Annotated in this window: 51 protein-coding genes (1 of these 51 running past the window's edge); 33 read left to right on the top strand and 18 right to left on the bottom strand. The window is 56.2% G+C overall.

The window, feature by feature from the left end; translation table 11 throughout:
• Nucleotides 1–212: 212 nt before the first annotated feature.
• Genes zupT through WW58_RS09280 form a run of 4 tightly spaced genes read right to left on the bottom strand, consistent with a single transcriptional unit; the run spans nt 213 to nt 3595 of the window.
• Nucleotides 213–1025, bottom strand: coding sequence for a zinc transporter ZupT (gene zupT / locus WW58_RS09265; protein ID WP_046437080.1), 813 nt, complete (start codon nt 1023–1025; stop codon nt 213–215).
• Nucleotides 1026–1075: 50 nt separating this feature from the next.
• Entirely contained in the window at nt 1076–2095 is a 1020-nt protein-coding gene (locus WW58_RS09270) for a thioredoxin family protein (protein WP_046437082.1), read from the bottom strand.
• Between the two features lie 13 nt (nt 2096–2108).
• Nucleotides 2109–3113, bottom strand: a complete 1005-nt coding sequence (locus tag WW58_RS09275) for a hypothetical protein (protein WP_031931038.1) — start codon at nt 3111–3113, stop codon at nt 2109–2111.
• A gap of 20 nt (nt 3114–3133) precedes the next feature.
• Entirely contained in the window at nt 3134–3595 is a 462-nt protein-coding gene (locus WW58_RS09280; protein WP_012420523.1) for a hypothetical protein, read from the bottom strand.
• A 108-nt stretch (nt 3596–3703) separates the two neighbouring features.
• On the opposite strand from WW58_RS09280, the gene WW58_RS09285 reads away from it, so the two are divergent.
• From WW58_RS09285 to gmk, 3 genes are read left to right on the top strand one after another with little or no spacing between them, the layout of a single operon-like run.
• Entirely contained in the window at nt 3704–4978 is a 1275-nt protein-coding gene (locus WW58_RS09285) for a valine--pyruvate transaminase (RefSeq protein WP_102758524.1), read from the top strand.
• 20 nt (nt 4979–4998) lie between these two features.
• Complete coding sequence (locus WW58_RS09290; RefSeq protein ID WP_046437084.1) at nt 4999–5874, top strand: YicC/YloC family endoribonuclease; 876 nt, start codon at nt 4999–5001, stop codon at nt 5872–5874.
• 5 nt (nt 5875–5879) lie between these two features.
• Nucleotides 5880–6473 carry a guanylate kinase gene (gene gmk, locus WW58_RS09295; protein WP_046437236.1) on the top strand — a complete coding sequence of 198 codons (594 nt, stop codon included), beginning with the start codon at nt 5880–5882 and terminating at the stop codon, nt 6471–6473.
• Between the two features lie 526 nt (nt 6474–6999).
• On the opposite strand, the gene WW58_RS09300 is transcribed toward gmk, so the two are convergent.
• The gene (locus WW58_RS09300) at nt 7000–8874 is read right to left on the bottom strand and encodes an SLC13 family permease (RefSeq protein WP_102737778.1); all 1875 of its coding nucleotides are present in this window, start codon (nt 8872–8874) and stop codon (nt 7000–7002) included.
• Nucleotides 8875–9005: 131 nt separating this feature from the next.
• On the opposite strand from WW58_RS09300, the gene gluQRS reads away from it, so the two are divergent.
• Nucleotides 9006–9851: a tRNA glutamyl-Q(34) synthetase GluQRS gene (gene gluQRS / locus WW58_RS09305; RefSeq protein ID WP_046437240.1), complete on the top strand. Its 846-nt coding sequence runs from the start codon at nt 9006–9008 to the stop codon at nt 9849–9851.
• 56 nt (nt 9852–9907) lie between these two features.
• Here gluQRS and WW58_RS09310 read toward each other — a convergent pair whose 3' ends face one another.
• The 4 genes from WW58_RS09310 to WW58_RS09325 are packed head-to-tail and all read right to left on the bottom strand — an operon-like array spanning nt 9908 to nt 12518.
• The gene (locus WW58_RS09310; RefSeq protein ID WP_046437086.1) at nt 9908–10387 is read right to left on the bottom strand and encodes a hypothetical protein; all 480 of its coding nucleotides are present in this window, start codon (nt 10385–10387) and stop codon (nt 9908–9910) included.
• A 5-nt stretch (nt 10388–10392) separates the two neighbouring features.
• Nucleotides 10393–10824: a hypothetical protein gene (locus WW58_RS09315; protein WP_046437088.1), complete on the bottom strand. Its 432-nt coding sequence runs from the start codon at nt 10822–10824 to the stop codon at nt 10393–10395.
• A gap of 40 nt (nt 10825–10864) precedes the next feature.
• Nucleotides 10865–11791 carry a 1,4-dihydroxy-2-naphthoate octaprenyltransferase gene (menA, locus tag WW58_RS09320; RefSeq protein WP_046437090.1) on the bottom strand — a complete coding sequence of 309 codons (927 nt, stop codon included), beginning with the start codon at nt 11789–11791 and terminating at the stop codon, nt 10865–10867.
• 19 nt (nt 11792–11810) lie between these two features.
• On the bottom strand, nt 11811–12518 hold the full coding sequence (locus WW58_RS09325) for a type I 3-dehydroquinate dehydratase (protein WP_102732195.1): 708 nt from the start codon (nt 12516–12518) through the stop codon (nt 11811–11813).
• A 329-nt stretch (nt 12519–12847) separates the two neighbouring features.
• On the opposite strand from WW58_RS09325, the gene WW58_RS09330 reads away from it, so the two are divergent.
• Complete coding sequence (locus tag WW58_RS09330; RefSeq protein WP_146023910.1) at nt 12848–13672, top strand: hypothetical protein; 825 nt, start codon at nt 12848–12850, stop codon at nt 13670–13672.
• A 206-nt stretch (nt 13673–13878) separates the two neighbouring features.
• On the opposite strand, the gene WW58_RS09335 is transcribed toward WW58_RS09330, so the two are convergent.
• Both WW58_RS09335 and WW58_RS09340 read right to left on the bottom strand, forming a co-directional pair.
• Nucleotides 13879–14799, bottom strand: coding sequence for a phage capsid protein (locus WW58_RS09335; RefSeq protein WP_128153512.1), 921 nt, complete (start codon nt 14797–14799; stop codon nt 13879–13881).
• 225 nt (nt 14800–15024) lie between these two features.
• Nucleotides 15025–15714: a polyphenol oxidase family protein gene (locus tag WW58_RS09340; protein WP_046437096.1), complete on the bottom strand. Its 690-nt coding sequence runs from the start codon at nt 15712–15714 to the stop codon at nt 15025–15027.
• 188 nt (nt 15715–15902) lie between these two features.
• Between WW58_RS09340 and WW58_RS09345 the strand changes: the two genes are divergently transcribed.
• From WW58_RS09345 to secD, 3 genes are all read left to right on the top strand, one after another.
• Entirely contained in the window at nt 15903–16592 is a 690-nt protein-coding gene (locus WW58_RS09345) for an outer membrane lipoprotein-sorting protein (protein ID WP_215712055.1), read from the top strand.
• Between the two features lie 146 nt (nt 16593–16738).
• Nucleotides 16739–17701 (top strand): polysaccharide deacetylase family protein, encoded by a 963-nt coding sequence (locus tag WW58_RS09350; protein ID WP_102734511.1) that lies wholly within the window; start codon nt 16739–16741, stop codon nt 17699–17701.
• Nucleotides 17702–17898: 197 nt separating this feature from the next.
• Nucleotides 17899–20331, top strand: coding sequence for a protein translocase subunit SecD (secD, locus tag WW58_RS09355; protein WP_081429175.1), 2433 nt, complete (start codon nt 17899–17901; stop codon nt 20329–20331).
• A 286-nt stretch (nt 20332–20617) separates the two neighbouring features.
• Here secD and WW58_RS13425 read toward each other — a convergent pair whose 3' ends face one another.
• From WW58_RS13425 to WW58_RS09370, 3 genes are all read right to left on the bottom strand, one after another.
• On the bottom strand, nt 20618–21754 hold the full coding sequence (locus WW58_RS13425) for an EF-hand domain-containing protein (RefSeq protein WP_022197508.1): 1137 nt from the start codon (nt 21752–21754) through the stop codon (nt 20618–20620).
• A 279-nt stretch (nt 21755–22033) separates the two neighbouring features.
• Complete coding sequence (locus WW58_RS13430; RefSeq protein ID WP_022197507.1) at nt 22034–23149, bottom strand: prepilin peptidase; 1116 nt, start codon at nt 23147–23149, stop codon at nt 22034–22036.
• Nucleotides 23142–24266, bottom strand: coding sequence for a TIGR00730 family Rossman fold protein (locus WW58_RS09370; protein ID WP_161994089.1), 1125 nt, complete (start codon nt 24264–24266; stop codon nt 23142–23144). The genes WW58_RS13430 and WW58_RS09370 overlap by 8 nt, the downstream gene beginning before the upstream one ends.
• A gap of 209 nt (nt 24267–24475) precedes the next feature.
• On the opposite strand from WW58_RS09370, the gene WW58_RS09375 reads away from it, so the two are divergent.
• The 3 genes from WW58_RS09375 (at nt 24476) to fabD (ending at nt 27118) form a co-directional block, all read left to right on the top strand.
• Nucleotides 24476–25600, top strand: a complete 1125-nt coding sequence (locus tag WW58_RS09375; protein WP_012420541.1) for a DNA-directed RNA polymerase subunit alpha — start codon at nt 24476–24478, stop codon at nt 25598–25600.
• A gap of 36 nt (nt 25601–25636) precedes the next feature.
• Nucleotides 25637–26047, top strand: coding sequence for a 50S ribosomal protein L17 (gene rplQ, locus WW58_RS09380; protein ID WP_012420542.1), 411 nt, complete (start codon nt 25637–25639; stop codon nt 26045–26047).
• A gap of 144 nt (nt 26048–26191) precedes the next feature.
• Nucleotides 26192–27118: an ACP S-malonyltransferase gene (fabD, locus tag WW58_RS09385; protein WP_031931055.1), complete on the top strand. Its 927-nt coding sequence runs from the start codon at nt 26192–26194 to the stop codon at nt 27116–27118.
• A 463-nt stretch (nt 27119–27581) separates the two neighbouring features.
• Here fabD and WW58_RS09395 read toward each other — a convergent pair whose 3' ends face one another.
• Together WW58_RS09395 and WW58_RS09400 are read right to left on the bottom strand one after the other, a co-directional pair.
• Nucleotides 27582–28277 carry an HAD family hydrolase gene (locus WW58_RS09395; protein WP_087393177.1) on the bottom strand — a complete coding sequence of 232 codons (696 nt, stop codon included), beginning with the start codon at nt 28275–28277 and terminating at the stop codon, nt 27582–27584.
• On the bottom strand, nt 28264–29658 hold the full coding sequence (locus WW58_RS09400; RefSeq protein WP_022197502.1) for an LptF/LptG family permease: 1395 nt from the start codon (nt 29656–29658) through the stop codon (nt 28264–28266). Before WW58_RS09400 ends, WW58_RS09395 begins: the two co-directional genes overlap by 14 nt.
• A 251-nt stretch (nt 29659–29909) precedes the next feature.
• On the opposite strand from WW58_RS09400, the gene WW58_RS09405 reads away from it, so the two are divergent.
• From WW58_RS09405 to WW58_RS09425, 5 genes are all read left to right on the top strand, one after another.
• Nucleotides 29910–31022, top strand: coding sequence for a hypothetical protein (locus WW58_RS09405; RefSeq protein WP_046437103.1), 1113 nt, complete (start codon nt 29910–29912; stop codon nt 31020–31022).
• Between the two features lie 29 nt (nt 31023–31051).
• Nucleotides 31052–32455: an OmpA family protein gene (locus WW58_RS13435; RefSeq protein ID WP_182916027.1), complete on the top strand. Its 1404-nt coding sequence runs from the start codon at nt 31052–31054 to the stop codon at nt 32453–32455.
• Nucleotides 32446–33321 carry an HAD family hydrolase gene (locus WW58_RS09415; protein ID WP_046437105.1) on the top strand — a complete coding sequence of 292 codons (876 nt, stop codon included), beginning with the start codon at nt 32446–32448 and terminating at the stop codon, nt 33319–33321. Before WW58_RS13435 ends, WW58_RS09415 begins: the two co-directional genes overlap by 10 nt.
• Before the next feature lie 142 nt (nt 33322–33463).
• Nucleotides 33464–35407 (top strand): M60 family metallopeptidase, encoded by a 1944-nt coding sequence (locus WW58_RS09420; protein ID WP_182916029.1) that lies wholly within the window; start codon nt 33464–33466, stop codon nt 35405–35407.
• Nucleotides 35408–35491: 84 nt separating this feature from the next.
• A complete protein-coding gene (locus WW58_RS09425; protein ID WP_046437108.1) occupies nt 35492–36742 on the top strand; it encodes an MFS transporter in 1251 nt (416 codons plus the stop codon).
• Nucleotides 36743–36890: 148 nt separating this feature from the next.
• Here WW58_RS09425 and WW58_RS09430 read toward each other — a convergent pair whose 3' ends face one another.
• Nucleotides 36891–38528 carry a SpoIIE family protein phosphatase gene (locus tag WW58_RS09430; RefSeq protein ID WP_046437110.1) on the bottom strand — a complete coding sequence of 546 codons (1638 nt, stop codon included), beginning with the start codon at nt 38526–38528 and terminating at the stop codon, nt 36891–36893.
• Nucleotides 38529–38658: 130 nt separating this feature from the next.
• The gene (locus WW58_RS09435) at nt 38659–39345 is read right to left on the bottom strand and encodes an RNA polymerase sigma factor (RefSeq protein WP_022197496.1); all 687 of its coding nucleotides are present in this window, start codon (nt 39343–39345) and stop codon (nt 38659–38661) included.
• 123 nt (nt 39346–39468) lie between these two features.
• Between WW58_RS09435 and WW58_RS09440 the strand changes: the two genes are divergently transcribed.
• The 17 genes from WW58_RS09440 to WW58_RS09530 all read left to right on the top strand — a co-directional run.
• A complete protein-coding gene (locus tag WW58_RS09440; RefSeq protein ID WP_046437112.1) occupies nt 39469–40479 on the top strand; it encodes an endonuclease/exonuclease/phosphatase family protein in 1011 nt (336 codons plus the stop codon).
• Nucleotides 40480–40787: 308 nt separating this feature from the next.
• On the top strand, nt 40788–41498 hold the full coding sequence (locus WW58_RS09450) for a prepilin-type N-terminal cleavage/methylation domain-containing protein (protein WP_161994092.1): 711 nt from the start codon (nt 40788–40790) through the stop codon (nt 41496–41498).
• 47 nt (nt 41499–41545) lie between these two features.
• Complete coding sequence (locus WW58_RS09455) at nt 41546–42331, top strand: type IV pilus modification PilV family protein (protein ID WP_046437118.1); 786 nt, start codon at nt 41546–41548, stop codon at nt 42329–42331.
• A gap of 30 nt (nt 42332–42361) precedes the next feature.
• The gene (locus WW58_RS09460) at nt 42362–43432 is read left to right on the top strand and encodes a PulJ/GspJ family protein (RefSeq protein ID WP_046437120.1); all 1071 of its coding nucleotides are present in this window, start codon (nt 42362–42364) and stop codon (nt 43430–43432) included.
• Nucleotides 43433–43523: 91 nt separating this feature from the next.
• The gene (locus WW58_RS09465) at nt 43524–44264 is read left to right on the top strand and encodes a lipoyl protein ligase domain-containing protein (RefSeq protein ID WP_102733538.1); all 741 of its coding nucleotides are present in this window, start codon (nt 43524–43526) and stop codon (nt 44262–44264) included.
• 15 nt (nt 44265–44279) lie between these two features.
• Nucleotides 44280–45269, top strand: coding sequence for an aldo/keto reductase (locus WW58_RS09470; protein WP_046437122.1), 990 nt, complete (start codon nt 44280–44282; stop codon nt 45267–45269).
• A gap of 131 nt (nt 45270–45400) precedes the next feature.
• Complete coding sequence (locus WW58_RS09475; protein ID WP_288143438.1) at nt 45401–47629, top strand: sodium-translocating pyrophosphatase; 2229 nt, start codon at nt 45401–45403, stop codon at nt 47627–47629.
• Nucleotides 47630–47983: 354 nt separating this feature from the next.
• Entirely contained in the window at nt 47984–48904 is a 921-nt protein-coding gene (locus WW58_RS09480; RefSeq protein WP_288143439.1) for a hypothetical protein, read from the top strand.
• 3 nt (nt 48905–48907) lie between these two features.
• The gene (locus WW58_RS09485; RefSeq protein ID WP_128804820.1) at nt 48908–49828 is read left to right on the top strand and encodes a hypothetical protein; all 921 of its coding nucleotides are present in this window, start codon (nt 48908–48910) and stop codon (nt 49826–49828) included.
• Nucleotides 49829–49844: 16 nt separating this feature from the next.
• Nucleotides 49845–50132, top strand: coding sequence for a hypothetical protein (locus WW58_RS09490; protein WP_046437128.1), 288 nt, complete (start codon nt 49845–49847; stop codon nt 50130–50132).
• Nucleotides 50133–50379: 247 nt separating this feature from the next.
• Nucleotides 50380–51786: an anthranilate synthase component I family protein gene (locus WW58_RS09495; protein ID WP_046437131.1), complete on the top strand. Its 1407-nt coding sequence runs from the start codon at nt 50380–50382 to the stop codon at nt 51784–51786.
• A complete protein-coding gene (gene trpD / locus WW58_RS09500; RefSeq protein WP_022197484.1) occupies nt 51770–53362 on the top strand; it encodes an anthranilate phosphoribosyltransferase in 1593 nt (530 codons plus the stop codon). Before WW58_RS09495 ends, trpD begins: the two co-directional genes overlap by 17 nt.
• A complete protein-coding gene (locus WW58_RS09505) occupies nt 53352–54137 on the top strand; it encodes an indole-3-glycerol phosphate synthase TrpC (protein ID WP_022197483.1) in 786 nt (261 codons plus the stop codon). The genes trpD and WW58_RS09505 overlap by 11 nt, the downstream gene beginning before the upstream one ends.
• Complete coding sequence (locus WW58_RS09510) at nt 54134–54781, top strand: phosphoribosylanthranilate isomerase (RefSeq protein WP_022197482.1); 648 nt, start codon at nt 54134–54136, stop codon at nt 54779–54781. Before WW58_RS09505 ends, WW58_RS09510 begins: the two co-directional genes overlap by 4 nt.
• Nucleotides 54778–55950, top strand: coding sequence for a tryptophan synthase subunit beta (gene trpB, locus WW58_RS09515; protein WP_022197481.1), 1173 nt, complete (start codon nt 54778–54780; stop codon nt 55948–55950). Before WW58_RS09510 ends, trpB begins: the two co-directional genes overlap by 4 nt.
• A 22-nt stretch (nt 55951–55972) precedes the next feature.
• A complete protein-coding gene (gene trpA, locus WW58_RS09520; protein WP_046437252.1) occupies nt 55973–56752 on the top strand; it encodes a tryptophan synthase subunit alpha in 780 nt (259 codons plus the stop codon).
• Between the two features lie 380 nt (nt 56753–57132).
• The coding region annotated (locus WW58_RS09530; RefSeq protein WP_288143440.1) for a beta strand repeat-containing protein crosses the window boundary (this coding region is incomplete at its 3' end): on the top strand, nt 57133–57671 show 539 of its 3235 nt. The annotated region continues 2696 nt past the right edge of the window.

The raw sequence follows: 57671 nt of genomic DNA on the forward strand, positions 1-57671 counted from the left end.
AGCAGGAGAAGCAGGAGAAGCAGGAGAAGCAGGAGAAGCAGGAGAAGCAGGAGAAGCAGGAGAAGCAGGAGAAGCAGGAGAAGCAGGAGAAGCAGGAGAAGCAGGAGATTCCGGCATGGATGAGAAGGGGGTTTCCGTTTAGACTCCCTGATGCCGGGGAATGCTCAATGCGTCTGTGCCCAGGACATGGAAATTTTCCTCCTGCAGCCGGTTCAGATCAGGACAATCGCCATCAGCAGCATTCCGGCGATGATGCCCATGATGGAAATGTGATGGTGCCCCCAGCGTTCCGCCATGGGCAGCAGTTCGTCAAAGGAGATGAAAACCATAATGCCCGCGACGGAGGCAAAGAGAACCGCAAGTACGGTAGGTGTGAGGAAGTGGAACAGGAAGAACATGGCGATGGCTGCGCCCACCGGTTCAGCCAGACCGGAGAGAAAGGAATAAAAGAGGGCCTTTTTACGGCTGCCTGTGCCGTAGTAAAGAGGTACCGCCACGGCGATTCCTTCCGGAATGTTATGGACGGCTACGGCCAGGGCGATGGAGGTGCCCAAAGTCAGGGAGTCCAATCCGGCGGCAAAGGTGGCGATTCCTTCCGGGAAATTGTGGATGCCGATGGCCAGGGCGAACAGAATGCCGGACCTTTTAATTCGGGATGAGGAAAATTCACCGCTGGCCTGTCCATGGATGTCTTCCGGGCCGCGCGCTTCGTGCGGGTTTTCGTCTTCCGGAACCAGGTAATCAATCAGAGCCGCCACGGCAATTCCCCCGAAGAAGGAAGCAATGGCGATCCAGGAACCTGCCGTATGGCCTTCGAACTCTATCAACCTGTGCTGGGCTTCTCCCAGCAGTTCCACCAGGGAGATATACACCATGACTCCGCCGGATAATCCCAGGGCAAAAGTAAGTGTCTTTGTATCCGTCCTTTTCATGAAGAAGGCGATGAAGCCTCCTATGCCGGTAGCAAGACCAGCCAGCGTGGTGAGCAGGAAGACAACGAGGATGTGATCGGCGGAAAGGTCCATGCGTGCACCTGCCGGGCAGGGATGACCCCGGCAGTAAAGAAAGGGGTGTATTATTTTGCGGGAGCCGTGGGAACGATCATCTTCGTGGCCCGGATGGCGCCGGGGGGAAGGGGGGGCTCTTCCCCCGGCTTCAGGAGGCCCCGTTCCTTCTTGATTTCAGGCAGCTTGTCCAGAAGTTTGCTGAACGCTTTTCCTTCAAAACTTTTTGGGAGGAGCGCAACGCCTTCTTTGAGAGGCTGTTCCAATTCATTGACCCTGTTTTGCTGCATGAGCAGGTACACTTTTTGCATGAGAACAGCTTGTTTGACTTCCGGAAGAAGCCCGTTCTTTTTCAAGTAGCTGTCCATGATGGAAAGCGCTTCATCAGGATTTTGATCCGCCAGAATGTGGATGTTTTTCTTCCGGAACGTATCGGCCCATTCCAATTTCTGGGCATGGAGCAGATCGTCCCTGTGCAGTTTGGCGAGAATTCCGGAAGCGTCCTGCGGGTCCAGTTTTTCCAGTTCTGCCAGAGCCGGCTTATAGAAAGTGCGGATGCTGGATTGGGGAACCGTTTTCAGCAATTGAACCAGCGTGTCCCGCCGCTGCTGGTCAGTGAGCTTTTCCGCCAGATTGTTTGTCAGGGACTGCTGCGTGTTGAGTGCTTCCGCCGCTTTTTTTGTATCCTGCATGACCTGGGCAGGATTGGCGTAACCTACGACGGTGTGGACGGGCCGCCCCTGGGCATCCGCAAACACCAGCGTGGGGAATCCGGTGATGCCGTAGGATTTTTTATAGGTTTCCAGAGAAGTTTTTGTCTGCGCGTCCTGCTGCTTTTTACGTGGGTAGTCCAGTTCCACGGGAATAAAGGAACGGGAAATGGCTGTCTGGATTTCAGGAAGGGAAAGAGCCTGCTTTTTCTGCATGATGCAGGCTCCGCACCAGTCGGAACCGGTGAATTCCAGCATTACTCCCTTATTCTGTGCGGCGGCTTGCTGCATGGCTTCCGCAGGGCTGGTACTCCATGTTTCGGAGGCGCCGGCACTCCAGGCGAGGAGTATGGCTGCGAGGGGATGTATGATTGTTTTCATGGCAGGAATGTCATTATTGCATGGGGGGAAGCGGAGAATGGGCGGGGGGAACCCACATGTTTCCGGAAGAGGAGCTGCCGGAATCTCCGGTGTGGGTAGGTGTTTCAATTTTCGGTTTTCCGGCGGGCGGGTCCAGATCTTCCACCACCACTTTCTTTTTGGCGGGCTGGGGCACGGGGGCGGCAGCCGGGGCCGGTGAGGGCGCCCTGCGGATAACGGGGGATTTGAGGGAAGCATCCGTCTGGTTCATGGCCGTAATATTCAGCGGGTCGCCGTAGGCCAGCATTTCCCGGATGTCGTCAGGAAGATCTCCGGCAGGAATGGAGGTGCTTCCCTGTTCGTGCATGATACGCACGAATTCATTTTCCACGCGGGTGATTTCCACATTCAAATAAGTTTTGCCTGAATGGGATGTCTTCAGAATGTCGAACTTGCGGCCGCGTGCCTTGGCTCTGGCGTGTTGGCGGTAGCGTTCGAAGTAGGAGCGGATTTCTCCCCGGATGCCGGCTACGCGCATTTTCTCTTTCTCAATGGATTTTTGCGTCTCTTCCAGGTCGGAGGCCGTATGTTCAAAGATATCCAAAAGGCTGAGCAGCTGTTCCTTGGGAGCGGTCCTGTTCCGTATTTCCCTGAGCTGTTCCTGCTTCTTCAGCAGCTGGGCATGATTGTCCTCCAAAGCTTCCCGAGCATCTTTGACAGGGTCTGGAAGCTGGGAAAATTTTTCATAAACAATATAGCCGGCACTGATGACGATAAGGGCGAACAGCCCCAGGCAGAGGTTCCAGAAAAGAGCGTCTCCCCTGGCTTTCCGTTCGGAATCCTCCTGCCGGGCGGATTCTTCTTCCGCAGCGTGTTCCGAGACGACGTCCAGGGAGGTTTTCAGACGTTTTTTGGCTGCGGGGGCGGAGTTTTCATCCTTATGTTCTCCTCCGTTCTCCTTCGGAGCAAAGCGGGTTTCGTCTTCCGCAGGGGGGAGAGTTTCGCCGGACGGCTGTCTGGGAGCGGGGGCGTCGGTCATGGGATGCGCGGGAATGGAGGTTAGTCTACCGGGTGGGTTTGTTTGAATTCAGCCAGTTTGGCCGCATACGCGTTATATTGATATTGCAGGGCATGGAATTCCTGCTTGCGCTGCGCCAGCGTTTTGCGCATGTCTTCAATGTCAAAGCACAGGTGCTCGAAGTCGCGGCGTTTGGAAGGCAGGACATCTATATCCTTCACCGTGAAGGGCGTCGTGATTCTTCCCGGGTTGGAAAGCCTTTTCTGAAGATTGTAATTAACGCGGGCATCGTGGGATTCCGCCTGGCTTATTTCCTGTTCCGTCTGGGCCAGTGCGTTTTTCATTTGCTGGAGCTGGGCCTGGAGCTGCTGGTGTTCCTGGGATGAATTCCCCGTCAGGAAGGAGGTCAGGGCTTCATTCGTACTGCTGTCGCACGAAGTAAGGGCCAGCGTGAGGGCCAATGCCGGACAGGTACGCCTGGTGAATCTCACGATGTTGAACATGCCGGGGATTATGAACCTTAACGGAGGGGAAAGTCAAACTGTTCATGCGCCCTCCGGAACAATGATTTTTCTCGCATAAAACGCGTATGCGGCTACAATGCCCGCGGCATGATGCAATTATCGGAGATTGGAGGCCATCTGACGGCCAGAACGGGTATTGATGATTTGATGGAGGATTTATTCAAGGCCCTCCATTCGGGAGACGCAGGCTTGTGCCAGTTGAACGGCGGGAGCCCCGCCGTTATTCCTGAAGTGACGGAACTTTGGCGACGCAGCATGGAGGAACTGGTGCGAAATGGCAAATTTGACGTGCTGGTGGGCCATTATGCCCATCCGGGCGGGGATCCTGCCTTTATCCGTGCCCTGGTGTGTTTTCTCAATGAACGTTGCGGATGGAACCTGACGCCGGAAAATGTGGCGATTACCCAGGGCGGCCAGATGGCCTGCTTTACACTGTTCAACATGCTGGCGGGCCCGTGCCCGGACGGTGCTGTGCGTGAAATCCTTTTTCCCCTGTGCCCGGATTATGTGGGATACCAGTCCCAATCCCTGTGCGGCGGCGTCATGTTCCGGGGCATCCGGCCCGGCATCCGCATGCTGGACGGGCACACGTTCAAGTACGTGATTGATTTTGACCGTCTGGACATACGTCCGGAAACGGCCGCCGTCTGCATGTCCCGGCCTACGAATCCCACCGGGAACGTGGTGACGGATGAGGAATTGGGGCTTCTGCGGGAAATGACTTCCCGCGCCGGGGTTCCCCTGATGATTGACAATGCTTACGGGCCTCCGTTGCCCAATATTTGTTTTGTGCCCGTAACCCCGGCCTGGGATGAGAACATGATCCTGACCATGAGCCTGTCCAAGATCGGGTTGCCCGGAACGCGCACCGGCATTGTCATTGCGCGCCCGGAGATCATTCGTGCCGTCGTGAGCATGGTGACCACGTCATCCCTGTGTCCGAACAATCTGGGCCAGGCTCTGGTGACGCCCTATCTGGAAGACGGCACTCTGGAGAGAGTCTGCCGTGAAACCCTCACGCCGTTTTACCGTGGCCGGGCGGAATTCGCCCTGTCCCTGCTGCCGGAACTTTTCGGAGAATCCATCCCCTGGCGCGTTCATAAGAGTGAGGGCGCCATGTTTCTGTGGCTGTGGTTTGAGGGATTGCCCATCACGTGCCAGGAGCTTTACGAACGGTGCAAGTCACGGGGCTGTTTTGTAAATCCCGGCCATCACTTTTTCTTCGCCCTTCCGGAGGTGGGGGAACCCTGGCCGCACCGTCATGAATGCATCCGCATCAGCTTCACCCAGACGGAGGAACTCCTGCGCAAGGGGCTTTCCATCGTGGCGGATGAAGTGCGCAAGGCCTACTCCCGTTCTTAATCCAAACCTGACCCGTATCCATGAACAGCATGACCGGTTTCGGCAGAGACGCCGCCCAGACAGACCGTTATAATATCCTTGTTGAAATATCAGGCGTAAACCGCAAACAAACGGAAATTGCCGTCAATGTGCCGCGCGGCTATGCGGAATGGGACGCCTCCGTGCGTTCCATCGTGCAGGGGGCTGTTTCCCGCGGCCGTGTAGGCGTCTCCATTTCTGTGGAGCGTCTGGAGGAAGCGGATGGCTCCCTCCAGCTTGATGAGCAGAAACTGGCCTCCCTGGCGGAGCTGCTGAACCGTGCGTCTGACCTGACAGGTCAACCGTTGCCCCTCCAGGCGTCCGACCTGCTGAGGCTGGATATCGTTACTTCCGCAGCGGAAGCATCCCTTTCTCCGGAAGAAGCGTGGCCGATGGTGGAAAAGGCGCTCAAAGCCGCCCTGAAGGATTTTATTTCCATGCGTGCGGCGGAAGGCGCCAACCTGAAAGCGGACGTTCTTGGCAAGCTGGATGTCTTGGAGCAATTCCGCCTCCGTATTGCGGAACATGCCCCTTCCGTGCCTGTCAGGCTTCGGGAGGCCATGCTCAAGCGCTTGGCTGATGCCGACCTGTCCGTTTCCGCGGACGATGAACGCATCATCCGGGAAGTGGCCCTGTTTGCGGACAAGTGCGACATTTCCGAGGAAATTACCCGTCTCTCCTCCCATTTTGACCAGTTCCGCACCTTGTGCGGTTCCTCCGCTCCTGCGGGCAGGCCTCTGGATTTCCTTTGCCAGGAAATCTTCCGGGAATTCAACACCATCGGCTCCAAGGCGAACGATTCCACGCTGGCCCATCTGGTTGTGGCTGCCAAGACGGAGCTGGAGAAGATCAGGGAACAGGTTCAGAACATCGAATGACAGCCATGAAACAGCCATTGGGAACATTGCTGGTGGTATCCGGGCCTTCCGGTTCCGGGAAGACGACGTTGTGCCGCCGCGCGACGGAAAACGGTCTGTGCGTGTACAGCATTTCCTGCACGACGCGCCAGCCCAGACCCGGGGAAGTCAATGGGGTGGATTACCATTTCCTGACTCCCGCCGAATTTGACGCCAGGGTGGAGCGGGGGGACTTTCTGGAATATGCGGAGGTGCACGGCAACCGCTACGGTACGCTGAAAGCGGATATTTTGACTCTTCTGGAACAGGGGAAAAACGTGGTGATGGATATTGACGTGCAGGGGGCTGGGCAAGTCCGTTCCTGCCGGGAGGGCATTCTTCCCCTCTGCTATGCGGACGTTTACATTTATGTTCCGCAGGAGGAGCTTAAAAGCCGCCTTTGCGGACGGCAGACGGATGGCGCTGAAACCATCGCCCTGCGTCTTCGCAATGCGGAACAGGAAGACGCCTGCCTGCCGCAGTACCGGTACTGCCTGGTTTCCTCCGACCGCGAAACGGATTATGCTTCCTTTTGCGCCCTGCTCAAATGCCAGTCCATGCGGGTGGGACTGATGCGGTGATAAGGTCTTGCCTGTTTATCGAGAGGCTGCGTTCTCTCGTCTCGTCCCCCGTCGCATGGCATTCGGGATGGCGGCTCCAGTTCCGAGACATTTGGAATTGGTTCTCTTCCCGTGCCTATATGGTATGTGATTACCTTTCCTCTGATCCGGCCTACGTGAAAAAACGCGGGTTGAAATTCTTGACGTGCAGGGTACTCATAGGCTCTTTGAATAATTCAATGTTGAAATTATCTTCCAGGCAAAGAACCTCAAAAGAAGTGCCCTGGTAGGTCAGATACTGTCCCGTTTCCTTGTATCCGTTAATTGTCTTTTTTGGCTAAATTTTTGACTGTCAGTTGAATGTGGATGGATGAAACTACTGTTTTCCGTTGTTCTCTTCTTAAGGAGAAGGATAATGTAAAAGAAGAGCCCTGCTTTTAGACGAAACAGGGATATTGTTTTTTGTTCCCATGGGAATGATGGCGCCTTTGACCAGTCGCTTTGGTTTCCTTTCCGTTGACCGGGGCCTTCCAAAGCTATTATCGCTCTACTTGAGCGGATACAACCAGCCGATGGCGCAGGTAAAAATGACCCAGAGGAGCAGGTTGAGGGGGAGTCCCACTTTGACGAAGTCCTTAAATTTGTAACCGCCCGCATTGTACACGTAAGTGTTGGTCTGGTAGCCGATAGGGGTGGAGAAACTGGCGCTGGCGCCAAACATGACGGCCAGAATGAAGGGAACGGGGTTGGCGTCGAATTGCAGGGCCATTTCATAAGCCAGCGGCCCCATGACGGCGGCTACGGCATTGTTGGAGATCATCTCCGTCAGAATGGAGCAGAGCAGATACAGACCGGAGATGGCGACCAGGCACCCCAACGGGCCTATGTTATCCACTACGCCGAACGCGATGGCTTTGGCAAGCCCGGTTTTGCTCATGGCTTCCCCCACACACAGCATTCCCAGGATCAGGAAAATAATGCCCCAGTCCACCGACTGGTAGGCTTCCTTCGGCTTGATGCAGCCGGAGATGATGACGATGAGAGCTCCGATGAAAGCGAGATAGAAGGGATTGAAGCGCGCGAAGAATTTGAAGAATTCCCCGTATTGCTCAAAGGACCCCAGCAGGCCGATAAAAATGAACAGCCCCATGGCCAGGATGGCCCAGCCCTGTTTGCTGCGGTTGTGCGCTTCCGCGGGGCGCTGGCTCAGGGGGATGATGCGCTGCTTGGTCAGGATGCGGTTCATTCCTTCCTGCGGTCCTTCCAGAAGAAGCGTGTCCCCTGCCGCCAGCTTGGTATTCGGCCCCATGTCCGTAATGTTTTTGCCCTGCCTGTGGATGGCGAGCACGAAGATGTTGAATCGCTGGCGCAGCTTGAGTTCGGACAGGGACAGCCCGGCGAATTCGGAATTGTTGGCGATCATGCCTTCCACGATTTGCACATCGCGCTGTTCCAGCGTTTCCAGCCCGCGGCTGTCATCCCAGCCCAGGTCCACGCCTTTGGCTTCCCGCACCTGGTTGACTTTTCTGGCGTTGCACAGGAAAAGAATGCGGTCTCCTTCTTCCAGGTTGATGTGCTGCAACTCTTCCTGCATGGAGAACCCCCTGCGGCGCACTTCCACGATTTTGGTGCCCAGCAGTTCGGTTTGCATCAGGTTGATGGGAGTGGTGCCGATGTGGGGGGAATCCGCGGGAATTCTGACTTGGAGCAGGAAATCGCGCTGGATGCCGCCCGGAAGCATGGTGGACAAAGTGGGGCGGGATGGAAGCCATTTGCGGCCTAATGTCCAGAGGTAGAGCAGGCCTGCCGCCGCATAAATCAGGCCCATGGGTGTTACCGTGAACATCTGGATGCCGTCATAACCCAGTTTCTGCACCTGGCCGAGCACAACTACGTTGGTGGATGTTCCGACCACGGAGCAGGTGCCTCCCAGAATGGTGGCGTAGGAGAGGGGGATGAGCAGCTTGGAGGCCGCGATGTTATGGTCCCTGCAGAAGGCCAGCACGATAGGCATCAGGATGACGACCACCGGGGTGTTGTTGACGAAGGGGGAAACCATGAACGCTCCCAGAGTGATGACCAGCAGGGCGGTCAGTTCCCTTCCCTTGGCTACCTTGTTGAACAGTTTGGAAAGGTCTCCTATTAATCCTGTTCTTTCCAGGGAAGCGCTCAGAATGAACATGCACACTACTGTCAGCGGTCCGCTGTTGGCAAAGCTGGACAGCACATCACGCGTGCTCAGAATTCCCGTGAGCATGAGGACGGCGGTGCCTGTCAGGGCTGTGATTTCCACGGGCATCCATTCCTTGATGAAGCTGATGAATAACAGGACCAGCAAAATGCCTACAATCCATTGCTGGGCGGCCGCTGATTCCAGCCAGCCTATGACGGAGGCGGAGTTGATGTTGAGAAGAGGAAGCATGGCTTGAAAGTTGAAGGTGTGGGGAAAGGGTCCAACTCTCCTACTTTCCCGGCTTCTATCTGTCAAGCCGCAATAATTTTCCGGAAAGGGTTTGAAAAGGTTCCTGCGCTTTTTTATTGTTGGTGCGCCGCATGGATTCCCCCATAATAACAAGGTTCGCTCCCAGCCCTACAGGCAATCTCCATTTGGGGCACGCCCTGGCTGCGTGGGAAGCCCGTTCCCTGGCGAACCGTTTTTCCGGGAAGTGCGTGCTGAGGATAGAAGATATCGATCAGACGCGGTGCCGTCCGGAGTTTGTTCAGGGCATATTGAAAGATCTGGAGTGGCTGGGCATCCGCTTTGACGGTCCCATGATGGTTCAGTCTTCACGCTTCAGCGCTTATGAACACGCTCTTCAGACGCTGAAGGACCGGGGCGTGTTGTACCCCTGTTTCTGTACGCGCCGGGAGATTGCGGAGGAGGTGGCCGCCATGGGTGGGGCGCCGCAGGGGGGCTGCGTGGACGTATATCCGGGAACTTGCCGGCTGCTTGACAAGGGGCGCAGGAAAGAGCTTCTCAAATCCGGCAAACCTTTTTCCTGGCGGCTGGATTGCCGTGCTGCGGCGCGGATTACCGGTCCCCTGCTATGGAGGGACATGCGGTTCGGAGATCAGGTCTGCCGTCCGGAAGAACTGGGGGATGTGATTCTGGGCCGCAAGGACTGCGCCGCCAGCTACCATATTGCCGTGGTTGTGGACGACGCCGCCCAGGGAGTCACCCATGTAAGCCGTGGTGAGGATTTATTCCCTGTGACGGGCATCCACCGGACGCTCCAGGCCCTGTTGGGGCTTCCTGTTCCGCAGTGGTATCATCACCGGCTGGTGAAGGATGCTTCCGGCAAGCGGCTCGCCAAGAGGGACAGGAGCCTGAGCCTTCAGGAAATGCGTGCCGCCGGGATGCGGCCGGAAGATGTGTTCCGGCTGATGCGGGAGAGCTGAGGGATTTTCATTCCCTTATAGGCGGGGGTGCGTTGTTCCGCCGGGAAAGGCAGGGTTCAGGCTGTGGCTTGCGTTTTTCCAGCAGCCGGTCGGGTGGTTTTCTTTCCGATGCAGAGCAGGCATGCATAAGCCGCCGCCAGGGTCAGCAGGAGAAGGGAGCTCAGGATGGCCAGCAGATTCAGATGCCCCAGGGGGATGAGCCATGCATGCGGCATGGCTGCCGTTCCTGTCAGTATCTGGGGAAGCCAGATGAAGGCCGCCTGGGAAAACAGGCTGACGGCTGTGAAGGCCAGCCCCGCGGCCAGGGTGAGCCATACCGCCGGAAGTACCGGCAGGAATGTTTCATGGATGTTTTTTTTCATGGCCCGTGCCGTTCCTGCGAATATGGAAACGAGAAACAGGGGGGCCAGCAATGCGGAGGCAGGGAGGGTGTCCCAAAGGAGCCATGTGCAGAGGGGGGAGATGGCCGTCAGGAGGCCCGCGCTCTTAATCAGGAGGCCCCGGGGCGGCGGGGCTGGTGCCGCATCGTGGTTCATATCCGTTAATCGGGCCAGACATTGCCGGGAGTGCTTCCCTGGGTAATGACGACTTCCTGGCCTATTTTCAGGGTGAAGTTGGGCGTTACTTCCTGCTGTACTTCCACTAGTTCGTTCGTATCCTTGAGCTTGACGCGCACGCGGATCATTTTGACGGCTTCCACCCTGCCGTCCACGATGGAGCCTGTGGCGGAAGCCAGTTTTGAGGTCCCCATGCCGATGATACCGGGAGTCATGGCCTCCGCCGCCGTTCCGGCCATGTTGGCAAAGGTGCCGTCGTCCGTGGAGGTAAGGACGTTGATTTCCTTGATGCGGACCACGTTGCCCAGCTTGATGGTCGTCACTTTGCCGGTGGCGATTTCCAGATTGCTTTTTTGGGTGCAGGAGAAAAGGACAGGGAGAATAAGAAAAGCGGGAATTAATGGAAGCGGATTCATGATGAACGTAGTTAACTACGCTGGCAGGGTTAAGCGTTTTTCATCGTGTGGGAAGAATTGTGTAGGTAGCCAGATATAGGAGCAAATGGAGGGAGGAGAGTGCCAGTACCCTGTTCATGCGGCTGTCCGCAGGCGTTTTGCGGATTAGGAGCATCAGATACCCGCCGAAGAGGATGGAGGGTATCCACATCCACCACGTGTGGGACAGGTTCAGGTGAAGGGCCCGGCTGGATGTAGGCAGCGTGATGTAGGCAGCCAGGATGAAAGACTGGGCCATGGCGCGCGCCTTTCCTTCTCCCAGCCGCACGGCCAGCGTGCGCTTGCCCGTAGTGAGGTCTTCCTTTCTGTCGCGGATATTGTTGACGGATATCATGACGGCGCACAGGAGGCCGCATTGAATGCCTGTTACGATGCCGGCATTGTACACCGCAAGCGATTCCACCAACGTGCCGGGCACGACGGGTGCCGTGCCTATCTGTACCAGAATGGTTCCCAGTACGGCAACCAGTCCGAAGAAGAGGATGACGAATATTTCCCCCAGGCCCTTGTAGGCCAGCGGCCACGGCCCTCCCGTATATCCATAGGTGAAGTAGAGGGACGGGATGCCGATGGCGAGGATGGGCCAGCCGCGCAGTTCGATAAGGGGAAAGGCCAGCAGGCACGCTCCCAGCAGGAAGAAGAGGCCAATGAGCATGACTGTTCCGTGGGAGAGGGCTCCGCTGGCCGTCATGCGCACGGGTCCGGTCCGCTGTTCTGTATCGGCGTGCTTGGCATGGTCAATGGCGTCATTGAAAAAATTGCAGGCAATCTGGAGGCACAGGCAGGAAGCCAGCGTCAGGAGGGCCAGGGACGCATTCCAGCTGCCGGTCAGTTTCTGCACCACCATGCAGCCTGCCCATACTGGAATCAGGGAGGCGGTGAGCGTCTTGGGGCGTGCCGCCAGAAAGGCGGAAGTAATGATATTCATGTGAGGGAAGGCTCCGTAATCAGCGGAGAATGGGGCCGAGGCGGCGGAGGGTTTCCTTAATGAGTGAGACGTGCCATTGCCCGGGGGCCGTTTCCTCTTCTCCCAGGTAGCCGTATACCAGGCAGGAGCCCAGTTGAGAGTAAAGCAGGCGGGAGACGGGGCCCATGGGCCCCATTCCCATGACGGCGATCGGTCCCTTGGGCTTGGTGAAAAGCTGTACTCCTGTCTGGATGTCCGAGGCCAGGCAGGGCGTGAATGCAAATTTGACGATATCCGCCTTGTAGGAGCGCGCCTTTTTTTCCTGTTCGCGCAGGTAATCCACACCCGGCGTGATTTGGAAATCATGGGTGGAGCCGATGATGATGACGTCCCGATCCCGCGCTTCCATAATCAGTTCCCTGGCGTGGCGCATGGCCTTGATTTCAATGTCCATGGCGGCGGCATATGGCATATAGGCCCGGAGCAGGGCAAAGCGCTCTTCTTCCGGGATGCGGCGCAGTCCTCCTTCCTCATGGCAGCGCACGGTGACCAGCAGGGGCATCTCCGGCCGGAACTCCATAACCTGTTCAGTGGTGAGTTCCGGGGGAAGGGCATCCACGCGCAGTTCCACTAGATCGCACTGGTCTGTTAAATCTTTTCCTTTCAGCGTTTTCCATAGCTCCCACGAGGTAACGGACGCAACGATTTTCGGCGGATAGGCCTGATGTTCACGTACAATCTGCTGCATACATCCTACTATCCCAGCAAAGGAAGGAAGGTCAATCTTCTATTGATGAGTTCCACTTCATTTTGGGACCGAGTATGTCAGTTCGCCTGCCTTTTCCCTTTTGGAACTGTGTTTTTCTTCCTGTGCCAACCCTGTTGGCCGGTTTCCCGGCAGACGGATTGACGGATGTTGGCGCCGGCTGCCGTTCAGGATGTCGGCAGGGCTGTTTCGTATGGCCCGTTTCCTTGTTGTGGCGGAGGGCGTTATTTTCCTGCCTCTGCACGTTAAAAACATGTTGAGAATGGAGGTCCGGCTTGAAAAGGGAGTTCGGATGGAGCTAGGTGAAAGCCATGAATATGCTTTGGTCAAGGTTATTGCGGATGGGGCGGAATCCCTTTTGGGCGGCTTTGGATGCCGTGCTGGTGGTAAGGACGGAAAAAGATTCGTCCGGACATCCGGAATGGTCCTGGAAGGCGTATGTCCCTCATGGCGTTCCGGTTCATGAATTGCCTCCGGTGCCCGTTCCTCTTCCGGAAGGGGATTGGGATAAGGAGCGGTTTCGTAAGGAAAGACGGAAAGCTGCCCGGGTGCTGGGTCACCAGGCCGCTTTAACGCTGGCTTCTTCCCTCCATTTCTCCCGTTTCATGATTGTGGAGGAAGAGTGCCGTTTTAGGCTGCCGGTAATAGGTTCCACGGCGCGGATGCTTGGGCAGCTGCTGAAAGGCTGCCGGGAAAGAACTGCTCTGTTTTTAAGTGAGCCGCGTTTGTCTCCCCATACGGCCTGCTCCGTGGCGAAAGGGGAAAAATCCATCCTGTTGCGCGTAACGGATATGGCGGCATCATCTGCGTATGTGATGGACCTTTCCTTATGTGAACGCATTCTTTTATCTCTTCCGTCAGATCAGCGGGTCTGGCCATGGCTGAGGTATTATGGTTCTCTGGAGGAATGGTTTGCCCGGTATCTGGGACGTTATGGTGATTTATATGCTCTTTCCCCTGCGTTCGTTTCCTGCGGAGAGGGCGCTCCCATTCCCTCCCTCTGCAAATCCCTGGGCCATTTCAATAATGCACGCACCAAATATACGGATCTGTCTTATCTGGTGAATCCGGCGGTCAATTCATGGCGCTGGCTGAAAAACGTGAACATTTTTTCCGGCAGAAAAAGGCTTGGGTGAGAACCCCGGGGATGCGTTTTGCTCCGGCTTCGCCGGATTACCGTTTGCGGGGGATGAACGCCTGCATGGCTGGGGCTGCCGTCTTACGGCAGAGCTTGAAATAAGATGTTCCGTGCGCCCATCATCTCAAAAGCAAAACCCCGGACCGCAGGCGGTCCGGGGCGGCTCCCTTTTTCCGGAGGGAGGATGCCGTGATATTAGAGGGGTTAGCTGGCTCCTTCGTCGCACAGGATCTTGACAAAGCCTTCCTCCTGGAGGCGGGTGGCGCCGCAGGCGAACTTGGCCCGGATTTGCAGGGCTTCCTCCATATCGTCGCGCACGGAAAGCTTCACTTTGAAATCATTCCATATGCCAAACTGGGCCTTGCTCTTTACCCAGGCCAGGCAGGAACGGACTCCCTCTTCTGTTTTGGGAAGCCTCTGGGTGCGGATGAATTTGAATCCCATGAAGGTGTCTATTTTCCCTTCCACCAGGGCTTTTACATTGTTGAAGTCATAACTGCTGACCTCCGTTTCCCGCAGCAGGTTCATGATTTGGGAACTGGTTACCGCAATGACGAGCTGGTCTCCGAACTGCGGGGCATCCTGGTTCCAGGCTTCGTTTTCCTCAAAAAGCTGGAGGGCTGCGCGCAGCTTGGCCACGGTAAGGTTGCTGGCGGATTTGGTGCCGCTGTCCACGTGATCCACGGCTATTTGCTGGCTTTCCTTGAACGGAACGGCGGTCATGCCGTCTTCTCCCACGTAGTTCGTATCCAGAAAGCCGGAGATCATCACGTCGTCCATGCGGCGGCCTGCTGCGGCCTGGAGACCTTCAATCGTCTTGCTGACGGGAAGGTCCATGTCTCCCAGGCGGGTGGCGTCAAATTCATCGTAGCCAATGGCTTTGGTGAACGTGCGCGGCCGCATGGACCGGCGTGTGGTGGGAGCCTCGTTCAAAACGGTCTGCCCCACCCGCGTGGTTTTTTCCGTGAAGTCCAGAATGCCGAATTGATCCAGAAATACTACTTTGCCGCTCAAGTCGCGCATGACGCTGACATACTTGTCCAGCCGGGAGGCGTGCTGCTGGAGCAGGGTGCCCCATTTTCTGGTGTATTTTACCTGATAATTATCGCTGATAGTTACTGCCATGATTGCAAATATAATGATAGTTTGAATGCAGGAACGGCAATTTGGATTATCGGGTCCGGAATAACCGGAGCGGTCCTGCCGCAAGCGGGATGCGGCCATGTCCCCTGCGGGATTGCGGGCCGGTCCCATCCAGCGCTAACGTATATGGACTACAAGGCAGAAAAGCGCACCACGGCAGAATCGTGATGCGCTGTATAAGGAATGAAAGGCTTCGCCTTCCCGCTGTTAAAGAATAATCGCGTGCGTCCGCGTAGCGTGATCCGGGCCGAAAAGAGCCAGCATGCGGCCCGTTTGCCCTTTTTCCATGCGGTAGGAGTAAAAACGCTTGGTATCCGCCGCCGTGTCCAGCCCGGAATCATGAATCTGTTCTTCCGGTACCCCTGCTTCAATGAGCTGTGCCTTAATGGCTGTAGGAATGTCTTCCTCATAATGAGGCGGGCGGATACAGGGGGAAATGACGGCAATCAGGTTGGACGGTTCCACCCCAAGGCATTTTTTCATGGACTTGATGGTGTTGGAAACGATGTTGCCGGCGATTCCCGCCTTGCCTGAATGAATCAGGGAACGGTGGCAGTTTTCCTTGTCGTACAACCACACGGCGGCGCAGTCCGCCACGTAAATGGCAAGCACGCAGTCGGAAACTCCGGAACAAATCAGGCCGTCCGCGCCTTCCACAGGATAATTGGAGCCGATGTCCCCCACCAGGGCAACTTTCGTGCCGTGCACCTGTTCGGCGCGGCGCAGGTCTTTCCACCGCCAGCCCAGGGCTTCCACTTCCGCCTTATGGTACGGTTCCAGCCGTTCCAGCACGGTTTCGCGATCTCCGGCGACGTCTACTCCCGGAATTCTCTCAATGAATTGGACGATTTCTCCGGGATAGGACTGGATAGGCTTCAAGAATGCTGGCGTTTCCATAATTGATGGATCAATAAATGTCGTTGGGGACATCTTGTCGTTTTGTATTACCTAGTCGAGCAAAATTTGGCGTAAAATGTCACGGACGCCGCCCGGTGACTGAGAAAAGGTTTTTTTCCGCCTTTCCGGAGTGATATGAGCAATTCATGCTGCGCAGGTATTCTTTACTTTCCACTTTTTTTGCGGGAATGACCGCCGTGTTTTTTTCCTTTGCCGCCTCCTTGGCCCAGGAGGCTTCTCCGGATGCCGGGCAGCTGCTGAAAAGGGTGCGCCAGGGGGCAACTCTTCAGGAAAACAAGGACATTAAGGGGCAAATACGCAAACGCAGCGTCAAAATTCCCTTTTCCATGAGTCTGCGCGGCAATCTGATAGCCTTCCAGTACCAGCTCAATAATGTCTGGAACAGGTTCGATCTGAAATTCAAGGACCGCGGCCAGGAGATCCTTTCCTGGAAGGACGGGAAAGCCGGTGTTTTGCCGGTTGCCCAGTATACGGTGCCCATTGCGGGGACGGACGTAACGTACGAAGATCTTTCCATGCGCTACCTGTACTGGCCCCAGGCAAAAATTGTCCGGGATGATGCGGCGAGCACCGTCAAGGGGCGGGATTGCTGGATTGTCCAGATACCGAATCCTAATTCCGGGGTGGGGCAATATGCCTGGGTGCGCGTCTGGATTGATAAGGAGAACGGCGCCATGTGGCAGGTGGATGGCATTGACCGCCGCGGGGAGCTGGCTAAAAGGTTCATGATTGATTCCGTGATGAAATTGAAGGACGGATCCTGGTTTTTCAAACGGATGAAGGTGGAGGTCCGGGATCCTTCTAATCCGCGCAGAACGGTCTCCGTCAGCTACATAGATATGGACAGCCCGGAATAGCCTTCCGGTTCCCGTTCCATTCCCCGCGGAGCTTTCGGATTATTCTTTCCGGGGCATGGGGGCGGATTCCTTTTCATGCCGCACGGATGGATGATTTAGGACGTGACAAGAAGGCGGGATGGGCGTAAATCCTCCAAAAACCTGTTATGAAGAAACATTTATTCCTTGCATGTGCCCTGGCGTTCGGCATGTCCGCCTGTTCCCAGCACCAGGAGCAGCCGGCGGAGTCCGGTTCTCCGGTGAAAACGACCATTTCTCCCGTGACTGCTCCTGGGAAAAAGCCGGACCGGCCGGCCGTGAAATTGCCTCCCAAGTCCGTTCCGGTGCCTTCCGTAAGCCCGTCCTATAATAATACTCCTCTTTCCCCGCGCATTCCGGGGGTAACGGTCAACCGTGTGGCTGTGCCGGACAAGGTGGTGGCCCTCACCTTTGATGACGGTCCCCATGGAACGCTGACCCCCAGGGTGCTGGACATCCTGCGCGACAATAACGTCAAGGGTACTTTCTTCATGCAGGGCTGCAATGTGAAGGCTCATCCCCAGGTAGTGCGCCGCATGGTCAATGAGGGGCATGAAGTAGGCAACCATACATGGAATCACGTTTATCTGAGCAAAGTGCCCCGCGAAAAAGCGGAATCCCAGCTCCAGAGCACTAATGAAGCCATCCGCAACGCCTGCGGCGTTGTCCCCGTGGTCATGCGCCCCCCCGGCGGCTATACGAATGCAGGCGTGGCGTCCTGGGCCCGCCAGCGCTTCGGCTTCACCACGGTCATGTGGGATGTGGACACGAATGACTGGCGCAAGCCCGGCTCCTCCGTGGTGGCCGCCCGCGCCGTGAACGGCGCCAAACCCGGCTCCATCATTCTGGTGCATGACATTCACGCTTCCACGGTGGCGGCGGTGGACGCCATTGTGAAGGGATTGAAAAACCGCGGCTATGAACTGGTGACCGTTTCCGAACTTATCAGGAGAGGACGTGCCGCCGCCGGCCATGCTCCTTCCATGCCCGCGGCTCCTGCTGTCCCGGATTCTTCTCCTCTTGCCGTTCCCTCGATTGTGGCTCCCGCGGAGCCTGTTCCCGCTCCGGCGGAGACGGTGGCCGGCATGTAATCCCCGGTGTTTTTCCTTTTCCTTTCAACCCGGTTTCCCTGCGGAAACCGGGTTATTCATTGCCTTTCCGGAGCATTTTTCCCACCGCCCCGGAAAGGAGGCTTTCCCCTTAACGGGCACACGCACAGAAGGCTTGACCTGCTGGTGAATTTCTCCACAATCTTTTGCCGTATTATTCACACCCAATCCGGATTGAAATGTCTATGAATCTCCTGGCATCTGCCGATACTCTACCCGCACCTGGCGGAATGTCCGCTCCTCTCGCCTTCATCTACGATCTCTTCAATAACCCTCTTTTCATCTTCATTGGCGGTCTGGTGTTGCTGGGTGTGTTTTTCTGGTACCTGGGTTCCGACCAGGACAAGGTCAAGCGCAATGCCGGAACGATTTTCATTATCGGCATTGCGTCTTTTTCCCTGTTCTCCCTCTTCCAGCAGGGGTTGAAATACGGCATTGACATTGCCGGGGGCGTCTCCTTCACGTTGAGCGTGGAACCGAATATCGGAGACGACGGCAAGCCCATTCCCCTGACGGACCAGGCCATGGAACAGGCATGCGTGATCCTGACGGACCGCCTTAACAGTACCGGGGCCAATGACGTCATTATCCGCCCGAAGAAAAAAGACAACCTGAATCTTATAGAAGTTCAAATCCCCGCTGCGGATCCTGCCAAGCGCGAGGAAACCAAGGCCATCCTGACCAAAGTAGCCAAACTTCAGATTCTCCCTGTCCACCCGCGTAACAACGAACTGGTGGCGGAGGGGCGCATCCGCGTTCCCGGCTACAGGATGTATGAATATACCTTCAAAAACGGCAAGGGTGAGGACGTCACGGAAAAAATATTCCTGGAAAAGCGTGAATCGCTGACAGGCAGGGATATCGTGCGCGCCGGAGTGGATCTGGCCCGTCCCGGCCACGTCAACGTCACCCTGAGCAACGAAGGGGCGGACAAGATGTATAACCTGACTTCCCGCATGCAGCTGGGCCACGACCGCATGGCCATTGTGCTGGATGATGTGGTCAAGAGCGCTCCAACGGTCCAGGCCATTCTTTCGAAAAGTTTTGAAATCAGCGGGCTGGATGCTCCCGGAGAGGCTGAAGCCCTGACGAAGGTGCTTTCCAACCCCCTTACCAACAAGCTCAATTTTGAGTCCGCCAGTGAAATTTCCGCCTCTTTGGGGCATACGGCCCTCCTTCAGGGGGAATACGCTGGCATTACGGGATTGATCCTCTGCTTCATCATGATGATCATCTACTACCGCTTTGCCGGTTTGGTGGCTATCATGGGTCTGACGATCAATGCCCTGCTTCTTCTGGGAGCCATGTCTATCTTCGGGTTTGAGCTGACGCTGCCGGGTATTGCCGGTATTGTGCTGACTCTGGGCGTGGCGGTGGACTCGAACGTGTTGATTTATGAACGCCTGCGGGAAGAAAAGGAAATGGGGCGCCCCTTCCGCGTGGCTATCCGCAACTCCTTTGACAAGGCGTTCTCCGCCATCTTTGACTCCAATATCACCTCGCTCATTACCGCCGTCATCCTGTACTGGATGGCAACCGGCACCATCAAGGGGTTTGCCGTCACGTTGACAGTAGGCGTCATCACTTCCATGATTGGGGCGATTCTCGTTACCCGCGTCCTGTTCTACTGGGCGGATACCGTCGGCATGATGAAGGATCTTAAATTCCTCAACCTCTTCAAGAAAAAGACGAACATCGACTTCATGAGCCAGAAAATCTGGTCCTGCTCTCTTTCCGCCATTCTGCTGATGATATGCATTGTATTTGGCGCCGTAAAGGGCAAGGATTGCCTGGGCATGGACTTTACGGGCGGTTCTTCCATTTCCTATCTGGTGAACAAGGGTGACATCTCCTTCCGGGAAGTGGAAGGCGTGGTCAACAAGCTGTCCCTGACCCAGAAGGCTACGGTGCAGGAGGTGGCGGAGTCCACGGACAGCAGCAAAGTGAATATTCTGATTAATTTCTCCGACCATGCCCAGGACAAGGAGGCTATCACCACGGCATTGGACAAGGCGTTTCCGGTTCTGGACAACGCTCCGTTCAGTGAAGAAACCATCGGGCAGTCCATGGGGTACGATACGCTCATTACTTCCGCATGGGCCCTTTTCTTCGGCATTCTGGGAATCATGGTTTACCTGACGGTGCGGTTTGAATGGACCTTCGCCATTGGTGCGGTCATCGCCCTGACGCATGACGTCCTGCTGGTGCTTGGCCTGGTGATTGTCAGCGGAACGGAGCTGAATGTTATTCATATTGGCGCGTTGTTGACGGTGGCGGGGTACTCCATCAATGACAAAATTATCGTATTTGACCGCATCCGCGAATTCCTCCGCTTCTCCGACCCGAATGAAAGCGCTTCACAAATCATGAACGAAGCCATTAACCAGACGCTTTCCCGTACTATTTTGACCTCTCTTTCCACGCTGGCCGTGCTGGTGTGCCTGTACTTCTTTGGAGGTCCTTCCATGGAAGACTTCGCCTGGACGATTTCCGCAGGCATTTTGATTGGTACGTACTCCTCCATCTTCATCGCTTCTCCGGCGGCTCTTTTCTTCTCCCGGAAGCATGGGTTGCATGAAGAAGTCAGACAGGCCATGAAGGCCGGAGCCTGAGGTTTGGCGTTGAGCCGTTAAATCTCTGACCGGGGAAGGCTGAATGCCTTCCCCGGTCTGTTTCTTGGAAAGAGAGGGAAAGGCTCTGTATGGAATAACCTCCGTGTTCTTTTCCCGTCCGCCTCTTTCGCTTTTCCTGTTTCCACCATATGCGGCTACGGCTTCCGCATGGCTCTTCTGTCTCGCATTCCTCCCTCTTTTATTTCAGGCATAAGAAAACCCCGCCTGCCGTTAGGCAGACGGGGCCGTATCTCTGGTTTCCTGCTATGTATTTCTGCGGGTGAGATTATTCATCATCCCCTTCCTCCTGTGCCGGGGCGGGAGGGGGAGGCATGTCGTTGTTGCCGCGGGCTGCCTTTCTGGCTTCCCTGCGCGCTTCAAGAGCCTTGGAAGCGTCAGCGTTGAGCTGGGCCATTTCAGCCTCATTCAATTTTCCGTCCTTGTCGGCGTCATACTTTTCTTCAATCAGGATCCATCCGGCAGCCATGATCGGGGCGCGGTTGGGGTCAAGCTGGGGACGGGGACCGTTAGGGCGGTTGCCGTGGGGGCCCCGGTTACCGTCTTCCCGGCGTCCTTCACCGCCTCTGCGGCCTTCCGGTCCTCTGGGAGCGCGGGGGCCTTCAGCTCTGGGGCCTCCCGGACGCCTCGGACCGTCCATGTTGGGCATTCTCGGTCCTTTGGGGCCACCGGGAACGGCATGGTGCGGGCCGGGCTGGCCGTGATGAGGGGGAATGGACTGCAATTCTTCCGGGGAGAGCTTCCCGTCGCCGTCTTTGTCAAATTTTTTGATCATGGCGGCGGCGTGGGCTTCCTGGCGGGCTTTCATTTCTTCCATGCGCTTGGCAGCTTCCGGATGGTTTTTTGCCCAATCTTCCCGCATGGCTTTCTTTTCCTCGTCGGAAAGCTTGCCATCGCCATCCTTATCGTACTTCTTAAGAATTTCGGCTTTCCTGGCTTCCTGGCGGGCTTTCATTTCTTCCATGCGTTTGGCAGCTTCCGGATGGTCCTTAAGCCATTCTTCCTGCATAGCCTTTCTTTCCTCCTTGGAAAGCTTGCCGTCCCCATCCTTGTCAAATTTCTTCAGGATGGCGGCTTTCTTGGCTTCCTGGGCCTTCTTGACGTCGGCTTGCAGAACGGCTATTTCCTCGTCGGAAAGCTTTCCGTCCTTGTCGGTATCGTATTTGGCCAATACCAGTTCTTCTCCGACAATCATGATACCGGGATCGATTCTCTTCATCTGAACTCGTTTTGGCCCCTGGCGGTCTCTGCCTCCGGCATGGTGGCGATGACCTCCCCTTCTTTCAGGGGGGGGCTGCATTTCAGGAGCATCGGAAGGAGCCTCCGGAGCGGGAGGCGGCGGAGCGTCCTGAGCGAACGCGGAACATGCGGCGAAAGCCGCGGCGATAATCATTTGCTTGGTCATATCTTTGAATGGTGAGGTTTGATGCGTTTCGGAAAGGAGCGTGCGCTGCGGTGTTTCAAACAGGCGGAAACGTCTCCCTTTGCTAAAAGGAACCCCTGGAATTCATTCCGGTTGCAAAATAAAAAGGCAAATGCGTCGGAGAGGGGGTGCGCCGCTGTTTTTATGACACCTGTTTTCTTCCGGGGTAAAGAAGGGTGAACCCATTGAATATGAAGGAAATCAGTGAGGGGATACGCAATCGGGTGCGAGTGCGTGCCGCCCGTGTCATAGCGGAAAAAATTATTCGCCGGAAATAAAGCGGATGTAGGCCTGCCACCACTGGCTGCCGCCCAGCAGCCAGATCAGAGCGGCGCTGAGAAGAGCGGGGCCAAAGGGGAGGTTTCTGCCGAACCCCATGCGTGAGGCGGCAGCCTGTACAATCCCCAGCAGGGAGCCGAGGAAAAGGCTGAACAGGGCGCCCTGCCAGCCGCACGCGCATCCGGCCATCATCAGAATCCAGGCGTCGCCTGATCCCATGGCTTCCCTGCTGGCATGGATATCCGTCAGATTTCCCTCCACGCTTTCCAGTCTTTCCAGAAGAAAAACGTCCCCGTTTTCCATCTCTATCCTGTCGTACCGCAGCGTGACGGAGCAGGCAGGGTGCGTTTTGCCGTCAATGGTGACGGAACCTCCGGAAAGGACGGCCTTGTCCGTAGACCGGTGGAAAAGCATGGACCAGTCGTGAGGCTGGCCGTTGACGATGAGCTGAAGTTCCTCCCGCTCGGATTCCGGTTCCCTCAAACTCCACGGGGCGGGAACGTCAAAATGCTGTTTCCAGGTGCCGAACAGAAGCTTCCCCAATTCAATCACCAGCCTGATGACCGCATACCCTGCCGCTCCTCCCAGCACGGATGCCGTGAAGGCGTCCGTCCAGGTCATGACATGGCTGTCCGGCAGGAGGAAAGGGTAAAGGGCGCAGGCCCCCGTTCCGGCCAAGGCGCCGATAAATGCCTGAGAGCGGAAGACAATCAGATGTTCCGCGTCAATGAACATGATGACAATGGCCATGGCAGTCCACAGGCAGAGCAGGACGGCTGCTCCTGTGGAAGCGTCCGCGTATTTCCAGCCAATGGCCGCGAAGAGCAGGGCCGTGAGCAGCTCCACAAAGCAATATCGGAAGCTGATGCGCGTTCCGCAGCAGGCGGATTTACCCCGGAGAGCCAGCCAGCTCAGAACCGGAATATTCAGGAACCAGGGAATGGGTTTTCCGCATTCCGGGCAGAAAGAACGCGCCGGATCGTTGACGGAGACGCCCCGCGGCATACGGTAGATAACCACGTTCAGGAAGGAACCTATGCAGGCCCCCATCAGGCCGAAAACCACGGGAATCACCCATGCGGGAAAGGCGTCAGGCATGGGTGGGCGGGGAATAGGTTCGGCTGGGCGTCTGGTTGATGCGGTCAATCAGCAGCCTCAGCCTGCCGTAGTTGCCGCGTTTGATGGGGAAGACGAGCCGGGGCAGGCGGTCCAGGTGTGGTTCGTCCGCTTCATCCGGCAGGGGGCCGCTCTGGATCATTTTCCCCCCAGGCAGAATCAGGTCTGAAAAGTCCCGTTCCAGATGTTCCACCCACTGGGCGGGAAGCTGCGCATTCAGCCGGATGACGATGGAATCTCCGACAAAACGGTAGGAGTGGAAAATCCGGTAAAAACGGTCGATGTGTTCCATGGCTTCCGCCGGATTTTTAGTGACATGGATGAGATGAAGATCGTCTGCGGAAATCAGTCCGGAATCCACCAGTTCCACGCGAATGAAGGCCAGCCAGTTCAGCCAGAAGGTTTTGCCGGGGGAATCCAGAAGGACAATCGGGTAAATGGTCGCTTTTCCCGTCTGGATCAGAGTGAGCGTTTCAAACACTTCATCCATGGTTCCGAAGCCTCCGGGGAATGCCACCATGGCGTCGCTTTCCGCCACGAAGTTCAGTTTTCTGACGAAAAAGTAATAAAAATTGATGAGTTTGTCGCTGTGGGCCACCACATGGTTGGAGGTTTGTTCATACGGCAGGGTGATGTTCAGGCCGAAGGAGCGTTGTTCTCCCGCCCCTTCATTGGCTGCCTGCATGATGCCCGGTCCGCCTCCGGTAATGACCATGTAGCCGTGTTCGCTGGCTTCCCTGGCGAATTCCCTCGCCGTTTCATACGCCGGTTCGTCATTCCTGATGCGGGCGGAGCCGAAGACGGAAATCTTGCGGATGTGGCGGTACGGGGCGAAAACGCAGTTGGCGCGGTACATCTCCCGCCCGGAGCGGATCAGGACGGTAAAATCATGGTCCGAGGCGGCGGACTGGGCCATGTTGATTCCCGTTTTGATATACTCTTGGAGGTAGCGGGGATCGTGCCTGGTGGAGGCTATTTCGGAAAGCTTTTTAACGGCGCCTTCCAGAGCCTGGTAGCTGGAATCCATGGACATGGTGGAGGGACGTTTCTTGTCTTCACCTGTAAAATCCCTGTTGTCCAAAAAATCAGGATGCTTCATGAGTTGGTATGATAGGTTTGCCCTACTATGCCAGATGACGCACATTAAGTCACAGAAAATTTACCGGCGGGCATGAAAAGAGTTGATTGTTGAAAACAGATCGTTACATTGCTCCCCGCACGGGCGTTCCCACAACATGCCGTTGGTCCTTCAGGCGCATTGGCCGCCATGTCCGTGTTGAGGGGAAACCCGGTACATTACATACGATTATGTCGGAAAACGAAACCACTACTGCAGAAGAAACCGCCGTTACCACGCTGGCCCGTTTTGAGGTTCCCAGCCGTCTGGAAAAAATTGAAGATCCGAATGATGCGAATCATTTGACCTTTGTGGCGGAACCGTTTGAAAACGGTTACGGCCATACGCTTGGCAACTCCCTGCGCCGCGTTCTTCTGGGTTCTCTTGAAGGCGCCGCCATTACCTCCGTCCGCATCGCCGGTGCGCAGCATGAATTTTCCTCCCTGCCCGGTGTGGTGGAAGATGTGACGGAAATCGTGCTGAACCTGAAAAAGGTCAAATTCAAGCATAACGGCAAGGAACCGCGCCTGCTCTCTCTGCGCGTGCATAAGCAGGGCGTTGTGACTGCTGCCGATATTGCCGACGACACCGTTTACCAGGTGGTCAATCCCGATCAAATCATTTGCACTCTGGACCAGGACACCATGTTCGAATGCGAATTCCAGGTTCGCGTGGGCCGCGGTTTTGCCACCGGCGATGAAAACAAGGTGCCGGATATGCCCATCGGTGTGATTCCGATCGACTCCATTTTCTCTCCGGTTACCCGCGTGAAGTATTCTGTGCAGAATACCCGTGTGGGGCAGATGACTGACTACGACAAGCTGATCCTTGAAGTCTGGACGGACGGCCGCATCGCCCCCGCAGACGCCATGCTCCAGGCTTCCGCCATTCTGCGCCATCACCTGGACGTATTCGTCAACTATGACGACAAGCAGGTTAACTTTGAGGAAGCTCCTTCCGCCGTCCAGGACGAGGAAACGGCCCGCCTGCGCAAGTTGCTCAACATGAGCGTCAACGAAATCGAGCTTTCCGTGCGTGCCGCCAACTGCCTCAACAATGCCAATATCACGACCGTTGGCCAGCTTGCCATGAAGAGCGAAAGCGAAATGCTCAAGTACCGCAATTTCGGCAAAAAATCCCTCAACGAAATCAAGGACAAATTGCTGGAACTGGGGCTCTCCCTGGGCGTTCAGGTGGATCCCTCCCTGCTTACCGGTCCCGTGCCGCAGGCCAAGCCGCGCCTGGGTCTGGAAGAGGAAAGCCCCGTGGGCCTGGCAGACCTGATTGCCGCCAACATCGAAGACGACGACGACTAAATCTCACAAAACCAACACACATAGAAAAATATCATCATGAGACACGGTGTAAAAACCTCCAAGCTTCAGCGCAACGCTTCTCACCGCAGGGCTCTGCTCGCCAACCAGGCATGCAGCCTCATCCTCAATGGACGCATCACCACCACCCTGGCCAAGGCCAAGGCCCTGCGCCCCTATGTGGAAAAGCTGATTACGCTTGCCAAGCGCGGTGACGTGCATTCCCGCCGCCTGGCTACCGCCACCATTCATAATACGACCGCCGTTAAGCGGCTGTTTGATGAAATCGCTCCTCTTTGCGCGGAACGCAAGGGCGGCTATACCCGCATCGTCAAGCTGGGCCAGCGTCTGACTGATTCCGCCCTTGTGGCCATGATCGAAATTATCGATCTGCCCCGTGAGGCTGCCGAAAAGGAAGAAGCTCCCGCCACCACGGAAGCCACCGCCTAAAACGCACCTCTGGAACATCCTGTTAATACCCCGCTCCGGCCTTTTGTGAGGCCGGAGCGGATTTTTTATTGGCAATAAGGAAGTTATGGTGATGATATCGCTCTTGCTTCTTTCCTGCCGGAACGTTATAATCCAGCTTTAACTATGGACGCAGTATTATTGTTTTCCGGACAAGGTGCCCAAAAAGTAGGCATGGGCAAAGATTTGTATGACCAGTATCCCGTCGCCAAAGCCCTGATTGAACAGGCGGACAAGGCGCTTGGAGAATCCCTTTCTGCCGTCATGTTTGAAGGCCCCGGCGAAGAACTGACGCGTACCTGCAACTGTCAGCCTGCCCTCTACGTACATGGCCTTGCCTGCCTGGCCGTCTTGAAGGAGCTCGTTCCCTCCCTGAATCCCGTGGCTGCCGCCGGCCTTTCCCTGGGGGAATTCACGGCTCATGCCGCTGCCGGGACCTATTCTTTTGAAGAAGGCCTCCGCCTTGTCCAGAAGCGCGGCGCGTTTATGGAGGAAGCATGCAACGCCACGAAAGGCACTATGGCCGCCATGATCGGCGGCACGGATGAAAACGTCATTAAGCTGGCGCAGGAATGTGACGTGGATGTTGCCAATTTCAATTGCCCCGGCCAGACAGTCGTTTCCGGTACGGAGGAAGGTGTGGCCAAGGCTGTAGCAGGGGCGAAGGCCGCCGGCTGCAAGATTGCCAAGAAGCTCAATGTGGCGGGCGCCTACCATTCCCGTCTGATGCACAGCGCTATGGTAAAGCTGGCGGAAGAACTCAAGAATATTTCCTTCGGTACGCCGTCCATGCCTGTTTATTGCAATTATGAAGCCCGGGTAGTGGAAGGTCCGGACGACATCCGCAGCATGCTGGAACACCAGGTATGCGGATCCGTGCGCTGGACGGCTTCCATGCAGAAGCTGGTGGACCAGGGCCACCGCCTTTTCATTGAACTGGGGCCGGGCAAGACGCTGGCCGGCATGATGGCCCGCATCTGCAAGGAAGCTACGGTCATCTCCATTGAAGACGTGCCCAGCCTGGAAGCCGCCGTTGCGGAGCTGAACAAATAATTTCCCTGAATAAAAGGGGGTAAGCCGCCGGCCCGTTGGGGAGCCGGCGGTTTTTTGTTGGCGTGTTCATGGCGGGGTTCCGTCAAATAGGCAATATCCCATGGAACAGGGGAAATGCCTGCCTCCGTGCCAGCGGCCCTGCTCCTGCGCGGGCATTTTCCTCATGCCGCCGGTGGGAAGATGCATGAACATCAGCATCGTTCCCATGAAAACGCGATGGCGGGCACGAACAGCGGTTTCCATATAAGGAAAAGTGCGGGCATGATGGAATGCGCCGCTCCTCAGGTCAGAAGAATCAGGGCAATGAGGTAAAACAGGAGGCCGCTTTTAGGAGGCCGGCAGGAGAGCATGAAAGCCGAGGCTCTGAGCCGCGCCAGGCGTTCCTGGCGGCGCAGCCCCCTGCATCAGGCATGAAAGGAATTCCGTCAGGAAACAGGCGTTATGGAATAGAAATTCCTGATTTCTAAAGAAGTTCCGTCAGAGAGCGGATGATACTGGTCGCCAGGGAAAAATCCGCCTGCTCCGTTACCCTGTTTGGAACCGAGATGACTGGCATTCCTGCGCGGTGTGCGGCTGTAGTGCCGTTCTGGGAGTCTTCCAGCACCAGGCATTCAGACGGAGATTTACCCAGGTTTTCCGCGGCTTTCAGGAACAGGGCCGGATCCGGTTTGACGGGGAGGCCGTCGTCGCGGCAGACGACGGTTTGAAAATAGGGCATGATGCCCAATCTGTTCAGCCAGCCGTCCACCCAGCGGTGGGAAGAACTGGAGGCCACTCCCATAGGGGTTCCGGCTTCCCCCAGGTTCCGGATGAGTTCTCCGGCGCCGGGCAGGAGGCCGGCATGTTCCAGATCCCGGACGATTTCCTCCTGGCGGCGGCTGTTGACGGTTTCCCAGTCGAAAGTGCGCCCCGTCAATTTCTCCAGATGTTCTCCGGGATTCCAGTGGGTGTAGCCGCTGCCCAGGCATTGGTTGAACAAATCCAGGGGAAGAGGGTGGCCGCAGGACGCGAAAACCCGTTCCCAGGAGGAATAAATGGCATATTCCGTATCCACCAGCAATCCGTCAAAATCAAAAATGACGGCGTGTGCCCGCCGGAGCAGTTCACGGGCTTTCAGAACGGCTTCCCGGGAATCGGCAAAGTGATCAGGAATGGTCATGGACGGGAGTCTTTTTCAAGCCTCTCAATAATTCCGAGAAGCTTCTGTGAGCCAGCTTGGTTTGAAAAAGGCGGATGGCGATGATGGTGTAGATAATGTTGGGCATCCATGCTCCCAGCCAGGTGGGGAGGTAGCCTGCGGAGGCCAGGGTGGGGAAAAACTCATACAGGAACAGCATGGCTGCCGCCAGGAACAACGCAATGCCGATGCCGGACATGGCGGAGCGCCTCTGGAACGTGATGGCGGAGGGGATGGCAATAAATGTCAGGATAATGCAGGAAAATATGCGGGCGATCCTGACGTGCCATTCCGTCTGCAGGCTTCTGAGGTACCTGGCGTTTGTCGTGCCGGACTTGATGAGTTCCTGGAGAGCCGGGGTTCCCTGTGTATCCACGCGGACGTTGGGTGAAATCAGTTGCCAGGGTGTTTCGGGATAATGCTCTTTCAGCGTTTGGTATTCCTGTCCGGCAAAAACGGGAACATCATGGAGCTGGCGGGGTTCCTCCTGGGAATAATTTCTTTTGATGGCCTGCCGGAAGGTCCATGTCCTGGAGGCCGGATCCCAGGTGGCTTCATCGGCAAACAGCTCGTATTTCATCTTTCCGGGGGCGCTGAACTGTTCCACCCGCACCTGCCGGAAAGGATTGCCGGGGGAATCAATTCCGGGAGGATTGCCCAGATACCAGATGCGGGATTCCGCATCATTTTTGTAGATGGTGCTCTGGGAAGCATGGTTATTTTTGTTCTGGCTCAGGGAGGAGAACATCAGTTTCCTGTACAGGGCGGAGTTGGGTGCCCAGTGGAACCCGAAGATGCCGAAGTAGATGGAGGCAAAGACGGCACCGATGATGATGGGGGTGTTGATTCGGAGCAGGGACCGTCCGGACTGCAGCATGCCGGTGATTTCTGAGGATGAGGAAAGTTTGGTAAGCGCCCAGAGTGTTCCCAGGAGAAGGGTATAAGGCAGAATCAGGTTCAGGATCATGGGCAGCTGGCTCAGGTAAAAGCGGAACGTGCCCATGAGGGGTGCGTCCAGGTTCATCAGGTCTCCCACATTGTCCGCAAAATCTCCGATAATGTAAATCAGCGTCAGGATGGCCGTACACATGATGAAGGCCGTGAACCAGGTGCGCGCCACATACTTGTCCAGGATGCTCGAACGGTTGTACAGGAACATTCCCAGCGCGGGGAGAAAGCAGCCCAGAAGGATGAGCCAGGGCCGCAGGAGCTGGGAAAGGGGATATTCGGACGGCGTACCGGGAATTTCCCATTGCATCTGGGACCATTCCCGGGGCATCAGAAACCAGGCTGCCGCTCCTCCCAGCGCAAGCAGGAGGAGAAATACGGACCATTGGCGGAAATGTCGGGCCTGGATTGCCATGAAAAAAGAAGGTGGGGCAAGAATGCCAGATCGGGAGCGGGAAATAAAGCGTTATTTGGCCGCCGGACAGGGATAAAAGGCTGCCTGAACCGCATGTCCGTGCTTGCTTCGTGAACCTCAGTGCGGTTCCGCTCCTTAAAGGGAGGAAGTGGCTGCGGGAGATGTTCCGCCTGATAGAAGTTGGCTGTTGTCAACGTAAACTGGATGAGATAAAATCTTCCTGACAACTGTTTCCCGGCAACAGCCTTTCCATGTTCAAACGTCTTGTTCAATTGTTTCTTCTGTTTTTTCTGGCTGCTGCGGGTGTTCTGGCGTGGTTTGCTTGGTACGTCTCCACTCCCCTGCTCATTCCCGTGGGAGGGGAGGACCCCGCCTCTTCTCCCGTCGCGGGTTCCCTGGTGATGGAACCCGTGGAAGCCGTTTCATCCGATGGCACGGCTATTGAAGGTTATCTGGTGAGCCCGGGGCGTCCGGAGGCTCTGTCTCCGCGCCAGAGCCGCGTGCGGGATACTCTGAAATTGCGCGGGAAAATGCCGCATTTGGAGGCAAAACCAGAGCTGGTTGTGATAGCCGCCTCTTGGAATGAGGGAATGGAAAGTTCCCTCCCTCTGGCGGAAGGGCTGGCAGGAGCCGGTTACACGAGCCTGATATGGAATCCGCGCGGGAAGAACAATACCCGTCAATTCTGCACGTACGGATTAAGGGAATATGCGGATGTAACGGCGCTTTTGGACGCCGTATCCCGGAAGCAGGGCGGATTGCCTCCCGTGGCTGCCGTGGGGCAGGGATTTGGTGCGGCCGTGCTGTTGAAAGCCGCGTCTGAAGATCCCCGCATCCGCTGCATGGTCAGCATGGACTGCTTTCCTTCCCTGAAAACCGTGGCTGTCCGGGAGATGGAGCAGGATTGGGGCAAGCCTTTGTGCTATGCCGCTTATTGGCTGCTGGATGCCGGGGTGGATTGGCGTGCGGGGTTCAGTACGTTTGACGTGGCTCCCGTGGATGATGCCCTGAAATTGGATTATCCGGTCATGGTGGTTTGTACGAACCAATATTTTTTCTCCACGCTGGAAGATTGCCTGAGCATTTACGATTCCCTGAAAAATGAGAAAAAACAGCTTTATGAATCCATCCGGGAAGGGGAACCGTATGGCACCCGGGAACGGACTTTCCTGCATTCCATTGAAGGAAAGAAGGGGGAAAAATTTGAAAAGATTTATAAGGTCAACGTCTATGCGGGGGATGACGAGCTGCAGGCTGGCATTGCGGAATGGATTCATGAGAATACGCGCATGCCCATGCCCAGGGTGTTGCCTCATGAGTCTTACAGTGCGCCCGTTACGGGTACCGCTCCTTCCGGTTCATGAATTGTTCCTTTCCTTTTGCTGATGATCCCGTGAGTGCGAATCAGGACAACAACCGAGAACTCCGCGAAAACCGCCGCAGGCGCAGCCGTTTTATTCTGCCCGCGCCTCGCCATCTGGCAGCTGTGGCGGCAGGGGCTCTCCTTGCCGCCGTGCTGGTGCATTACCTGGGGTTTATCGTTCTGAGCTGGTTTGATCTGGGCATTCATGTGCACAAAGCCCCCACTGTCCAGGAGGACAGAAAGCCTCTGCCTGAAAAAATAGTTCTGAAGGCGGACGACCGTCCTGCTCCGGATGTAGCGGAAGCCGTTGAAAAACCGGATATTGAGCAACTTGAAGAGATTCCCCCGGAATTGCCGGATTTAGAGGATATGCTTCCGGAGCAGGTAGTGATTGCTCCGGGGGAAACCAGCTTTTCCGCAGATCCGGTAAGTCCTTCCCCCCCGGAATCCCTTTCCCCGAAAATGCCGCAGGTGGACATGAATGCCGTCGCGAAGGGGTTGCCCGAACCATCTCCGCCTGAGATGCTGAAATCTTCCGCCAGCCCGGTTACAATCAAGACGGCTGAACCGGATATGGTGAATCCGGATGAATGGTATAACAACAAGCTCAAAGGGGCGGGCGGTCAGGATGATTCCCATTTGCCGGATGGGAGCAAATCTCTTTCCCAGCTCATGGCCCAGTCCTCCTTGGGCAAGGACAGCGGGTACAGCAGGCTGGGAGCGGATCTTCTTTTTGAATACAACAAGGCGGTGATGAAAAATTCCGCCAGGCTGAGCATGCTCCAGCTTGCGGGGCTGATGATGAAAAATCCGGATACGATTTTCATTGTGGAAGGTCATACGGACAGCTTTGGTTCCGAGGAATATAATGCCGTGCTTTCCCTGATGCGTGCTAATGCCGTCCGCCAGTGGCTGAAGGATAACGGCATAGCTCTGACGCGCCCGAATGGGGAATGCAGGTTGTACATACGCGCTTGCGGCGCTTCCCGTCCCGTCGTTTCCATCAGGGGGGACCGGGATGCCCAGGCCGCCAACCGGAGGGTGGAAATCCACATGCGCAAACCGGGAGAGGAAATACCCGCCGGGAGCCTGCCCCTTACGTATGCGGTGGATATGAACACCCCTGTCGCCCGCCAGGTGCGTGCCGGAGTGGGCGCCCGCGCCGGAATTCCCTCCTCCGCGGCAGAAAGGAAAGCGCCCCCCGCAGGGCGTTCATCTTCTGCCTCCCCGGAACGCCGGGAAAATCCTGCGCCGCGTCAGGAAGTAATTCCTGAGGCGGAACCCATTCCGGAAACGATTCCTTCGGCAGAGCCTGTGGAGGAACGCATCCCTTCGGCAGAGCCGGTAGAGGATGACATCCCGCTGGCTGAACCCGTCGTGTGTGCGGGGAGCCGCGCCGTAGTGAAGGGAGGTGCCGGATTGAGATGGAATTGATGCGTTTCCTTCCGGTCCGGGCGCTGCCGAAACCCGAACGGCTCCGGTATCTTTTCTCCTTTGATTTTGACGATACTCTGTTCACTCTTGGAGGCCCTGCGGAAGAAAGGAGCATTTTTTTCAGAACCATGCGCATGCTCCGGTCGCAGTATGGTGTTCTCTGGGGCGTTAATACGGGGCGCGACCCTGTTTACCTGAGGGAAGGTCTGGCGGATATGTTCCGGGATGATGCGGAAGCGTTTGCCCCGGATTTTACGGTGACGATGGAACGGAATGTTCATCTGGCGGATGCGGAGGGCAGGCTGATGCCCGGTGCCGCGTGGAACGATGACTGCGCTGTTGCCCATGACAGCTTGTTCACCCGTTACGGCGGCATGCTGGAATCATTGATGGGCCAGCTGGAAAGCCGGTTTTCCGTGCTGGGACTCCGCAGGCAGGACAATGACGCTTTTTCCCTGGTGGTGGATGATGCCTGCGGCCTGGATGAAGTTTCCTGCGTCATTCAGGATACGGTTGGTCCGTATGAGGAAATTGTCACGCAAAGGGCAGGTCCCTACCTGCGTTTCAGCCACCGTGATTACAATAAGGGAACATCCCTTTCCTTTGTTGCCTCCCGGTTCGGCATTCCGTCTTCCCATGTCGCCATTTTCGGCGACGGGCACAATGATCTGGACGCCATGCGGCACTTGCCGGAGGCATTCCGGTGCTGCCCTTCCAATGCGGCGCAGGAAGTGAAAGACATGGTTGCCCGCGGCCATGGATACATTAGCCCGGAACCGCGCACCCGGGGCGTTCTGGACGGCCTGGCACATGGAGTGTTCCCTTATTTCGGGATGAAGGCGGAGGTTTTGAAGGAGGATATTTGAAAACGGAGCTTTCGGATGCTGACGGGAGATCGGCTTTCAACATGTTTCTTTCATCAAGGCGCTCCCGGAAGGGGAAGAATCGTATTGACAAGGAATGCCTGCAATGCAGAAATGGGAAAGATTCTTTCCCAATCCCGATTACATGAACATTCCCTCTTTTTCCCGTAGCGTTTCCAGAGGTTCCGCCGTGGGCTGGTTTTTAGTGTTGCTGCTGGTTTGCGGTGCCGGAGCCGGATATTATCTTTACCAGGATAACCTGGCAAAAAGAAAAGCGGCCCAGGAATTGACCGCCGAACGTAAATTGAAGGAGAAGAAGGCCAGGGAAGCTGCGGAGAAACAGCGAATAAAACGGGAACGGGAAATCAGGGAGAAGAAGGAAAAGGAACGGCTGGCGGCCCAGAAGGCTTATGAGGAAGCGCAGGAAGAGAAGGTGCGGCAGGCGGCGGAAGCGGCCCGTAAGCTTCAGGAGCAGGCCGAACGCGAAGAACGGGAAAAAAGGAGAAGGGAGGAGCTGGAACGGCGCGAACGTGAGGAAGAGGCCCGCAGGCAGGAGGAAGATATTCCTGTGGAGGAAGAGCCTGAACCGGAAGGGCGTTTTCCCCAACCCGTGAAAAACCGGATGCCGGAGCTTTCCGTTTATTCTATTCCTTGCAGGGATGATATCCAGACGGAAAAAGACAAGCCGCTGGAAACATGGTCCTGGGACAAGGCGGAAAAAATGGAGGGTATGGAGGAATTCCCCACGGGTTCCTCTCCGTGGAAAAAAGGGAAAGACGCCGGACGCATGCAGGCGCTTCTGGAAAAATGCCGGGAATGGAAGGATGCCAAACTTGCCTCGCTGAAGGCGTGCCCGGCGGCGAAGGATTTTCCCGGCGTTCCGGAGAATGGGGCCCAGACGGTCAGGCGGACGGTGGAGATAGATTCCAATATTGGAGGCTGGCATAGTACGGGACTGTATGCGCCGCCCGGGGCGGAAATTTCGTGTTCCCTGTCCGGCGCTCCCAAAGACGGTTCGATCAGCGTCCGCATAGGATGCCATACGGACAGCCTTCATAAGCTGGATGAATGGAAAAGAGTGCCGGAAATAACCATGCAGGTTTCGGCTGGCCGTGGGCGCGTGAAAATGGTGAATCCGATGGGCGGCCTTGTTTATGTGAATGTAGGCCAGCGTCCCAGACGGGGAAAGGTCTTCAAGGTTCAGATTTCCGGAGCCGTGCCTTCACCTCTGTTCGTAATGGGGAAGACCACTCCGGAACAATGGGCCGAACAATTGGAAAATACCAAGGCCCCGTGGGGGGAAATCCGCATGCCCCGGCTTATTGTCACGATGCCCGTGGAACAGCTGAAACAGTGTCCGGATGTTCAGAAGACGGCGGAATTTCTGCAAAAAAACATGGCTCTTCAGGACTGGATTATGGGATGGGATACCAAGCCGGACCGCCTGCATCATCCGATGCGCTTTGTCGTGGACAGGCAGATATCCGCCGGGGCCGGGCATTCCGGTTATCCCGCCATGGCCACGAAGGACTGGACGAATTCCATTGCCACCGGTTCCATCATCCATTCCGGAAGCTGGGGTTTGTGGCATGAACTGGGGCATAACCACCAATCCCCTCCCTTTACGATGGAAGGCCAGACGGAGGTATCCGTCAACATATTCTCCATGGTGTGTGAAGTGATGGGGACTGGAAAAGACTTTGAATCCTGCTGGGGCGGCGGCATGGGGCCGTACGGCATGAGCGCGGAAATGAAAAAATATTTTTCAGGCACCCAGACTTACAATGAGGCTCCCAACAAGGTGCAGCTCTTCTTCTGGGTGGAGCTGATGTACTATCTGGGGTTTGACGCCTTCCGCCAGGTGGCTCTTCAATTCCATGACAAGCCTTATGACAACGGCGAACTGAGTGATGAAAAGAAATGGGAATGGGTCATGAACGCTTTTTCCAAGGTCACGGGAAAGAACATGGGGCCTTTCTTTAAGATTTGGCGTACGCCGGTTTCCGAACGCGCTGCGGGCAGAATGAAAGACCTTCCCGCCTGGCTTCCTTCCAAGGATTATCCGGCCTGTTATACCGCAGAGGAATAAGAAGGTTCCGGAACAGGGGGGGAGGAGGCGTTGCCGCACTCGCTTCTGGACGGTTCCGCCGGCTGGGGCTAGGATGGCGGAGCTGTGAAATGGCTGAATGACTGGCTGGGCTTTTTCAAGCCCCTTCAGGTGCGGAACCTGCAAATATTCTGGTCAGGGCAGGCTTCGGCCCTGATTGGAATGTGGTTGCAGGTGACGGCCATGGGTATTCTTGTGTACGATATTTCCGGAGGCTCCGCCACGGCAGTGGGGGTGTTGGCTGCCTTGAACGCTCTTCCTTTCTTTCTGGGCGGCATGCTGCTTGCCGGGCTGGGGGACCGTTTTGACCGGAGGAAACTCCTCATAGCCGTGCAGTGCGTCCAGTGGCTGGTGGCTGTAGCCCTGTTTCTGCTGACTGTGCTGGATATGCTCCAGCTGTGGCACTTATACGCCGCCGGGCTGGTGATGGGCGTCAATCAGACGGTGGGTTTTCCCACACAGCAGGCTTTTGTGGGAGACCTGATACCGCGCCGGCAATTACAGGAGGCCGTGGGCATGTACTCTCTGGTATTTAATACGTGCCGGGCCATAGGGCCGGCGCTTGCCGGCTATATCATTGCGGAATGGGGCGCCGGAACCGCTTTTGGCGGCAATGTGGCGGCAAGCCTGCCTCTCGTTGGCTGCTTGGTTGCCTTAAAGGGATGCGTAGCGGATACCTCCGCTCCCAGAAAGCAGCGCGGCGCAGGAAGGAAAGCATCCGGCCTCAAGACGGTGCTTGCCACGCGCAGTCTGCTTTTTATTATGATCAGCGCTCTCATTCAGAATATCTGCGGGCAATCCCTCTATCAGATTGTTCCGGCATTGATGCACGGAAATCCTAGGAATACCGGCCTCATTCTGAGTGCGGTCGGAGCCGGGGCCATGGTGAGCATCCTCTTTGTTCTGCCGTTTGCACGCAAAAGCGACAGGGTGGGGGCCAAACTTTCCTCAGGTACCCTGTGGATGGGATGCGCACTGTGTGTGGCCGGTGTCGTCCCGGTGGTGGAAGTGCAGGCCCTCTGTTTCTTTTTTGCCGGTTTGGCCACTTCTTCCCTCTTCGTTACTTCTTCATCCGCTGTGCAGCTTCTGGCTCCCCCGGAACGCAAGTCGGCCATTCTGGGGCTGTTCAGCATTGTCACCATCGGTGTGCAGCCGCTGGCGGCCATGGGGTGGGGAGCTGTGGTGGATGCCTGGGGTGTTCAGACAACGATTGTCCTGGCGGGAGGGTTGGAAGCCTTGTTTTCCATTTGGATGCTGAGCGTTCCATCTTGGCGTCATTTCAAATTTTCTCCGGATGACTGTCCGGAGACGACATAGCGCCTTTCCTCCATTTACGGCAGGTGAAAAACGCCGGTCCGCATTCTGCGGAAAAGGGAGTGCATGGGGGCTTTCCCTCGTGGAAATTCCGGAATGCGGCCGGATGAGGGAAGAGGAAGCAGGTTGCAGAAACGTCAGGAACCGGCTGTTAACCGTCCGTTTTTGCTTCGTGTTCGGAATAGCTGATGCCCAGCATGCAGATATCGTCGGCCTGATTGGTGCAGCCGGTAAATTTGGCTACGCAGGTAAGGGCCTGATGAACGAAATCCTTGGTGCTGTGAGGGGAAGAATTGTTGAAATAGTCAATCAGTCTTTCCACGCCCATTTCTTCCCCGTCCTGGTTGGCGGCTTCCGTCAGGCCGTCCGTGTACATCAGGATGCGGGCCCCCGCCAGGAGCGAAAACTGGGCATTATGGTACGTAGCGTCATCCAGCAGTCCCAGGGCGATGCCTCTGGGCAGAGGCATTTTGCGGGCGACCCCGTCCGGCCCCAGAATGATGGGATGCGGATGTCCGGCTGTGGAGGCTGTCATGACCCCGGTTTCCAGATCCAGGTAAATATAAACGGCGGAGGCGAACATGGTGGTGTTCGCCCGTTGCAGGATTTTGGCGAGCTGGTGGTTGAGGGAAGTAAGGAAAGCCGCCGGATTATCCGCCAGGTGGGACAATTGTTCCATCAGGCCGCGGAGCATGGAGGCGATCAGGGCGGCGCGGATGCCGTGGCCCATCACGTCACAGACAATGGCGCCAACGCCGGAATTGCCTACGGGAAAAGCATCGAACCAGTCTCCTGCAACACCCTCCGAAGGAGTGAAAATATGGTGAAAATCCGCATGGCGGGTCAGGCCGTGTTCCGTATGGGAGCGGGAGGGAATTTCGTAGGGAAGCAGGGCGAACTGGATTTCCCTGGCCAAATCTATTTCCTTTTCCAGAGTTCTGTTGCGTTCCTCCAGGATGCGGGCCGTTTCCGTGGCCTTGATTTCTGTCTTCACCAGTTTGGTGACATCACTGGAAATACCTACAATTCCCTTTAGCTCTCCGTTGCGTCCGTACCACGGGAACTTGCTGATCTGGCTCCAGGAATCATCCTTGTGGAGCCATGTCTCATGATGAAGGCGGGCGCGGATGGGGCGTCCGGTAACCATGATGTCCATTTCCTCCTTGCGGGAAATATCGGACATCGTTTGGTCAAAAAAGTAATCGTCCGTGCGTCCGGTCAGGTCTGCCGGCGTCGGTACGCCCAGCTTATTGGCTGTGGCGGTATTCGCCAGGACGAAACGTGATTCCCGGTTCTTGAAATAGATGCTGTCGGGAATGTGTTCAATCAGGGTATGAAACAGGTCCCTGTCCTCCGCAGCGCGCAGTTCCGCCGTTTTCCGCCGGGTAATATTGACCCATACGCCCACCAGCATAACGGGCCGGCGCTGTTTGTCCCTGCGGGCGAGGCCGTTGACGCGGACCCAGCTCCAGCTTTTGGAGTTCAGCTTCTTCATCCGGATTTCAATGCGCATGGGCACATGGGAGTGGCCGTCCAGATAACGGCGCACTTCCTGGGAAAAAAAAGCCTGGTCTTCCTCGTGTATGGTAAGCTCCGGCTGGGTGAAGATATTGGGAGCTTTCTCCTTGCGGCTGGCCCCCATCATGGTCAGGCAGCGGTCCGTGTAATGAATGACGCCCGTTTTAATATTCCAGATGTAAAATCCTTCTTCCGCCGCCGCCAGGGCCATTTTGATTTTGTCCCAGGTAAAAACTCTCTGGGCGGAATGTCTGTTGCGTGAGGGCGGCATTGCAGTTGCCGTTAATCTAACGACAAAACCGCTGTCTTGGCAAGAGGCAAAATAAAGGAATCCTTTCTGAAAGGAGGTCTGGCCGGAGGGATGCGTATCAAGGACGCCGGCTGGTTTTTAAGATGGGCTCCTATTTTTCTTTTTCCTTTTCCTGGGATTGAAGAAATTGCAGCTCTTTCTTCAAAGCGCTTCCTACGCGGTGCTTTGCCAGATAAACTTGGGCAATCGTGACTCCGAGCTGCCGGCGGACCTTGGCCGCGTCCCACTCCCGCAGGACATAATAGTCAAAAATTTGGAACTGCTTGGGCGACACTTTTGCCTTGACGCGTTCCAGAGCCGCCTGAAGAAGGTTATTCTGCCATTCCCGTTCCCATACCTGGTCAAAATTATTCTTCCCTTCATCCGGGATTTTGTCGATGGGGTGTTCCAACGTGCCTGGGGCATCCGGATTCATCAGCATGGCCGTGTCCTTTTTCCTCTTGCGGAACTGGTCGTTGATGCGCCAGCGGGTCATGTTCCAGAGCCAGAGTTTGAAGGAGCCCTGTTCCGGTTTGTAAATATTTTTCCTGCTTTGCTTGGCGATGGAAAGAATGGTTTCCTGTACCACGTCCCAGGCCTCGTCTTCCCTCAATCCGGCCTTGAGGGCAACGGAATAGATAAGGCGCCAATACGTCCGGTAAAATTCATCCCAGGTGCGCTGATCTTCCCAGTTTTCCAAACGCGCGATCAGGCTTTTCCTGGTATGTTCCGCGTATTGGGAAAGTGTCTGTTCGTCAGGCTGGGATTCGTTATGGGGTTGCAATGGGGACACATTCATGGTTTATCATGAACTACGGATGGAAGTGAAGCGAAAGCCGAGTAATAGGCCGGAAAATTCCATACGGTCCGGCTTGTTCATTCACTACGTTCGCCATGGAGAAAATCTTTCAGGGAAACGGACATGATCAGGAAAACGTCAAAACGCAGGGGAACCTCCGTCATCGCGGCCCTGGTTGCGTTGTGCGCGGTGGTAGGGTACGGTTTGACGGAGTGGGCGCCGCTGGATAATGAACCGCAGGCGGTTCCTGCCCTCCAGAGGGAAGGGCGGCAGACGGTTCGGGAGAAGGTGGAAATCCCCGACAAGGGGGAGCCCGTTCGTCTTCTGACCATGAATGCCGGCAACTACTTTGTTCCTGAAGACCCCAGGAGAAGCAATTTTCAGGTAAAATACAAACCTGTGGAAGCCCGTGAAGCCGTGGCGGAGCTGGTTCGCCAATCGGGGGCGGAAATCGTGGGGCTGTGTGAAATGGGCGGGGAGGCTGCCGTTCGTGACTTGCAAATGCGGCTGAAAAGAAAAGGAGTTCATTTGCCGTACAAAGTTCTTGTCATGCGGGACGGGGAGGACCGTGGTTTGGCCCTTCTTTCCAAATACCGCATCGCGGATGACCGTTCCGTAGCGGACATGCCTGTATCCGGAGAGGCGAAACGGAAAAAGACGATGCTGCGGGGCATTCTGGACACCACGGTCAGCATGCCGGACGGACGGCTGTTCCGCCTGGTGGGCATTCACCTGAAATCGCGCCTCAGCCGTGACGGTTCCGCAGAGGATACGCGGCGAAGGGAAGCCTACGCCCTGCGGGACTACCTGAATGAAGCTCTTGCCTCTCAGGACGGCATGCCTCTGCTTCTGTACGGAGATTTTAATGACGGCCCGTCAGACAGCGCCGTGCAGGTCATCCAGGGACCGGCCAAAACGGAATACCGCCTGAACCGTTTGAAGCCCAGGGATTCTCGTGGTGAGACCTGGACCATTTACTACGAAGACGGTGACACCTACCATTCCTTCGATCATCTTTTCCTGAACAATACTCTGAAAAAGCGCCTCGGCCGCAAGCCTCCCATGGGCATCCTTGACTCTCCCCCCTCGCTCCAGGCCAGCGACCACCGCGGCGTGTGGGTGGAATTAAGATAAGCAGGGCCTGATGTTTTTTCAGCAGGGGAGATGGAAAGGGAAAAAATGAAGGCTTTGGAAAAGGAGGACAAAAAATTCTTTTCTTGTCGTTCCGGCCTTATCCTTCTTGAAATGCGGGAGTTGGACCGACCGGATGTTTTTCTTTTCCGGAAGGATGGCGGAAGCAGGGATTTCCGCATGGCGATTCCTTGCCGGAATTTTGTTGGACAGGAACATATCAGGCATTCCAGTTCCTCAAAAAATGATTGCCGTGTCCGTCTGAAACGGGTAGCATGCCAAAAATCGTTGTTCAATCCTGCATCATCTGTATGAGATATTTTTCCAAGCATTCCGGAATGGCTCCGCGCTGTTCCTCGCCGGGGAGCAAGGGGTTTACCCTGGTGGAATTGATTGTTGTCATTACCATTATGGTTGCCATGATGGCCTTGGCCGCCAGCATGTTAAGAGGCGGAGGCAGAGGGCAGGGCCTTCAGGCCGCCGTTGAAATGGTGGACGGCATGGTGCAGGAGGCGCGGCTGGATGCCATGGGCAAAGGAACGTGGAGCCGCCTGATTATTGTGAGCACTCCTGATGACGAAGCCCGCAATATGCGCACTTTGGGCGTGATGTCCAAAAATACCCGCACCGGGAAATGGCATCTGGTGAACCGTTTGCAGACTCTTCCCGCCGGTTTTTACGTCAGTCCGACCTACAGCACCCTTCTGGAAGGCGCGAAGAAAGCCAGGGGCGAGAAATCCACGGCCCGCGATTTTGCCAGTCGTGACGGGCAGGATACCGTCAACCTTCCCGGCAACAGAATGACGGATATTTACTTCATTGAATTTGACGAGGAAGGCCGCATGTCCCAGCCGAACGCCCCCACCCGCCTGGTGGTGGTTGCCGGTTCCGCCGGGAACGGCAAGGAGGAGAGGCCAACCCCGATGGTGGACGGCAAACCGGGCCTGGCAGGCGGCATTGTGATTTATCCCAAAGGCAATATCAGCCGTCTGAGGACGACGGAGCAGGTGATTCCCAATTAGTTTCTGTGATATAATACCAGATTTCCCATTTTATGTTGACCAAGTGTATGAAACAGTCTCGTTCCAAGGGGTTCACCCTGACGGAAGTGGTGCTTGCGATCGGCGTGGTGGCCGTGCTGATTGTAGTGTTCATGGCCATGTTTATTCCTGCCAGAAGGACGGTTCAGTCCGCCCTGACTATTCGTGAAGCGGACCGCATCGTCCACGCCCTGACGGCGGAACTGGGAGAACTCCGCAATTCCGAGCGTGCCGCGTCCAACGCCAGAAAGTCTTCCTCCTCCAAATATGTTTCTGCTTTTGACAAGGCGTTTTACTGGATGCAGTTCACGTCCAGGCCCGCTACGACCATTCTTGTTTACAATTACAGGGCGGATTTGACCAAGGGGGCCCGCAAAGACGGAACTCCCCAGCCCTGGCTGGAGGATGGCGGAAGCATTCCCGGCAAAAATACTGCGGTGGTGACAGGGGTCTGCCTGGCGAACAACAAAGAGCGTTGGGATGATTTCAAGGCCCTTGTCGGTCCCGTCTTCGCCGTGCGCATGACCCAGCTGGTAGTGGAACGTATGGATTCAAGCTCCTACGGGTACAAGCTGGCTCCCAAGTACGGAACGATTTATAATCCTTACAACCGCGGCAAGGTGATTAAGGAACCTTCCCTGTATGTTTATACGCCGGAGAAAGGCGGCGGCCTGAATTTGCCGTGGGGGGCGGAAGTCCTGTATCAGGCGGAGTTCTTCCAGCTGTTGAATACGGACCCTGAGCGTTTACAACATCTGACGTGGGAAAATTTAAAGACTCCCGTGTTTACGCGCAATCTCGCTTTCCGCCGTTAGCGGGCATTATCTGAAGACCTCTGAAAAAACATGAAGACATTTGCCAAAATCAAATCCGGCGCGTTCACCCTGATTGAGCTCCTGGCAGCCATGACCATCACTACCGTGCTGGTTCTGGTCATTGTGGCCCTGACTTCCCGCGGGGTAGATATCTGGAGATGGGTGCTGCAGGATGTGCGGACCACGACGCTTGCCCGCACGGCCATGGATACCATGACCAAGGATTTTGAAAGCATGCAGTTCCGTCCCGGGAATCCCTTTGAGTGGATGCTGGTGCAGCGGGACAGCGATTTGGTTTCCCGTGCGGAAAAGACCAAGGTTTCCAGGAAAAAGGGCCGCTCTTCCTCCCTGAATGAGGCCCGCGTGAACCTGATGACCATGGGGCCGGAAGGCGCCAAAATCACAAATGCCTCCCAATTGGTTTTCTTTACCACGGCTACGGACCGCAATCCGGCCAAGTCCAGCATGGACATGCGGAATGACCGCATCATTGGTGATGTGAATTGCGTAGGATACAAGCTTCTTTACCGTGACCAGATTCTGGACCAGGACGCTACGGCGGAGTCTGACGGTTTTCCCGTTTATTCCCTGTACCGCAACTTAATCAGCGCGGAGGATACCGTGCGGAATCTTCTGGGCCAGCAGGATCTATGGTCCGCTTATGCACGGTACCAGCAGGATGAAACCGTCCCTTCCAACTTCCTGGTGGAGAATATTGTGGAAATGACGCTGATTTTTGAAGTGGATTACCAGAAGAAGATCGGCAATTCCGGCAGCAACAAATCGGACAAGGATGCCTCGCAAAGAGCATCCGTGCTGGTTCCGGTCATGACTACGGGCGCCAACCGTCTCGGCTCCTGCACCCAGATGGATGTGTATGGCAATCGCCTGGACATCATAGGCAGCAGCGTGAATATTGATGATTTGAAATCCGGCCGCGTTACTGCCGTGACAATTTCCATGACGGTGGTGACGGATGAAGGCATGGCTCTTGTGGACCAGATCCGGCAGAAAAAGCGTCCCGCTCCCTCTCCTGAGGAATTTTTCGAACGTTATACCCGGTCTTTCACCCAGAGGATTGCATTGCCGATGAACCGTTAGGCTTGTATCCGGGAAACCGGGGAGGGCGGAATCGGCCGCTGTTGCTTTTTGTCTGGAGCGTTCCTGCCGTTAATTGTTCTGTAGTTGCCATATGTTGGGTTTCACAAATATCGTCGGCAATTTATCCCCTCTGCCGGAATTAGTGCTGTGGCGCGATCCTGTCGCCAGAAGCGGGGAGGAAGCCATGGCCGTGGACGAAGCTCTGCTGGAATGGGGCAGGAAGCCTGTGCTGAGGGCGTACCGCTGGGCGGAACCGACCGTGACTTACGGTTATTTTGATGAGGAGGCCACGGCGCGCGCCATTTTTCCGGGTGAGGAGCTTCATTTTGTCCGCCGCTGGACAGGGGGGGGGATTGTAGACCATCGGCAGGATATTCCATTTACTCTGGCCATGCACCGCAAGGGAGAAAAAGAGCGTCCTTCCAGCGCGGTTTTGTACCGTTGGATTCATGGGGCGCTGGCCCGCGTCCTGAGGGATTGCGGGGTGGAGTGCGTGATGCTGGACGGGGATGCCCCGGACGGAGGGCGGGCCTGTTTTTCCAGCCCCGTAACGAGTGATCTTGTCTTTCCCGGCGGGGAAAAACTGGCTGGCGGCGGCCAGAGAAGAGTCCGCGGAGGCGTTCTTCACCAGGGGAGCATCCAGAATTGTCTTCTCCCTTCCGGATGGGATGAATTGCTGGCTGCCCGCCTGGCGGAAAAGCATTCCCTGTGCGTGGACGCGGAATTGTTCCCCGGCATGAATGCCTGCGTGGAGGAACTGCTGGCTTCCAAATACCGTACGGAAGCATGGCGTTCCGGCGTACGGCATGGGCGTCCGTCTCAATCACGGTAATTTCCCTTTTTCCCGATGAACTATCTTCCAGATCCCGGCCGCTACAGCCACGCAGCCTACCGCCGTTGCGGGCGCAGCGGGCTGCTGCTTCCTCCCGTTTCCCTGGGTCTCTGGCACAATTTCGGCGCAGCGGATGATTTTGAGAACGCCCGCCGGCTTATTCACGGCGCGTTTGATGCCGGTATCACGTATTTTGACCTGGCGAATAATTACGGCCCTCCTCCCGGTTCGGCGGAAGAATGCTTTGGCCGTATTTTCATGCAGGATTTGTCCCGTTTCCGTGATGAACTTGTTATTGCAACCAAGGCGGGGCATTTGATGTGGCCCGGCCCGTACGGGGACTGGGGATCCCGCAAACACATGCTTGCCAGCCTGGACCAGTCCCTTTCCCGCATGAAGCTGGAGTATGTGGATATTTTTTACGCGCACCGGCATGATCCGGAAACTCCCCTTGAAGAAACGGCGGGAGCTCTCATTACGGCGGTTCGCTCCGGAAAGGCCCTGTATGCCGGTATTTCCAAATTCCCGGCGGAACAGGCCAGGCAGATGTGCTCCATGCTCGGGGAGGCCGGCGTTCCGTGCCTGGTGCATCAGGTTCGTTACAATATGTTTAGTCGGGAACCGGAAACATCCGTTTTTCAGGCTGTCCGGGAAACGGGTATCGGGTGCGTCGCTTTTTCTCCCCTGGCCCAGGGGATGCTGACGGACCGTTATCTGGAGGGTATTCCTGAAGATTCCCGCGCGGCGGGTTCCTCCGTCTTTTTAACAAAGGAGCGGGTTCTTCAGCATGGGGATAAGATTCGCCGTCTGGGCGCCCTGGCCCGGAGCCGGGGCCAGAGCCTTGCCCAGATGGCCCTGGCCTGGGTGCTGAAAGATCCCGTAGTGACCACGGCTCTGATTGGAGCCAGCCGCCCCTCGCAAATCAGGGATTGCCTGAAAGCTCTGGATAGTGCGCCGTTTACGCCGGAGGAGCTCTCTTTTATTGACGCAAATGCGGATAGATAGGCGCTGCTTTTCCCGTGGCGCTGGTCTTTCTGCAGGAAGGTGAATTTTCTCGTTCCGGACACAGGTTTTTTCTTGGAGTAAAGTAGAGCTGGTGTTATGTTTTTACCACTTTAATTTAAAGTGTACTGACAATGATAACCATCCAGGATTTATTTTGGCTCATCCCATCGGCTTCCGTGCTGGCCCTCATTTTTGCGGGCATCTTTTTTTACCGCATGAAAGCGCAGGATGAGGGGAACGAGGTCATGAAAATGATCGCCCGGCATGTCCGCAGCGGCGCCATGGCCTATCTGCGGCAGCAGTATAAGATTGTCGCCATTTTCTTTGTGCTCATTACTGTTGTTTTCGCTTTTCTGGCCTACTGCCTCCACATTCAGAACCCCTGGGTTCCCTTCGCTTTCATTTCAGGCGGCTTTTTCTCCGGTCTGGCCGGCTATATCGGCATGAAGACGGCTACGTACGCTTCCGGCCGCGTGGCGAATGCCTGCCGCCATTCCCTGGATGCCGGGCTGCAAATAGCTTTCCGCTCGGGCGCCGTGCTCGGCCTGACCGTCGTGGGCCTTGCCATGCTTGATATCGGCGCCTGGTACTGGGTGCTGAATTGGTTTTACGGGGACATGGAGCTTTCCATGCGCATGGTCGTCATCACTACCACCATGTTGACGTTCGGCATGGGGGCTTCCCTACAGGCGCTGTTTGCCCGTGTGGGCGGCGGCATTTTCACCAAGGCGGCGGATGTGGGAGCCGACCTGGTGGGGAAGGTGGAGGCCGGCATTCCGGAGGACGATCCCCGCAACCCCGCCACCATTGCGGATAACGTGGGCGATAACGTTGGGGACGTGGCCGGCATGGGTGCGGACCTTTACGAATCTTACTGCGGTTCCATTCTGGCTTCCGCCGCTTTGGGCGCGGCTGCTTACATGGCCGTTCCTGAAATGGCGCTCAAGGCCGTCCTTACGCCCATGCTGATCGCCGCCCTCGGCACTATTCTTTCTCTGTTGGGCGTGTACGCGGTGCGCGTGAAGCGCGGCGCTTCCCAAACGGAGCTGATGGCAGCCCTGAACCGCGGCATCAACTTGAGTTCCTTCCTGATAGCCATTGCTTCCGCTTTCCTGCTCCAGCTCATCGGCCTGGATAACTGGGCCGGCATCTGGGGGGCTATCGTCACCGGCCTGGCGGTGGGCATCGTCATCGGCAAGAGCACGGAGCATTACACCTCCCATGATTCCTATCCCTGCCGTAAAATCGCCCACAGCGCGAAGACGGGGCCGGCCACCGTCATTATTTCCGGCATCGGCATCGGCATGATTTCCACCTGCATTCCCGTAATTACTGTCGTCGTGGGCACTGTGCTGGCTTACGGCCTGGCTTCCGGGGACTGGCATTTCACCGGGGCGGAAATGAGCAAGGGGCTGTATGGCATCGGCATTGCCGCCGTCGGCATGCTTTCCACGCTGGGCCTGACATTGGCGACGGACGCTTACGGCCCCATTTCCGACAACGCCGGGGGTAATGCGGAGATGAGCAAACTGGATCCGGAAGTGCGCCGCCGCACGGATGCCCTGGATGCCCTGGGCAACACGACTGCCGCCACGGGCAAGGGGTTCGCCATTGGTTCCGCCGCTCTGACGGCATTGGCGCTTCTGGCCTCCTATATTGAAGAATTGAAGATTTCCATCCTTCACTGGAGTGAGGCCACGGGCAATACCATTTACAAAATTAATGACGCCGTAAGCGTGGAGGTTTCCAAAATCGCCACTGCTTCCCTGTCTGATTTCATGGGCTATTTCCAGGTAACCCTGATGAACCCGAAGGTGCTCATGGGTCTCTTCGTGGGGGCCATGATGTCCTTCATGTTCTGCGGGCTGACCATGAATGCCGTCGGCCGCGCCGCGGAAAAAATGGTCAAGGAAGTGCGCCGCCAGTTTAAGGAAATCAAGGGAATCCTGACTGGGGAGGCGGAGCCGGATTACGTGCGCTGCGTGGAAATTTCCACGGCGGGAGCGCAGCATGAGATGATCTGGCCGTCCGTGCTGGCGGTCATCACCCCCATCTGCATGGGCATCGTCTTCGGCGTCCCCGGTGTGTTCGGCCTGCTGGCCGGCGGGCTGGCTTCCGGCTTTGTGCTGGCCGTATTCATGGCGAACTCCGGCGGCGCGTGGGACAATGCCAAGAAATACATTGAGCAGGGCCATGTGGGCGGCAAAGGCTCGGAAAGCCATAAGGCAGCCGTTATTGGCGATACGGTGGGCGACCCCTTCAAGGATACGTCCGGCCCGTCCCTGAACATCCTGATCAAGCTCATGAGCATGGTGGCCATCGTCACCGCCGGCGTGAATATCGCCGTGACCCTGTTTTAAGCAGGAAAAATTTTTTTACGGTTAACGAAGGGAGTCCGTAAAATTGGCGGGCTCCCTTTTTCCGGTTGGTGGGAATCGCCTACTGGTTGGGCGGCCTCCTTATGGACGCTTCTTTCAAAGGTTTCCCAGAAGACTGTTCCTAATCGGGATTGGTTGAGGCAAGCATGGTTTTTTAACCATATTTTTATTTGCATTAGGTTTTATTCTGGTTTATATGGAGAATAACAAACTGACTGACAGAATATGCAGGACCGATTTTTTCCGTTTCTTTCTTTCTTCCGGTTTTTATTATGCTGTCTGGCAATTTTTTCTGGCGTTGCTCCCTTGTTGGCATCAAATGGCCAGGATGATGACATGAAGGAGACGGAAGAGGAATCCTATGGCCCTCTCCGGATTAAATCCCAGACACGGCTATGTTCCGCAGATTATTACATCAAGGGAGGAAAAGAAGAGTCCAGGGAAGAAGACAGAAAGAGGAAAAACATAGGAATCGGGGAGAACATTTCTTTTCTTCTGATCGGCAAACCCAAGGGAAATATCAAGGAGCTTACCTGGAGTATCAAAGGAGACGGTTTCCAGCAGACAGATACTGAATCATTCAAAGGTTCGCAACAGATCACTTTGACTGCCAAGGAAGATTTAACCAAAGATGCCCGTGTCACCATTACAGCCAGAACCAGTGAAGACAAAGAAGCTAAAATCACCGTCAATATCAGAATCCCCAAGAAGATAACGAAGGAAAAATATGAGGGACAAATGGATCTGGGAGATGGCTTTTCCGCCAATACGGCTGATTTTAAAATACCCAAGGGGGAACACGGCGTCTTTGGATTTGTTAAGGTGACCATTTTCCCTACTGATGTCAGTTTTAAGGAAGTCAAGGTGATTGAGCGGGATGGGGGACTCATGTGGGAAGGAAAGAACGGGACTCCCCCGCGGCCTCAACCGGAACTGGCAGCCGAGCATGTAACCTGCAACATGGCCGCTCCCATTCAGGATAAAAATAATTTTTATGATATGGTAGGGGACAATCGCAATATTGAGGAAGTTCTTGAAACGATTCGCCGGTCCAAACATAATCCTCAACAATTTTGGTTTGTATGCAACTTCCATATTCATTGGGGAAAAGGAGGGAAAGGCAGCGAACAACAGGATTCCATCTTTTTAGGAACGACAAATCAGAAATACCATATTGAAGCCATTGATCAAAATACCACAAAAACGGTTGTTGAGAAATTCGGCATCACCTTTACAAGAACCAGCAATGAAGACTGAAAAATGATGAACCGGTTATTGACTATATGCATGGGCGCCATCTGCCTGATGATCGGGGGGGGAGGCAATGGGTTCTGTTCCGACGCATTTCTGGAGAGTCCGGCGTGTCTTGAGCAGTACAAACAGCCCTCTGCAACCATCCGGGAACTCTCCGGGTTTCTGAAGGACATGCGGCTCAAATCCTTCTATAATGAGGCCAGAGAACACACGCTCACTTTCGGTTTGACGACGGAGGATAATGCGGATACCGAACTGAAAGAAAAAATATGGCATTGTTATCTGGTTTCTTCGGCTCCCCTCTTTACCTACAAAACGTACCGGGAAATCGAACCGGATATTGATATGCGGGATATGGAAGATATCGACCGCAAATCCAGGGTATGCCTCCTCATGGAAAAATATATCGGCCTGGTCCGGGATACGCCCAAAATCAAGGAACCCGTTAAAAAGCAGATCATCCGTCGCCTGTTTCTTCCCTATTATGCGCGCATCCTGAAACAGTACAAAAACGCGCAGGAGCCCAATCCCTACCAACGGGATGCCGAAGGAAATCCTGTCCCCCCTCTTTCCGACAAGGAAAAGGAATTCCGGAAGCGTGAGATAGAAAGAATCAAACGCCTTCCCGTTCATGAAATTCTCAAGACTGTGCGGGAAGGATCGTTCCGCCGTTCCTTTATTGAGACAAGAAATGACGTATTTAAGGACGAAGTCAAAGGACTTGAAAAGTCCTTCATGAAGCTGCTTGTTTCCGAATTCCCCGGCCAATACGGCAAGGTAGAGAATTTCATTCTGGAAGCCGGATATTCAAAAGAAGACATTCCCGGTCTGATTGACCGCACCGTGGGCAGGGACGAAAAGACGGATTTCCTTTATAAAGGGAAACATCGTCAGAAACATGACAAGCTCTACAAGAAAAAGAAGTGATGGTATCCAGCCCCGAATGTTCAAGACGCTCTTTCTCCCTTTTCTTTTTGTGAAGAAATACGCCGGAACCGGGGGGAGCGAAGAAGGCTCGAGTCCGATGACAAGGCTTGCCATAACCGGTTTCTGGAAAGGGAATTCTGGATTCGTAAAGAAGGAAAAGAAAAACGTGCTGCGCCATGTTCGCAGCTCTGTTCCGCCGGTGGGAGTGGGGGCGGGCGGTTCCTGGGGAAGTTTGGATGCGCCGGAGAGGTGTCGTGTTTTCTCTGGGCCGATTGAGAAGCCAATACGGTTTTTTCGCCATTGACGGAAAGTTTTTTTGACAAAGAAGGGGCAGAGGAGTAATAAACGCGCAGATGCATTTCAGCACTGTACAGCCCTTTTTTAGCGAGAACCGTTATTACGGCAACGGCTATTGGTGGCGCGTACCCATGTCCGGACGGGGGAATCCCGAGGTGCAGTAATAGCATTCAGCTATGACCATTTTTCAAGAACTGCTTTGATTCCTCCGAGAGTCAAAGCAGTTTTTTTATTTTCAACTTACATCATCATTCATGCAAACACCATCCATGATCACTCTCCAACAGCGCAGCCGCCGCCTGAGCGCCGATCTGGAGACCCCTATCAGCCTGTTTCTGAGCCTGACTCAGAACAAAATTCCCGGACTTCTGCTGGAAAGCGCGGAAGTGGACGGCAGATGGGGGCGCTACAGCATCATCGCCTGCGATTATCTGATGACCGTTTCCTGTGTAGACGCCAGGCTGTCCCTTTCCATCAAAGACGACCGTCTGGCTTCCCTGAAGGAGCTGGAAGGCATGCCTTACCTGGATGGACTGCGCTCTCTGATGCAGCGTCTGGAGCTGGTGGGGGACGGTATGAGGCAGGCTCCCATCACGCGGGCTCTGTACGGCTATTTCGGGTATGAAACCGCCGCTCTGTTCCAGCCCAGGCTGGCGCAGGCCATTCCTGCCTCTTCCGCAGAGTCCTGCCTGGTGCTGGCCGGCACCGTGATTGTTTTTGACCATTTGTACAATCGCCTTACCCAGCTCAGCCTGGGCGAACGCCGTGATTTGTCCCATGCCCCGCTCCATGGGGCAGAGGAACCTTCCATAGGGGAGGTTTCCCGCACGCCGGACCAGGCGGCTTACATGAAGGGGGTGGAGCATATCAAGGAGCTGCTGCATGACGGAGAAGCCATCCAGGTGGTGCTTTCCTCCCAGGCTTCCGCGGAGTTCCGCGGAGACGCTTTCATGCTGTACCGCCGCATGCGCAGCATTAATCCGTCCCCATACATGTTTTTCATGCGCCTGCCGGAGGTGACTTTGTTCGGATCTTCACCGGAACTGATGGTGCGCTGCACGGACGGAAAACTTCAGCTTTCCCCCATTGCCGGAACGCGCAGGCGCGGCAGGGATGATGAGGAAGACGCCGCCCTGGCCGCCGATCTTCTGAAAGATCCGAAGGAATGTTCGGAACATGTCATGCTGGTGGATCTGGGCCGCAACGACCTGGGCCGTGTCGCCAAGCCCGGTTCCGTGAAGCTGGAACGCCTGATGGAGATTGAACGTTTTTCCCATGTGATGCATATGACTTCCCGCGTGACCGCCCAGGTGAACGACGGGTTGGGCGTCTTGGACATTCTCGGCGCTGCTTTCCCTGCCGGGACGGTTAGCGGGGCCCCCAAGGTGCGCGCCATGGAAATCCTGGCGGAGGAAGAGCCTTTGCCCCGCGGTCCGTATGCCGGATGCATCGGGTGGCTGGGATTGGACAAAAACGGCGTTCACATGGATTCCGGCATTACCATCCGCAGCATGTGGGTGAAGGATGGGCGCATCCACTGGCAGACGGGAGCCGGCATCGTATACGATTCCGATCCGGCAGCCGAATGGCAGGAGTGCATGAACAAGGGCAAAATTATTGACGTTATTTTGAAAGGAGAAGACCATGTTTCTGTTCATTGATAATTACGATTCTTTTTCGTGGAATCTGGTGCAGGCGTTTTACGCCCTGGGACGCAAGCCCGTGGTGCATGCGAATGACGATCCGCGTATCTTGGAACTGGCGGCCAGCCCGGAGCTGGAAGCCGTGTGCATTTCTCCAGGCCCCAGCCATCCGCGCAACGCCGGGCTGTGCCTGGAGTTCCTGAAACGCCTCCCCGCTTCCGTTCCCGTGCTGGGCGTGTGCCTGGGGCACCAGCTCCTGGGCTACTTCGCCGGGGCGGAGGTCTCCCGCGCCCCGTATGTCATGCACGGCAAGAGCTCCGACATCATCCATGACGGCGCGGGGCTGTTTGCCGGACTTCCCAATCCCATGACCGTGGGCCGCTACCATTCCCTGGTGGTTCAGTCCAAGGAGGACGAGCCGAACCCCCGTTTTACCGTTACTTCCCGCGGTCCGGAAGGGGAAGTCATGGCTCTGCGCTACAATGACCGGCCGTGGGTGGGCATTCAGTTTCATCCGGAATCCATCCTGACGCCGGACGGGCTTCAGCTTCTGGGCAACTTCCCGGATAACGTCGTGCCCTCGGGGCAGAAGGAAAAGCGCATCAGCCGCATTCTGGACGCCCTGGCCGCCGGACAGGATCTGACGGCGGATATGGCCGCCGCAGGCTTTGCGGACATCATGGATGGCCGCATGACTCCGGCCCAGGCGGGCTGCTTTCTAATGGGGCTCCGCATGAAAGGGGAAACCCCGCTGGAAATGGCCCACGCCGTGGGCATTGCCCTGGGCCGCGCCAACCGGGTGGAAGGATTGGAGGGTGACTGCATTGACGTGGTAGGCACGGGCGGGGACGGCCGCAACTCTTTCAATTGCTCCACGGCCACGGCTCTGACGCTGGCCGGAATGGGATACAGAGTGGTGAAGCACGGCAACCGCGCCGTGTCCTCCTCCTGCGGTTCTGCGGATGCTCTGGAAGGCCTGGGGTTCCCGCTGGACGTAGCTCCGGAGGATGTCCGGCGCCTGTTGGACGAGCGGAACTTCGCTTTCCTGTTCGCGCCTAATTTTCATCCTGCCTTCCGTAATGTAGGCCCCATCCGCCGGGAGCTGGGCATCCGCACCCTGTTCAATCTGCTGGGCCCCCTCATCAACCCGGCGCGCCCCACGCACATCCTGCTGGGTGTGGCCCGTCCGGAACTCGTTGAGCTGCTGGCGGAGACGCTCCGCCAGTCCCACATCCGCAAGGCTGCCGTAGTATATGGTGCCGGGGGATATGACGAGGTGACGCCGCTGGGGCCCACCAAGATGATGATCGTCCACAACGGCAACTTGACGCCCATGTCCCTGGATCCCTCGGATTACGGCATCCAGCCCTGCAATCCGGAGGAACTGGCCGTTCATTCCAAGTCGGAAGCCGTGGATGTGCTGAAGAACATCCTGGCGGGGAAAGGCCCGCGTGCCATGATGGATATGGTGATTCTGAATGTGGGGGTAGCCATGTTCCTGCTGGAGGAGCACATGGACCTGTCCGTCTGCATGGCGAAAGCGCGGGAAGCCGTCTGCGCCGGCATAGGAAGGAGAACGCTTCATGCTGCTTGACCGGTTCCGGGAAGCCAAGGCGGAGGAAATAGCCCTGCTTATGGACATGGCCTCCCGCCGGGAACTGCCGCGCCCGTGGAAGGGGCGCCGGCCGGATTTCCTGAAAGCCATTGCGGAACCGCCGGACGGCCAGCCGGTGGCGGTCATTGCGGAGTTCAAGCAATCCTCTCCGTCGCGCGGCGTCATCGCCTCCGGGTTGAAACCGGAGGAAGTGGCTGAACAGTACGCTGCGTCGGGAGCCTCCTGCATCTCCGTGTTGACGGAAGAACAGTTTTTCGGCGGCCGCATCGGCTATTTGGAACGCATGGGCCGCGCCGGGCTTCCGCTCCTCCGCAAGGATTTCATTTTTCATCAGCTTCAGGTGATGGAGACGGCTTCTACGCCGGCTTCCGCGTTGCTGCTCATTGTGCGTCTGACGCCGGACGCACGGACGCTCCGCGTTCTCAGGGAGCAGGCGGAGGCTTACGGCATGCACGCCGTTGTGGAAGTGTTTGACCCGGCGGACCTGGACATTGCCCGGGAATCCGGCGCGCGCATCATCCAGGTAAATGCCCGCGACCTGGATACCTTGAAGACGGACAGGCAGGCCTGCCTGGACATGGCGAAATTCCGCCGTGAGGGGGAGGTGTGGATAGCGGCCAGCGCCATGAGCGCCGGGGCGCATCTCAGGGAAGCCGCGGAAGCGGGGTTTCAGGCCGTACTGATGGGAACAGCCCTGATGGACGGAGGAAAGCCGGGTGAAAAACTGGCAGCAATTTTAGAAGAAACAATATGAAGAAGCATTCATTTGCAATCAAGGTGTGCGGAATTACCCGCCAGAGCGATTTATCAACCGCCATGGGGATGGGAGCCCATTTCTGCGGCTTCATCTTTCATCCCGGAAGTCCGCGTTACATTGCGCCGCCGCGCGCCGCGGCTCTGGATTCCGCCCTGATCCGCCGCGTGGGAGTTTTCGTGAATCAGAATGCGGAGGAAATCATGGATATCATGAAAACGGCCCGGCTGGAATTCGCCCAGCTCCATGGCGCCCATTCTCTGGACTGCGCGCGCCGCATCGGCCCGGAAAAGGTAATCCGCGTATTGTGGCCGGACCGGTATGAATCCGTGGATGCCCTGCAAAGGGAAATGGAACTATGGGCGGACAGCTGCGCCTGGTTTCTGCTGGATGCCGGCACCCAGGGCGGCGGCCACGGCGTTTCCCTTGACTGGACCTCCCTGGCATCTCTGAGTTCCCCCCGGCCCTGGTTTCTGGCGGGCGGCCTTTCTTCCGCCTCCCTGAACAGGGCGCTGGAACAATGCTCTCCGGACGGCATTGACCTGAACTCCGGCGTGGAAGCCATCCCCGGCCAGAAAAGCCCGCAGAAGCTGTTGGCGGCTCTCAAACCTCTCACCCCTTACACTCCTTACCACATCGCATGAAAAAAGAAGGATATTTCGGCAATTTCGGCGGCCGCTTCGTACCGGAAGCGCTGCGTCCCCCCCTCATGGAGCTGGAGGAAGCCATGAACTCCATCATGCCGTCCCGCGAGTACCGGGACGCGCTCCAGGATCTGCTGGTCCATTACGCTGGGCGTGAAACTCCCCTCACGTTCTGTCCCCGCCTTTCGGAAGAACTGGGCTTCCGCCTGTGGCTGAAACGGGAGGACCTGCTGCATACCGGAGCCCACAAAATCAACAACGCCCTTGGCCAGGCTCTTCTGGCCAAAATGATGGGGAAAACGCATCTGATTGCGGAAACCGGGGCGGGGCAGCACGGCGTGGCTACGGCTACGGCGGCCGCCCGGCTTAACATGGACTGCGCCATTTTTATGGGCGCAGAGGATGTAGAACGCCAGTCCATGAACGTCATGCGCATGAAACTGCTGGGAGCGACGGTTTTCCCGATTGAGAGCGGTTCCCGCACGTTGAAGGATGCCATCAATGAGGCTTTGCGCTACTGGATTTCCCATCAGGCGGATACCCTGTATTGTTTCGGTACGGCGGCTGGCCCCCATCCGTTCCCCACATTGGTCAGGCAGCTTCAATCCGTCATTGGGCGGGAGGCCCGCGCCCAGATGCTGGAGCGCGCAGGCAGGCTGCCGGATGTGGTGGTGGCATGCGTGGGCGGCGGCTCCAACGCCATCGGCATGCTTCACCCCTTTGTGGAGGATGAAGGCGTCCGTCTGGTGGGAGTTGAGGCAGGAGGCACCGGTGAGCCCGGCTGCTATAACTCCGCCCCCATCAATCTGGGCAGCCCCGGCGTGCTGCACGGCCATGTGACGATGCTTTTACAGGATGAAGACGGGCAAATACAGCCGTCCCATTCCATTTCCGCCGGGCTGGACTATCCCGGTGTAGGCCCGGAACATGCCTATCTGGCGGAAACGGGCCGTGTTCATTACGGTGTGATTTGCGACGCCTCTGCTTTAAACGCTTTCCAGACGCTCACCAGGGAGGAAGGAATCATTCCTGCGCTGGAATCCTCCCATGCCGTGGCCTGGGTGCTGGACCATGCGGAGGAACTGCCGCAGGGGGGGGACGTTCTGGTCAATCTCTCCGGCCGCGGAGACAAGGACCTGGGAATCGTTAAAAAATATTTGAATCTTTAAGCCGCATTCTTCCATGAATAATATGCAGAAATCACCGTTGCAGAAAGCCGTGGAGAGGGCCCATGCCCTCGGCAGGCGTGCCGTTATCCCTTTCATTACCGCCGGATTCCCGGACAAGGAATCCTTCTGGACGCACTTGTCCCGTATTGACGAAGCCGGAGCGGATATTATTGAGATAGGAGTTCCCTTCTCGGATCCCGTAGCGGACGGCCCGGTTATTGAACAGGCATCCCGGGATGCCCTGGCCCGCGGCGTCAGCCTGAAATGGATTCTGGACGGCCTGAAAGCCCGCAAGGGCGGTTTTTCAGCCGAACTGGTGCTGATGGGATACGTAAATCCCTTTTACCAGTATGGCCTGGAACAGCTTGCCCGGGATGCGGAGGAGGCAGGCGTCAGCGGTTTCATCGTACCGGATATGCCGTTGGAGGAATCTGGAATGTTCCGGGGGGCTTTCAGCCCCCATGGCCTGACGCTCGTCACTCTGGTGGCTCCCAATACTTCCGTGGAACGCATGCGGGAATACAAGCCTTATACTTCCGGCTTCGTTTATGTGGTCTCCGTGCTGGGAACCACCGGAGGGAAAGCCAACCTGGAGCGGAGCGTGACGGAAACCATGCGCCGTGCCCGGTCCGTTTTTGATGTGCCGCTGGCGCTGGGCTTCGGGCTTCAGACGCCGGACCAGCTGGAGACGCTGCCTGAAGATGCCCGTCCGGATGCCGCCGTGCTTGGAAGCGCTCTGCTCAGGCACATTGGAGAAGGGAAGGACGCCGGGGAATTTTTGGAAAAATGGACCAGAGGTTGAACTGCACGTTTTTCCGCGGCTTTTAAGGATGGGCCTGCACAACTTATTGTGCAGGCCCTTTTTATTTTATCTGGTAATGGACAACGAAAATACGGATTCGCAATCCGCTGTCAAAGGAAAAGAATCAGTTACAACGGTTTTCCGGAATACCCGGAACGTTCTCTCCGTCAAAAAAATCCGGGATTCCCGCCAGCAGATTATGTTAAAAATATGTAACATATTAATTATTAATGTAATTATTCTGTTAAAAATTGAATAATATATGAATAAAAGCGAAGCGGATTGCGAATTCCTTATTTATATTCACAATCATATTTCCCTTGCCGTGTTGTGGGAAAGAGCCTTATTTGTTTATTAAATACCTAATTATCAAACGTTTCATGAAATTACACCTCCCTTTGAATTTATTGGCTGCCCTGATGACCTCCTTTTCCGGAGTAACGCTTGGCACCGCCACGCTGGCAGGAGTTTCTGGTCTTCTGGTGACAGCATCACAGTCTTATGCGGCGGATGTTGCCTTTGACGGAACCCAGGTGAATGTGGCGGCGGGAGGCTCGGCCTCCTATGATGTCGGTACTGTTACGGCTTCTACTACCTTGAATTTTGCCGGAGCCGGTACGGCCGCTATCACCAATTTGAACGGGACGGCTCCGGAAGCCATCCTGACGGTAAACCGCGTGGCCAGCGGGGGCGCCAGCCTTTCCACCCTGACGTTGAACGGGGCAGGCACTTTCAACGGAATCATTTCCCTTTATTCCAACACGACGGGGGGATCTCAGAACAACATCCTGAACCTCAACCACGCACAGGCCGCCCAATACGCCACGATCAAACTGGGCGGCTACGGTTACACGACGGGCGCTTCCGTCCTGAAAGCCGGCGTGAACACTTCCATCAGCAAGCTGGAGCACAACAATGC

This window comes from Akkermansia sp. UNK.MGS-1, assembly GCF_000980515.1.
In the GTDB taxonomy this organism is placed as follows: domain Bacteria; phylum Verrucomicrobiota; class Verrucomicrobiia; order Verrucomicrobiales; family Akkermansiaceae; genus Akkermansia; species Akkermansia muciniphila.

Bases quoted from the DNA above. Each gene is read 5' to 3' on its own strand.
- zupT (WP_046437080.1), bottom strand. From the start codon at position 1,025: ATGGACCTTTCCGCCGATCACATCCTCGTTGTCTTCCTGCTCACCACG.
- WW58_RS09270 (WP_046437082.1), bottom strand. From the start codon at position 2,095: ATGAAAACAATCATACATCCCCTCGCAGCCATACTCCTCGCCTGGAGT.
- WW58_RS09275 (WP_031931038.1), bottom strand. From the start codon at position 3,113: ATGACCGACGCCCCCGCTCCCAGACAGCCGTCCGGCGAAACTCTCCCC.
- WW58_RS09280 (WP_012420523.1), bottom strand. From the start codon at position 3,595: ATGTTCAACATCGTGAGATTCACCAGGCGTACCTGTCCGGCATTGGCC.
- WW58_RS09285 (WP_102758524.1), top strand. From the start codon at position 3,704: ATGATGCAATTATCGGAGATTGGAGGCCATCTGACGGCCAGAACGGGT.
- WW58_RS09290 (WP_046437084.1), top strand. From the start codon at position 4,999: ATGAACAGCATGACCGGTTTCGGCAGAGACGCCGCCCAGACAGACCGT.
- gmk (WP_046437236.1), top strand. From the start codon at position 5,880: ATGAAACAGCCATTGGGAACATTGCTGGTGGTATCCGGGCCTTCCGGT.
- WW58_RS09300 (WP_102737778.1), bottom strand. From the start codon at position 8,874: ATGCTTCCTCTTCTCAACATCAACTCCGCCTCCGTCATAGGCTGGCTG.
- gluQRS (WP_046437240.1), top strand. From the start codon at position 9,006: ATGGATTCCCCCATAATAACAAGGTTCGCTCCCAGCCCTACAGGCAAT.
- WW58_RS09310 (WP_046437086.1), bottom strand. From the start codon at position 10,387: ATGAACCACGATGCGGCACCAGCCCCGCCGCCCCGGGGCCTCCTGATT.
- WW58_RS09315 (WP_046437088.1), bottom strand. From the start codon at position 10,824: ATGAATCCGCTTCCATTAATTCCCGCTTTTCTTATTCTCCCTGTCCTT.
- menA (WP_046437090.1), bottom strand. From the start codon at position 11,791: ATGAATATCATTACTTCCGCCTTTCTGGCGGCACGCCCCAAGACGCTC.
- WW58_RS09325 (WP_102732195.1), bottom strand. From the start codon at position 12,518: ATGCAGCAGATTGTACGTGAACATCAGGCCTATCCGCCGAAAATCGTT.
- WW58_RS09330 (WP_146023910.1), top strand. From the start codon at position 12,848: ATGAATATGCTTTGGTCAAGGTTATTGCGGATGGGGCGGAATCCCTTT.
- WW58_RS09335 (WP_128153512.1), bottom strand. From the start codon at position 14,799: ATGGCAGTAACTATCAGCGATAATTATCAGGTAAAATACACCAGAAAA.
- WW58_RS09340 (WP_046437096.1), bottom strand. From the start codon at position 15,714: ATGGAAACGCCAGCATTCTTGAAGCCTATCCAGTCCTATCCCGGAGAA.
- WW58_RS09345 (WP_215712055.1), top strand. From the start codon at position 15,903: ATGACCGCCGTGTTTTTTTCCTTTGCCGCCTCCTTGGCCCAGGAGGCT.
- WW58_RS09350 (WP_102734511.1), top strand. From the start codon at position 16,739: ATGAAGAAACATTTATTCCTTGCATGTGCCCTGGCGTTCGGCATGTCC.
- secD (WP_081429175.1), top strand. From the start codon at position 17,899: ATGTCTATGAATCTCCTGGCATCTGCCGATACTCTACCCGCACCTGGC.
- WW58_RS13425 (WP_022197508.1), bottom strand. From the start codon at position 21,754: ATGACCAAGCAAATGATTATCGCCGCGGCTTTCGCCGCATGTTCCGCG.
- WW58_RS13430 (WP_022197507.1), bottom strand. From the start codon at position 23,149: ATGCCTGACGCCTTTCCCGCATGGGTGATTCCCGTGGTTTTCGGCCTG.
- WW58_RS09370 (WP_161994089.1), bottom strand. From the start codon at position 24,266: ATGAAGCATCCTGATTTTTTGGACAACAGGGATTTTACAGGTGAAGAC.
- WW58_RS09375 (WP_012420541.1), top strand. From the start codon at position 24,476: ATGTCGGAAAACGAAACCACTACTGCAGAAGAAACCGCCGTTACCACG.
- rplQ (WP_012420542.1), top strand. From the start codon at position 25,637: ATGAGACACGGTGTAAAAACCTCCAAGCTTCAGCGCAACGCTTCTCAC.
- fabD (WP_031931055.1), top strand. From the start codon at position 26,192: ATGGACGCAGTATTATTGTTTTCCGGACAAGGTGCCCAAAAAGTAGGC.
- WW58_RS09395 (WP_087393177.1), bottom strand. From the start codon at position 28,277: ATGACCATTCCTGATCACTTTGCCGATTCCCGGGAAGCCGTTCTGAAA.
- WW58_RS09400 (WP_022197502.1), bottom strand. From the start codon at position 29,658: ATGGCAATCCAGGCCCGACATTTCCGCCAATGGTCCGTATTTCTCCTC.
- WW58_RS09405 (WP_046437103.1), top strand. From the start codon at position 29,910: ATGTTCAAACGTCTTGTTCAATTGTTTCTTCTGTTTTTTCTGGCTGCT.
- WW58_RS09415 (WP_046437105.1), top strand. From the start codon at position 32,446: ATGGAATTGATGCGTTTCCTTCCGGTCCGGGCGCTGCCGAAACCCGAA.
- WW58_RS09420 (WP_182916029.1), top strand. From the start codon at position 33,464: ATGAACATTCCCTCTTTTTCCCGTAGCGTTTCCAGAGGTTCCGCCGTG.
- WW58_RS09430 (WP_046437110.1), bottom strand. From the start codon at position 38,528: ATGCCGCCCTCACGCAACAGACATTCCGCCCAGAGAGTTTTTACCTGG.
- WW58_RS09435 (WP_022197496.1), bottom strand. From the start codon at position 39,345: ATGAATGTGTCCCCATTGCAACCCCATAACGAATCCCAGCCTGACGAA.
- WW58_RS09440 (WP_046437112.1), top strand. From the start codon at position 39,469: ATGATCAGGAAAACGTCAAAACGCAGGGGAACCTCCGTCATCGCGGCC.
- WW58_RS09450 (WP_161994092.1), top strand. From the start codon at position 40,788: ATGAGATATTTTTCCAAGCATTCCGGAATGGCTCCGCGCTGTTCCTCG.
- WW58_RS09455 (WP_046437118.1), top strand. From the start codon at position 41,546: ATGAAACAGTCTCGTTCCAAGGGGTTCACCCTGACGGAAGTGGTGCTT.
- WW58_RS09460 (WP_046437120.1), top strand. From the start codon at position 42,362: ATGAAGACATTTGCCAAAATCAAATCCGGCGCGTTCACCCTGATTGAG.
- WW58_RS09465 (WP_102733538.1), top strand. From the start codon at position 43,524: ATGTTGGGTTTCACAAATATCGTCGGCAATTTATCCCCTCTGCCGGAA.
- WW58_RS09470 (WP_046437122.1), top strand. From the start codon at position 44,280: ATGAACTATCTTCCAGATCCCGGCCGCTACAGCCACGCAGCCTACCGC.
- WW58_RS09475 (WP_288143438.1), top strand. From the start codon at position 45,401: ATGATAACCATCCAGGATTTATTTTGGCTCATCCCATCGGCTTCCGTG.
- WW58_RS09480 (WP_288143439.1), top strand. From the start codon at position 47,984: ATGAAGGAGACGGAAGAGGAATCCTATGGCCCTCTCCGGATTAAATCC.
- WW58_RS09485 (WP_128804820.1), top strand. From the start codon at position 48,908: ATGATGAACCGGTTATTGACTATATGCATGGGCGCCATCTGCCTGATG.
- WW58_RS09490 (WP_046437128.1), top strand. From the start codon at position 49,845: ATGTTCAAGACGCTCTTTCTCCCTTTTCTTTTTGTGAAGAAATACGCC.
- WW58_RS09495 (WP_046437131.1), top strand. From the start codon at position 50,380: ATGCAAACACCATCCATGATCACTCTCCAACAGCGCAGCCGCCGCCTG.
- trpD (WP_022197484.1), top strand. From the start codon at position 51,770: ATGTTTCTGTTCATTGATAATTACGATTCTTTTTCGTGGAATCTGGTG.
- WW58_RS09505 (WP_022197483.1), top strand. From the start codon at position 53,352: ATGCTGCTTGACCGGTTCCGGGAAGCCAAGGCGGAGGAAATAGCCCTG.
- WW58_RS09510 (WP_022197482.1), top strand. From the start codon at position 54,134: ATGAAGAAGCATTCATTTGCAATCAAGGTGTGCGGAATTACCCGCCAG.
- trpB (WP_022197481.1), top strand. From the start codon at position 54,778: ATGAAAAAAGAAGGATATTTCGGCAATTTCGGCGGCCGCTTCGTACCG.
- trpA (WP_046437252.1), top strand. From the start codon at position 55,973: ATGCAGAAATCACCGTTGCAGAAAGCCGTGGAGAGGGCCCATGCCCTC.